A 57,246-nucleotide genomic window follows, 5' to 3' on the forward strand; every position below is an offset into this window, starting at 1 on the left:
ATTCGTGTAGTAAGCAAATATTTTCAAAAATAGATCCTGATAGCTAATTCCCCGCCAAGAAGACAACGTTTGCGCAGAAACAACAGGAATTTGCTCTGGAACCATTAAGCCGCCATCATCAGCAAGTCCCATTAAAACCGTATCAATAAAACCAACTGGTGTTACATTTCCTCTTGTGCTTATAAATTTCATAATGGTTTCCTACCTCACTTCGATGAATTCATTTTTCTTATATTATCACTTCTACGTACTAAAGTGTGCACAAAATTAAAATTTGTCATAAAAAATATCATTACACCTTAATTTCAGGCTCTACTTACTAATCCGCGCCTGACAATGTTTCGGGTGGGAGGCTACGTAGCTGAGAGCGGTTTATGCTCTCTCGAAGTATCTTTCTTACAGAAAGATTGTACCGTTAAGCTGTTATTTCTCTATTATAGCTGAGAAGGTGGTTGAATAAACACACAAAATATTGTAATTGTGTCCTGTTAGGGATGTGGCGTTGTCTGTTATATTGATTATACAATTCAATTGTAAGCGCTCTATTTTTTTGTTGGCTTTGATTAATTAAATTAAATCATCTAAATGAGGCTCAATCTTGAAATTTAGTGCTTGACAGCTAACCTAAACTAGCGAAGAGACAGAGAGATTCTGAAGGTTGTCTCTTAAAATCAAATTCCATCCATAAATATACTTCAATAATAGGAATATGATTTTAACAACAATCGCAAGAACTATCTGGATCGTAGCTACCACCTCCAATCGTTGTCATGTACTGATTTTTAAATAGAGACCTAATTAAGAAAGGGGCTTTAATTACAGGATGTTCAAAATTACAAAATCATTTAAACTGTTGTTGATTACTTCAATTATCATCGCTTTATTCCCGATGAATATTGGCTCTACTGCAAAGGCACTTGAGGATCGAGCAAATGAGGTCAAAGCTGTCCCTGCTGACATTTTTGTAAAAAAAGTTGATGGGTTACGTTCAGATTTTATTAAAGGCGTAGATATATCCAGCATTTTGTCTTTAGAGAAAAGTGGCGTGAAATTTTATAATGAATCAGGACAACAGCAAGACATTTTCGCAACGTTAAAAGGGGCAGGCGTGAACTATATACGTGTGCGTGTGTGGAATGATCCCTTTGATTCAAATAAAAGAGGTTATGGTGGAGGAAACAACGATCTTGACGCCGCGATTGTCATTGGCAAAAGAGCGACAGCACATGGAATGAAGCTACTGGTTGATTTTCATTATTCTGATTTTTGGGCAGACCCTGCTAAACAGCAAGCACCAAAGGCGTGGAAGCAATTAAGCTTTGAGCAAAAACAGCAGGCTGTATACACGTATACAAAGTCAAGTCTACAACAAATGAAAAATGCTGGCATAAATATCGGCATGGTGCAGATTGGAAATGAAAGTAATCAGTCTTTTATTGGGGAAAAAGAATGGAACAAAATTAGTCGTTTGTTTAATAAAGGCAGTCAAGCTGTAAGGGAGATTGACCGCAATATTTTAGTTGCGCTACATTTTACAAATCCAGAAACACCAGGGCGTTATGACTCCTATGCCAAAGCACTAAAAGATAACAAAGTAGATTATGATGTGTTTGCCAGCTCCTATTATCCATTTTGGCATGGCACCTTAAATAATTTAACTGCGGTTTTAAAACAGGTTGCAAACCAATATGGCAAAAAGGTGATGGTTGCCGAAACCTCTTATGTTTATACGACCAAGGATGGCGATGGACATCCAAACACAGCCCCTGCCAGCAGCGGTCAAACGCTAGATTACCCTATTAGTGTACAAGGTCAAGCAAATTCCTTACGAAATGTGATTGATGCGGTCGCTCAGGTGGGGCAAGCAGGAATTGGTGTGTTTTATTGGGAACCCGCTTGGCTACCCGTAGGCCCTGCAAGTGATATTCAGCGTAATAAACAGCTTTGGGAGCAATATGGCTCAGGTTGGGCAAGTAGTTATGCTAAGGAATATGACCCTCATGATGCAGGTAAATGGTTTGGGGGTAGTGCTGTCGATAATCAAGCCTTATTTGATTTTAATGGTCGTCCTCTTCCCTCCTTAAATGTGTTCAAATACGTGGATACAGGTGCAGTCGCTCCTTTAAAAATAGATTCTGTAAAGCCCGTTCAGATTACCGTAAATGCAGGTGAACCCGTTAGATTGCCCAATCTCGTGACTGTGACCTATAATGACGGCACTACAGGAACTATAGGCGTAAGCTGGGACCAGCAAACGTTACAGCAAGCGATCCGAAAAGGGCAAGGTAGCTATATCATTAACGGCACAGTGGCAGGGGGGCATACAGCACAAGCCAATCTAACGATCCAGTTGAAAAATTTAGTGAAAAATAGCAGCTTCGAGAATAACGATCGTAGCATGTGGAAAATCTCGTATGGTCAAGGCTTGGCTCCACATACGGACTATCAAAATAAAGCCTCAGATGCGAAATCGGGGAACTATTCCCTTCATTTTTATAGCGCACAAAAGGTTGACTTCACAGTGGAGCAGACAATAACGAACTTACAGCCCGGTTATTATCAGTTATCGATGAACATTCAAGGTGGCGATGCCAGCAACGCCAATATGAAGCTATTCGCTACAAGTAAAACGCAAAAGCTAGAGACTCCAACCAGTGTGAATGGCTGGGTTCAATGGAATACCCCTGTTATCAATAACATATATGTAGAGGATGGAACATTAACCATTGGTGCTTCAATTCAGACAAATGGGGGCGCTTGGGGCACACTAGACGACTTCTCTCTAACCTATGTACGTGGACTAAATGGCAATTAAAATTATGGAAACCAACTAGTGGCTGGTAGCTACGATCCAGAGCGTTCTTGCGATTGTTGTTAAAATCATATTCCTTTTATTGATCCCATTTAAACGATCAATCGATATAAATGTAAAAAACCCGAGCTCTCCAACGAAATTTTTAAAAATTTTCGTTGGTAGTTCGGGTTATTTCTTTATTACGAAACCTACTTTAAAGTATCTTTAGGTTTTACATATGCTATTATTCCGCCTTTAATCTAAACCATGTGCTATAGAAATCTCTTTGCACCTCATCAATTATTAGTCCAGCCTGCATGAGGCGATCCCCACCTAGCAACTGTCCATCATAACGTTTAACTCGATTTTCTACGCCCTCTACAGGAACAAGCTTGTAGTTAAGACTAGGATCAAGTCCTTCTAAATATACTCTGCGACGAATGGAGTTTGGCTGTGCAAGCACACGGAAATAAAACACGATCGCTTCCTGTTTATTTTCCGAGACAAACATCCATGCAGTTTCATTGCCTTCAAACGGACTTTTTAGACGATATAAATCTCCTTGTTGAACAATGCTATTGATTTCCTTGTATTGTGCAACCTGTAGCTTGATCGCTTCCTTCTCTTCCTCAGACAACGCCGTTAAATCTAGCTCATAACCAAAGTTGCCAGACATCGCAACGTCACCGCGGAACGTGATTGGACTAACACGCCCTACCTGATGATTCGGTGATGCCGAGACGTGCGCACCAATCGAACTCGCAGGATAGACGAGGCTAGTACCGTATTGAATTTTTAGACGTTCAACCCCATCCGAATCATCACTCGTCCAAGTCTGTGGCATGTAATATAGCATCCCAGGATCAAAACGACCGCCACCACTAGAGCAGCACTCAAACAAAATATGCGGGAATTCAGACGTAATTTGTTCTAGCAACTCATATAAACCAAGTACATAGCGGTGCGCAATTTCAGTTTGTTTATGAGGTGGGCAATCGGCTGAACCAATTTCAGTTAAATTACGGTTCATGTCCCACTTAACATAAGAGATTGGTACAGTTGAGAAAATTTGATGTAACGATTGATAAATATAGTCTCTTACTTCCTTGCGACTGTAATCTAGCACAAGCTGCCATCTAAATTCTGTTCGGCGACGATCTGGGACATGCAGACACCAGTCTGGATGAGCACGATACAAATCACTATCTGGTGAGATCATCTCTGGCTCTACCCATAACCCAAACTTCATATTTACGTCGTTAATTCTTTCTGCTAACTTATTAAGTCCATTCGGCAACTTACTTGGATTAACTATCCAGTCTCCTAAAGAGCTGTTATCTGAGTTACGCGAACCAAACCAGCCATCATCAAGCACAAACAACTCTATCCCTAGCTTGGATGCCTCTGTTGCAATATCCACTAGCTTTTCTTCGGTAAAGTCAAAATAGGTCGCTTCCCAGTTATTAACAAGGATTGGTCTAGTTGTGTCTCGGTATTGTCCACGACATAATCTAGTACGATATAACCGATGATAGATTCTGGACATTTCACCTAAGCCTTGACTGGAATAAACCATCACAACCTCAGGCGTTTCAAACTCAGCACCTTCCTCTAATACGTATCCAAAATCAAAGGAATTGATCCCCATAGCAAAGCGAATCGATTGGAATGAATCCTTTTCAGCTCTTGCTTCAAAATTGCCACTATACACAAAACTAAAGCCGTATACTTCCCCCCGGCGCTCATCCGCATCTGGACTCACTAATGCTGCAAATGGATTTAACTGATGACTACTTACCCCTCTGCGGCTCTCAATGACATTTGCTCCCTCTTTAACCGCATTGCGAGTTAATTGTGCTTCTCTTCCCCATGCCCCTGAGAGATAGACCATATCCATATCCCCTGCCGGGAAATCAACAGACATGCTTAATGCCTGCTGTAGTACTAAGCTTGCTTTACTATTATTTACGATACGAGTGTAACGTGTAATGGCATCACCTTGCTTAAATAACGTATAAACAAGGGTAACCTGTAGCCCTGAATAAGCATCCTCTAAGTGAAGCTCTAACGTATCCGCCTCATCGTCTGTTTCAACATACACCCCTGGTAAAATACCTGATTTTTGCTTCCCTGCTGAGAGGGTGTACGACTTATATTTTAGCTCAGTAATTCTGGTGCCGTCTTCAAGCTTCACTTGGTAAGCCGGATAACGAAAATCACCAGTTCCGTATTGAGGGTATTCCTGTGGTAAACGATCCAGCCCTGTGTGCTTATCACAATCCGCAAGCTGGCTTAAATCCGCATCATTACGTAAGCGCTTACCCCAATATGCGTGAACAGGAGTATCGTTCAAAATTTGAATCACGTAGCTCATACTTTCGCCCTGCAAATGAAACAAACCTTCAGTTGGTTGCACAATAATCGCCATCTATTAAATCTCCTCTCGTTATATCTCTTCCTTCATTTTATTTGCTTTACCCATACTTATCAACATCTTTATTAATCAATTAACATAATTATTAATCTAACTTCATTTATATCGAGATACAAGGGAGTAATTACAAATGCATAAAAGAATACAATTAATCATAATTGACTCCATTTCTTGAAGCTAGGTTTATGCTTATACTCTCTGTAAACGCTAACAAACTAATAAAGGGGACGGGTAAAATGAATAAAAGGCAATTTAACAAATATGGGTTACTAGCATTTGTGTTTATTTTCATTTGTTCACTCTTGCTAACCGCGTGTGGTTCTCCTTCAACAAACTCTCCTGCTGACTCCAATCCAGCTAATAAGTCCAATGCGACGAGTGAGCTAAGTGGTTCCATCACTTTCCTTACGAACCGCACAGATATGATTGGAAAGGAATATGACGAATATTTAAAACGCTTTAATGAAAAATACCCTAATGTGCAAATTGAATTTGAGGCATCCCAAACCGACTATAACCAGCAAGTAAAGGTACGTATGGCAAGTGGTGAATTACCTGATGTGTTGTTCATTCCCAATATTCCGAACTCTGACCTCCCTAAATACTTTGCCCCACTAGATGACTTAGGTTTAAATGATCAGATCACGTTTAAGGACTTCCACTCCTTTGACAATAAAGTGTATGGCATTGCTACAGGGAGTGCGACGGCAGGCATTGTATATAACAAAAAGGCGTTTGCTGATGCAGGAATTACAGACATACCGAAAACATGGGATGAGTTTCTTGCCGCATGTGAGAAGCTGAAGCAAAACAACGTCATCCCGCTCGCCTCAAACTTTAAAGATAAATGGCCGCTAAATACATGGGCTTATGACACGCCACGTCTCATTGAAAATAATGCAGCTTTTCCAAATACTAAACTTAAAACAGATACGCCCTTCACGTTAGATAACGGGTATGGCAAATCCTTTTCACTATTAAAAGAGCTAAATGAAAAGGGATATTTGGAGCCAGATATTAACTCTACGAATTGGGAGCAATCGAAAAAGGATATCGCGTCAGGAAAAATGGGGATGTACTATTTAGGCAACTGGGTTATTAATCAGATCATTGGTGCGGGTACAACCTCAGACAATGTTGGATTTTTCCCATTACCGTATGACAATTCAGGCGAGCTACATGCTGGGTTAAGTCCTGACTTTTTTTATGCTGTTGCTAAGGATAGTAAAAATGTAGAAGCAGCAAAGGCGTTTGTGAAATGGATGTTAGAGGATTCGGGGTATGAGGACTTTGCAGGCTTTATTCCCCCCCTTAAGGATCGTCAATCCAAACTGCCTCAGCTTGTTGAATTTCAGTCCACGGGAGTGAAGCTCCAAGAGGGACTTACGGATGATGCCGCGGTGACTGAAATCTCAAACAAAGCACAAATCGACTTACCTGCCATCATTCAGGAATTTGTGCTTGCTAAGGAGCCTCAAGCAGTACTTGATAAGTGGAATGCAGCTTGGGCGAAGGCGAAAAAGGACTTAGGATACTAATTTAATTGGGGAGGGCGGTTTTTACGAATAAGTTTCGAAGCTTTATTTTCTTATTCATATTCGTAGCATTGTCCCCCTCCAGCTTTACAACTGGTAACTAGCTACATAGAAAGGAGGGGCTTCATGTTTGGACATCTTTCTTACAATAAACAAAAGCTACTCATTATCGTTTCCTTTTTAATTATCCCTTTGTCACTACTCCTTCTGCTCACCTATTACCCTGCCACAAAGCTTATTTACTATAGCTTCACTAATTGGGATGGCTATAGCCCTGATAAACCTTGGGTGGGCTTAGCCAATTATAAGGAGGTGTTTGAAAATCCCGATATATTTCGGGTGTTCCGCCACAATTTTGCTTATTTTGTAATGGGCATCATTCAAAATATCGTTGCCATTTACTTTGCCATAGTGCTGAACAGTAAGCTGCGAGGGCGTAATTTTTTCCGCACGATGTTATTTCTGCCCTATATTATGAACGGCGTGGCGGTCGCCTTTATGTTTGGTTATGTATTTGATACGACAAATGGCTCATTAAATTTATTTTTAAACAGTTTGGGATTAACGCAGCTTTCTCAGACAAGTTGGCTAGGTACAGAAGGATTGGTCAACTATGCTCTTGCTTCTACTGGATTTTGGAGGTTTATGGGGTACAACATGGTTATATATTTAGCGTCTCTACAGGCGATTCCGCGTGATATATATGAAGCAGCAAAAATCGATGGTGCAGGGGCTTTCCAGACGTTAGGACGGATTACATTACCTAATATTAAGCCTGTAATTCAGCTGAATTTATTTTTAACCGTTACCGGCGCATTAGAAGTGTTTGATTTGCCTTTTGTACTTACCAAGGGAGGACCTGCAGGTGCATCACAAACATATGTACAGCGTGTCATCGATACTGCATTTGCCTACAACAACTATGGGTTAGCCTCCGCAATGAGTATTATTTTGCTAATATTTGTGATCATGATTCTTTTAATCCAGCAATGGGTGCTTAGTCGAGGGGGGAAGGAGGCATGAGCATGAACAGCGTTATGAAAAGCTACTTCAAGACGATCATAAAATATATTTCTTTATTTTTTGGCGTGTTTGTTGTCCTCTTCCCCCCGTATGTCGTCATCGTAAATGCCTTTAAATCAACAACGGAGTTCAACACGTCAAGCACGATGGCATTACCACAAAGCTTTTTTAATATGGAAAATTTCCAAGTTGTATTTGAGCGTGGTCGTTTACTTAGCGGATTTGCCAACATCCTCCTCATTATCATCGTGGTGTTATGCTTAAATATTTTGTTTGGAACCATGGTCGCTTATGTGCTCGGCAGGTTTAAATTTAGAGGCAAAAAGCTTGTTTTTGGCGCCTACATTGTAGCTACTGTCATTCCAAGCATTACAACTCAGGTTGCAACCTTTGGCATTATTAAAGGCTTGGGCTTATATAATACATTAGGAGCACCAATTATTTTATATGTAGGGGCAGATGTGATTCAGATTATTTTGTATCTTCAGTTTATTCGCAACATCCCTATCGATTTGGATGAATGTGCTATGGTCGAAGGGGCTTCATTATTCAAAATCTATCGCTCGGTCATCTTCCCACTCTTAACTCCAGCTACAGCCACACTCGTCATTTTAAAAACAATCAGTATTTATAATGACATGTACATTCCATATCTGTATATGCCCAAGCAAAGCTTAGGTGTAGTGACAACAGTACTCATGCGTTTCCAAGGCGTCAACACTGCGGATTGGAACCTGATCTGTGCTGCCATTTTATTAATTTTATTGCCTACTGTTATTTTGTATTTATTTCTACAGCGCTATATTTTTGAGGGTGTGACCAGTGGTGCGGTGAAGTAGGATATTGCGTTAACGTATCTAAGTTGTGTGGAAAGGACAATACAATGAAGGTTATCGTTTTGCTGCGTGGCGGTTGGTTAAAGCTAGCGAATTTGTCCATGCAGCAAAAGTTAATTTTGCTATTTGTGTTTCTTATTTCAGTACCTATTACTTATGTCAGCTATTTGTCCTCCCGTTCTACGATGGAGGTCATTCGGCAAAATGCGGTCAACAGTGCGATTCAAGTAACCAAGGATCAAACTGCTGTGCTTGATAACTACATTGCAGATTTAAAACGATATACGACATTACCTCTATACCATGCAAATGTGCAGCAGCACCTAGCAAATCCCGAAACAAGCTGGGAAAAAAGCAATGATTTACATATGTTTCTGAGCTTTTTAAACCATAGTAAGGAAGAAATCTCAGCGGTATATTTAGTAGATCGAGCAGGGGCTATTTTTTATGATAACAAGCCGGGAATTCATACCCTGTATCCAGAAAAAAGACTCAAGATTTGGCAACAATTAAGCCAGCATAATGGTGTAAATCCCGTTGTCACAGGTAAAAGTGAGATTGTAATGAATGGCTCCGATCCTAAACATAGACAAGTATTTAGTGTACTCCGAACGATTCAATCCGCCAGTGCCTTACAAAACATAGGCATCATCGTAATCGACGTTAATCTATCCTTGCTAGAGCATGTTATCACTGCACTGGAAGGGACGACCCAAGGCCATGCATTGATTGTAGATCAACACGGGCAACCAATTTATGGAGACAAGCTTGCAAGCTATGAAGCCTATCAATATAAACGATCAGTCATTACCACACGACGCTCTCCCCTTTCTCGGCAGCTTGGGATTCAAGGGAATGTCGGGAATGTAGAAAATGTGGAGGATAATACATCTGGGCATTTTGAATTTGTTGATACCCAAGGGATTGAGCAGCTTGCAGTCTACGATACGTCTGTACAAACGGGCTGGACCAGCATCGTTACGATTCCTTTAAGCCAACTGATGGCGCCAATGAAAAGTAACCGCAACACATTAATGTTAACTACATTAATTATTATTTCTTTTGCGCTTGGTATAGCCACCTTACTCACGTTTGCACTTACCTCACCACTTAAAGCTTTAGTGAAGCTCATGCGCCAAGTTCAACATGGAAATTTAAATGTATTTCTCACTCCCAAATACAATGATGAAATTGGAATCATCGCCAGTCACTTCAATATTATGCTTATTCGGATTAAAGAGCTAATTCAAGAAGTTGCCCTGACAGAGGAACGCAAGCGGCGAGCTGATTTACATGCACTTCAAAATCAAATTAACCCCCATTTTATTTACAACACATTAGAATCTATTCGAATGCTCGCTGAAGGCAGTGATGAACCTCGAATTGCCAAAATGACTTACTTACTTGGATCACAAATGCGTTATGGTATTGTCCATAGCGATGAATTAGTAACCATTCAACAAGAGCTTGAGCATATTCAAAATTACGTTGACCTGTTAACGATCCGTTTTCCGCATAAATTTTCACTTGAGCTTCATATCCCAGATGAATTGTTACAGTTACCTATGATTAAGCTGGTGTTTCAGCCTATTGTTGAAAATGCTGTGTTTCATGGTTTTAACGATAAGGCACACGGTGGTTTAATAACAATCTCAGGCTATAAGGAGGATCATACCGTACAATTTAAAATTACCGACAATGGCTGTGGCATGAATCCAGACACGTTGAACGCTCTTCGTCATTCACTTCAGCACACATTTCATCACGCAATTCAGAACACATTACATCACGCAAATCATCACGCAGTTCATCCTCCCTTACAGTCACAGCCAGTGTCCTCGTCTTCTCATTTCAGTATGGGTCTACGTAACGTCAGTGAGAGGCTTATACTACATTATGGACATACTTCTACGCTCCAAATAGACAGTGAGCTTAACCGTGGTACTACCGTAACGATCACCATTCAGGACTAAGCCTGCTTAGCAAGAGTTTAATATCGTAAACCCGCGCTTAGCCATGCCTGTCATCCCTTAGCTTATTTTTTAAAGGAGGTGCTTTAACTTGCTACGCATAGTTATTGTAGATGATGAGGTGCTAATTAGAGAAGGATTAGCAAAAATGATTCAAAAAGAAAATCCCATATTTCAAATTGTAGGCATATTTGCTGATGGTCAAGATCTGCTAGAAGCACTCCCTAACCTTGGAGTAGATGTCGTTATTACAGATATTCGAATGCCCGTGCTAGGTGGATTGCCTTTAATCAAAGAGGTTCAAAATCACTACCCACATATTCGCTCGATCCTGATGAGTGGTTATGTTGAGTTTGGTTACGCCCAAGAGGCAATACGCTGTAGTGCTGTGGACTATTTACTAAAACCTATAAATAAAGAGCAGTTATTTGAATTGTTATATCGTCTCCAGCAAGAACAACTAACTAAGCTTAACCAAGTAAAGGAACAACGTATTTTATTGCTAAGTGCGCTGTTGACGCAAGAAGAGAACAGGGATAAGCAATTAGAGGCGGTTCCCTTGACCACGATTAATAAAATTAATATTGAATTTCCACATTCATTTTTTGTTCCGTTTATATTAAAAAGTAATGAAGCACTTCATTTAAAGCTTTGTGCAAGTCGACTTCAACAACTTCAAGTGCAGCTCACCCATTATACGAATCAATCTGATTTAGATAGGGAAAATATGGGAATGGGATTGGACTTATTATGGGACGATCAGACTTATCAAGGTTGGATAACCTATTTCACTCAACCGCCTTCACCTGAGCAGCTAGATGAAATTGGGAGACAACTGTTAGCTTATGCGGAGCAAGAAAGCTTTCCTTTACATATTGGAAGTGGTGGACTTTGCAGAAATCTGACTCAACTACAATCAGCCTTTAATATTGCGCGTTATACCTGTGATCAAGGTTTATACAGCAATCGTATACACTTTTTCAGCCATCCCCTCTCTCCCCCTTCCTTGGCAAAAATAAAGGTAAGGCAACTAGAAGCCTATCCTCAACTTATAAATGATTTGAAAATTTTAAATACAACGTCACTTCAACATTGGCTTATACAAAACTTCAACAGTATTAAGGAGCAACAAGGAGGAATATCACATATTTATGATTTATGCTGCCTTATCTCGGGCAAAATCGAGCATGAAGTAGACGAATGGACGACCTTTTTCCATGACCTAATATTGCAACAATTAAAAAGCGATCTGTATGTATTTTTTTGCTATGATGAGCTTGTGAGTTATGTTGTAGATATCTTTCTGTCCAAGCTGGAGGTCATTCGTGCAGATCGGTTAGCAAGCTTAGCTTCGGCTACGCTTACAATTAAGCAATTTATTCATGAGCATTATGCGGAGCAAATTGATTTAAACGCTTTAGCCTCCATCGTTTATTTAACACCTACTTATGTTAGCAAGCTCTTTAAGCAGGAAACAGGCCATACGATTACAGATTATTTGACAGATGTACGTCTACAACATGCCAAGCGGTTACTCACTCACGAACCACATTTAAAAGTACAGGAAATTAGCGAACAGGTTGGTTATGTAGATGTAGCTTATTTCCATAAGCTGTTTAAGCGGACCATCGGGATTACACCGTCTCAATTCAAAAAAATTACACATAGCAATATACAAGCTTGACTCCACCCTTGGGGAGTAGATTATCGTGGAAGGCAAAAGGAGTGAGATATATGTTCATTAAGGAGGCCAGTAAGTTATGTGGCTTAACAAAAAAAGCGATGCTCTATTATGAGCAGCAAGGACTCATTTCTCCTGAGTTACTCCCTAATGGTTACCGAAATTATTCAGCACACGATATCGTGAGCTTAAAAGAAATTTGTGTTTTGCGTTCTTTTGGCATGACAATTCAACAAATTAAAGCCATCCTCACAAGTGAGCATAAAGAAACAAAACTGTCCCAGTACAGACATTTACAGGAGCTAAAGCTGCTCCAGATCAAAAATGTCCAAGCTAACCTAGACAAGCTTATTCAAAACTATAATATTGATGAGAGCTTTGAAGCGCTGATGCTACAGGATCAAGCTGGTATAAGTATACGCGAGAAGCTTGTTCATAGCTTTCCAGGTACGTTTGGCATCTATTTATCCCTGCATTTTGGACGGTTTCTCCAGCATCCAATTGAGACAGAAGCGCAGCGAGAGGCTTATATAAAAATCGTGTCATACTTAGATGACATGGCTTTAGAGATGAGTGTTGAAAAGAATAGTTTATGGAATGATGAACGAAGTGACGAACTGGTAAGTTATATGGAGAATATTTTTCAATCACAAGGGGGAGTTCAGGTAGAGCAGGTGCAGCAAGATATGCTGAATAGCTTGGAGGAAGCCACAGAAAAACCCGAGACATTTTTTAAACGTAAATCGATTGCAGATTATATTACTTATCGCTCCTCTGAGGAATATAAGCAATCACCTGCGGGGAAAATGGCGACACTACTACGACAATTCCAACAGCAGAGCGGATACAAGGAAAACTTTATTGAAAATATGAAAATATTAAGTCCCTCCTACGCCAGCTACTATACACAGCTAGAAGCTTTAAACGAGTCGTTTATCGCGCAACATCCTGAGGTGAAAGAATGGGATTGATAACCCTCATCCAGATGGCAAACGTTGGTGTGTGGCTGAACAAGCAATCGGAAATTATTATTGGGGGACCCATAATATTACGTCCAATTTGGATATATTGAGGAAGTTTGATCGATTGGATTTTGATCTACCTGTTCACGCAAAATGAACATCATACGAAGTTATTTTGGAATTTAAAAAGGAGGAAGAATGCCATCCCTCCTTTATTCATATCCACATATAAATTATTATTTAGCAGAGCATATTTAATATAAAGAGAGTTCCACTACTTCGTTTTATTCATACAGGCTAGAGATATCCACATTTTCCGGCAGCTTAAATGGATTTTCTTTATTAATATGATCATAAAACATAATCCCGTTAAGATGATCTAGCTCATGCTGCATCACGATTGCATCAAATCCTTTAAATTTCAAAGTTAACTCTGTCCCTTGATGATTATAAGCTTTAAGCTGAACACGTTCGTAACGAGGAACATAACCTTGGATGGCTCGATCAACGGACAAGCAGCCTTCACTTTCAGGCATATAAATCATCGCAGTGGAATGACTAACAATTTTGGGATTATACAAAGCATATTCAACATCATTACCATGCTTATCTGTAAGAAGTGCCGCAAACATTCTTTTATTGAGTCCAATTTGATTCGCAGATAGTCCAACACCTGCTCGTAGCTTATATTTTTTCCCGATGACTGGATCTTGACTATTTTTAAGAAATTGCATCATACAGCCCATCTCTTCACGGTCTTCTTTTGAAGGCGGAATGCTCACAGGTTCGGTTACAGTACGGAGAATCGGATCGCCCTCTCTAATAATATCGTCCATCTTTATCATATAATTTTTAACAAATTTACTCATAACCTTGTTGCCATCCACCTTTATCACAATATTTATACTGCCATTTTACCACACAACCGTTGTTGTTCCTGCAAAAGGACATATAAAATCAATTTATTTTGAGACCGTGCCTTTATGACATTATTTCGTTATTAATTGTTCAACTAACTTAGTTAATGAAGTAAAATAGTTTGATTCTGATCGATATACGAATCCAATTTCTAATTTTCGGTATGCTTCAGGTAAGGAGTGACAGGAAATTCTTTTTGCTTGCTCGGCAGCCTTTACTGCTGAATAGGGCAACAAAGATATCCCTAAGCCTGCGGATACACTATTAACAATGACCTCCATCGTACCAAAGGGCTTCATTTCAAGATGATTGATATGAAAATCACGCAAAAGCTGTTCTACTCTTTCCTGATGTGTACAGCCCACCTCAAAAAACAACATCGGTAACGAAAGCAAGCTGTCCAAGCTGTCTGATCTATCCAGTCTATCAATTCTTTCTAGCCTATCGGACTTTTCCAGTCTCTCTAGTCCTTCCATTTTCTCTAGCCCTTCGCTCCCCCACTCCGATATTAATACAAGCTCATCTTCAAATAAAGGATGATAATTTAGCTGTTGTTCCTGCACCTCGCCGTATATAAAAGCACCATGTAGTTCTCCTGACCTTACTTTTTGTAAAAGATCATGTGTACTTCCTGTAGTGAGTATCACCTGCACATTTGGAAAATCAGCTTGATATGTTTTAAGTATAGGGAGTAGATATGGAGAAACCGCCGTTTCAATACTTCCTAGCTTTAAGGAACCTGCGGCAGAATCAGAATACTTTATTTTGTTGAAGGCTTCCTCAAGTAACGCTATGATCTGATCAGCATACGTAAGTAAGCCTTCACCAGCAGGAGTTAAGCTCATCCCTCGGTTACTTCTATAAAAAAGCGGAACACCTAACTCTGTCTCTAACGCTTGAATACGAGTGGTCACATTAGACTGGACATAATTTAGCATCTGTGCCGCTTTTGTAATGCTGCCCGCTTTTGCCACAGCCTGAAAAATTTTTAGATCACTGCTTTCCAATGTTTCCACCTCCTATGCTCAATACTCAGCTTACTTGACTTACTGACTTTTCTACTATCGTTTTTTATGATACTGACCTTCTCATTTATTCATTTTACCAAGCTGTTGTAGATGTATACAATGGGGTTCATATACTTCACGTTCTAGGAGGGTAATTCATGAAGGCGATTATACATGAAGGCGAACAAGGACTTAACGGTTTACAATATAAACAAAGTTATATAGGACAGCAAGACAAGCATCCTGAAAAAGGGCACGTAAAAATTAAGCTAAAAACAGCAGGTCTTAATCATCGAGACTTATTTTTAATGGCGGCACGTTCAAAACAAGATGCCCCCTTTATACTTGGTTCAGATGGCGCAGGCATAATTGAAGAGATTGGTGAAGGTTTAACAGGTCTATCCAAAGGAACAGAAGTTATCATTAACCCTACTCTTGGTTGGGACAAAACAGATGAAGTGCCTGTTGTGCCTGAAATATTAGGCGGGCCTACAGATGGAACCTTTGCTGAGTATGTCATTATTCCAGAGCAAAATGCAGTAGTTAAGCCAAGTTACTTATCATGGGAAGAAGCGGGTGCTTTATCCTTATCTGCACTTACCGCCTATCGTGCGTTATTTACGAGAGGCACCCTTCAAGCGGGACAACACGTGTTGGTTCCAGGCATTGGTGGAGGAGTTGCCACATTTGCAGCTTTAATGGCCTCTGCGATAGGAGCAAAGGTCACGGTTACGTCAAGAAGCGAAGCGAAACGAAAACAAGCGCTTGAATTGCCGATTACAAAGGTTATTGATAGCAATAGCCACTGGTACGATGAACTAAAGGATGAACCTGTTGACCTCATCTTAGATAGCATTGGGCCAGCTACATTTAATCAATATTTCGATGTACTCAAGCCAAATGGAAAAATCGTCATGTTTGGCGCTAGCTCAGGAGATGACATTACAATTCCAGCAAGAGCGATCTTTTTCCCACAAATTCAATTGATTGGTACCTCCATGGGCAGCCATGAAGAATTTGTCGCTATGCTACAGTTTATGGAGCAACACAAGATCCACCCTATCGTGGACAGTGTGTATTCTTTAGAGGACACCGCTCTTGCCTTCCAGCGTATGGAGCGTGGCGAGCAGCTTGGCAATATTGTTTTGAAAATTAGCTAAGTCGTTTTTAATCATGGCTCTATTTAGAAAATTAGTACTCGAGAACGATAGGTCTGGTAGCTACGATCCAGAGCGTTCTTGCGATTGTTGTTAAAATCATATTCCTTTTTATTAAAGTCTATTTATGGATGGAACTTGATTTTAAGAGACAATCTTCAGAATCGTTCTGTCTCTTCGCTAGTTTTGGTTAGTCCTCAAGTACTAATTTCAAGATTGAGCCTAAATCATATAACATTAATGGCATGAATTTTTTCTTATATAGAATAAATAACATCAAAACTCAAAAAAGGATGACCTTCACAATTTCAAAGGTCATCCTTCCTTATGCTACAAGCTCAATCCCACATAAGGCTTGATATTTCCATCAGTACTTTAACACTCCCTCACTAGCGAAGAGACAGGTAGATTCTGAAGATCGTCTTTAAATCCAGATTACATCCATTAATTTCAATTATAGTAATCTGGATTTAACAACGATTGTAAGAACTACCTGAATCGTAGCGCCTAACCTCCAGTGTTAAAGTACCGATCCTATATTAAGCCTTAAATATTTTATTTATATTTATGCCAATCCATATTAGATGAGTTCAGCAAATGCTCAAAATTGTTATCTAGTTCCTTTTGCTTTTGCTTACGCTCTTGCTCCTTTTGCAAACGTGCAGCTTCCTTGCGTTGATCCTCTTCCTGCTGTAGGCTTGCCGCTTGCTCCTTTAACTTGCCAATGACATCGGCACCAAGCAAATCTTTAAGTGTTGCAGGTTGCTCCTTAGCGGCAGGAGTAGGCACACTACGGTTCTTTTTCTTAGCCATTTCAATCACCTCGGATTATGTTACCCCTAAGCTACCATAATGGCAAAATTATTGTCAACTTACTACTTAAATACTTTCCTCAATGATAGCCTTGCATCTCTTACTTTCCTTCCACCTTAGCGGTTTGCTTTTCCTCAAATTTAGCTGGCCAAAATGCTACACGTCCTAACAACATCGTAATGGAAGGCACGAGGAATGGACGCACAACAAATGTATCAAGCAAAACGCCAATTGCAGCAATCAGTCCAAATTGGACTAAGACTTGGATCGGTAACGTTGTTAATACGGCAAATGTACCAGCAAGAATAAGTCCTGCAGACGTGATTACACTTCCTGTTTCATTAACCCCTTGAGAAATCGCTTCTTTAAGTGGCATCTCCTTGCTTTTTCTCCAAATGCTTGAGACGAGGAAAATGTTATAATCCTCACCTAAAGCGACAAGGAATACGAACGCATATAACGGAATGAGTCCTTGAATCGCACTCACACCCATGAAATCATGAATAATAATCCAGCCGAGCCCTAAAGCAGAAAAATAAGATAACACAACCGTTAAAATCAAATAGATCATCGCTGTAATCGAACGAAGATAAACTAACAATAACAAGGCGATTAAGCCAATCACGATCGGGATTATGACCTCAGTATCGCGTAAATTCGTATGCTCTGTATCGTATTGTGTAGCGGTTAATCCACTCACCCATACTTTATTATCGGCATCACTAATGCCTTGCTCCTTTAGCTTGCCAGCAATTAAGGTTTGTATTTCAGGGATATGTGACATCGCTTCATTAGAGTAAGGATTAATATTAAATTCAATATCGACTGCTTGAATCGCTTCGTTAGTGTCTCCTTTTGCTTGTTCAGATACATTAGAAATATAAGGTTGATCCACTAACCATGATTTTAAATCTACTTCTTTACCTTCTGTATCTATCATGACCTTAGCAGGTGCAAGCTCACCAGGTGTAAATTTATCTCCAATGACACTAAAGCCTTGTCTAGATTGGCTACTTTCTGGGAATGAAGACAATAAATCAACGGTATACTCGACACGTAAAGCATTGACTGCAAGCCCTACTAATATGATCATCGTAACTAAGACCACTGTCCAAGGACGGTTGGTTACAATGCGGCCAATCCAGCCTGCTGACTTGCGAGGTTGTTTTGGCGTTTTATTTTTAGCTGCAAGCATTTCTGGGGTACGTGGGATAAACGGAAAAAACGAAGCTCTCCCCAAAATTGCTAACAGGGCTGGAACTAACGTTAAGCTAGCCGCCGCCATAATTAAAATCGATAAGCTAAATGGCACAGCAAAACGATGAACAGCACCATATTTAGCAAATAACAATACTAACAAGGAAAGCACAACGGTAAAGCCACTCATTGCTATCGCCCCTGCGGAATCACGGAACGCAGTGACAAGCGCTTTTCCCTTACTTTTTTCTTCCAATAATGTCTGTCTAAAATGTGAGATTAAAAACAAGCAATAATCAGTTCCTGCGCCAAACAGCAATACCGTCATAATCGAAATGCCTTGTGAATCTACTGTAATGACACCCATCTCTGCCAGCTTGCCCAAAATTGGACTTGTCACAATATAAGCAAAACCAACGGCAATCAGTGGAATAATTGCAAGGATTGGCGATCTATATATAAGTAATAGCAAAATTAGCACGAGTAGCACGGTTGAAATTAATAAAGACACATCTGCATCCGCAAACAGACCAGAAGCATCCTTAGAAATCCCTGCTGGACCCGTTACTCTTGCACTTAGCTCACCTTGTTTGTCTAAGTCTTGTTTAAATGGGTTTTCCTTAAATTCCTTTTCCATTTGGGCTTCAATGGCATCAATCGACTTGGTGATGTCCGCTGAATCTAGTCCTTTTTCAAAGAAAAATGGCAATACAATTGTACTTCCATCTTTTGAAGCTTGCCCTTTAAGTACAGGTAAAGGAATTTTATCAAAAGGAACGACAAGCTGCTGCCCCGACACAGGATTTGCTGTAAAGTGTGAGGTTAGCGAGGTAAGATGACCATAGTCCGCATCCGTTAGACCTCCATCCCGCTTAAATACAAATAATGCAGGAATTCCAGCATCACTTGGAAACTGCTCCTCTGCAAGCTGTGCTGCAATGACTGATGGCATCTCGTCACCCAAATTTGGTGCATTATTTTGCGTCACCTTGTTCACAGCAGGCCACACAGAGCTTAAAATCACTGCAATCAAAATCCAGACTGCTAGCGTAATCCACTTGGATCTTTTGCCAGCAACATAACGTCCCATTTTTTCTAACAAAATTCCCATCGTTTGTTCCTCTCCTTCTTTAAATGTTACAACCCATTGTCATTTATTATATTAGGCATTTATAATTATATATACCGGAAGGTTAATTATCAATCAGATTTAGAAAAATTTAATTGTTCTCGTCCTTTTGTTGAATAAATCATGCTATGGTATAATGATGGCTCAATAGAGAAATATCGGATCATCTGATCGTTGAGGTGAACTAGAATGAAATCCAGAGGCAAGCGACCACTAGGCAGACCACCAGTGCAGGAGGAAGGGATTCCTACCCCACAATTGATTAAAAACATTTCTTCGAAGCTTTTTATGGAAAAAGGTTTTGAGTCTGTGTCGATGAACGAGGTTGCCAAACAAAGTGGTGTTACAAAAGCGACAGTATATTACTATTTCCCAACTAAAAACGATTTGTTTTTAGCTGCCATTGGCGATGTGCTAGGACGCGTTACGTTGCTGATTGAAAACATCTTATGTCAAGAAGGTAGCTTTTATTATCGACTTACGCAAGTGGCGGAGCAATATTTAAAGGTTCCCAAAATGCATATGCATACAATGCTAGAAAAAGCCCAACAATACCTCTCAGAGGAGCAAGCCGCTACTCTAAATAACTATGAGCAACAGCTCTATGAGCATTTGCAAAATTGGTTTATTGAAGCAAATGAAAAGCATGAAATAGATTGTGAGGACCCTATTCTTGCCGCTCATTTATATGTTTCTATGCTCAGAGTGACGGAGAGCAAATACTGGAGTGAAAGAAACGTTGGGCGTACGGAAGACGCTGCTAAAGTGATCGTATCCTTGCTTTGGCGTGGGATACAGCCACAAAATAGCGAGAAATAAATCATATAAGCCTGTATACAACAGCTTGTAAACGGAAGCTTATAAAACATAAGAAAGCGATGATGATCATGGCATTTGGTATTAAACGCAAGGAATTAGAGGCTTGGAAGCAAGAGGTGCTTGCGGGCAACATTGCTTTTTTAACCCACTATTGGCTTGATCCACGTTTTCCGAATATAAAAACAGTAACAAAGGTAGGCTGCTCAGACCTCGAACGCTTAACCACATGGTGTATCCAGTATGAGCTCCCGCCCCAGCATATACATAAGCGTTTTTTATTTCCTCATTTTGATCTAATCGGCCCTAAGCAAATTGATATTTTGTTGGAAGAAGGGTACAGAGAACAATTGGAACGCTTTAAACTTATTTAAAACTCTTAATATGAAAGGTGGACATCATGTCGACATCACCACAAGCTTCATCAGAAAGTATATTACGTAACCGTTTCTATCAAACGGTCCTCATCTCCAACATCTTTTTACAAATTGGGATTTGGGTTAGAAACTTCGCCATCCTCATGTTCGTTACAGATATGACGAATAACGACTCCTTTTCAATCTCTTTGATTTCAGTTGCTGAATTTGCGCCTATCTTTGTATTCTCATTTATCGGCGGCGCATTCGCGGATCGGTGGAAGCCTAAAAAAACGATGATATGGTGTGACTTCTTGTCTGCAATCTCCGTTTTTGTCGTTCTGCTCACCTTGATTTTTGAATCATGGCAAGCTGTTTATTTTGCAACCTTTGTATCCGCTATTTTATCGCAATTTTCTCAACCCTCTGTCATGAAGCTATTTAAACAGCACATTCATCCAGATAAGGTCCAACAAGGAATGGCGTTATTTCAATCATTAATGGCAATTTTCATGGTGTTAGGGCCGTCACTTGGCATTCTTGCTTATCAGCAAATTGGAATTTACTGGTCAATCTCAGTAATGGGGATCGCCTTTCTAATCTCTGCCTGCATTTTGTTCAGATTACCCCCTGATATTGAGGAAGAAAAAACGGAGCAGGTAGAGCGTACTAACATTAAACAAGAATTAATAGATGGATTTAACTATGTGTGGAAAAGCAAAGTGTTAAAAACATTAGGTGGAACCTTTGCCATTGCTGGTTTTGCCGTTGGGATTATTCAAACGTTAGGTTTGTTTATCGTCATTGAAAACTTAGGCCAAACAAAGGAATTTCTCCAATATTTACTAATGGTCAATGGAGGCGCGATGTTGGTTGGTGGTGCTGTGCTAATGAGCTTTGCTAAAAAAATTCCACCTCAGGTGCTATTAGCAATTGGTACGGTCATCAGTGCCGCTTGTATTACAGGTATGGGGATTTCTAAAAGTATACCTTTGACATTTGCATTGCAATTTCTAAATGGTCTTACAATGCCTTGTATTCAAATTGGTATCAATACAATGATCTTACAATTTACGGAGCAATCCTACGTTGGCCGGGTGAATGGTGTACTTAGTCCAATGTTTACAGGCATGATGGTCATTATGATGTCAATCGCTGGTATTATTAAAAAATATGTTCCACTTATGGACATTTATATCGCATCAGGGATTGTTATGCTTATCGGTGGATTAATATTAATCCCTATTTTTAGAATCAAGCCTAACTTACCCTCTTCCCCCGCAATGGGGCAAGCACCAGAACCGTCTTAGTAGATCAGATCGAGTAGTACTTTCAAAGCATATTAGATTTGGAAATAAAAAGGCGTCGTCTTGTAGCACATAAAATGCTCCAAGCGACGCTTTTCAATTTCAAACATTATTGTTTACGCTCAGCTTTTAAACTTAACGTTGATTAAATGTATCTGTTAATACAGGTACGATTTGTGCTTTACGGGAAACGACCCCTTTTAACACAGCTTTACTGTCTTCTAGCTTCACATTGTATGCTTTTTCTACTAATGAAGCGTCCTTACCAAATGCCAAACCAACAGAGTCATTATTCAAAATATCGGTGACTACGAATAAAAATAGGTCAAGACCTTTTTTCTCAATGATGATGTTAATTGCATTTTCGATTTCAACCCGACGTGCCAATACATCGTTAACATCCACTGCATTTACTTGAGCAATTTCAACCTTCGAACCATTCATTTCGAATTCCTTGCTATCGAGGTTAACAAGCTGCTCGATTGTCTTATCACTTAAATTCGCACCCGCTTTTAACAAGTCTAAGCCGTATTCCTCTGCATCTACGCCAGCAATAACAGCTAGTTCCTTCGCAGCAGCTACATCCTGTGCGGTACACGTAGGTGATTTAAACAATAAAGAATCAGAAATTATAGCTGACAACATTAACCCAGCAATATTAGCTGGAACTTCTACGTTATTTTCCTTATACAATTTAAGTAAAATTGTTGCGGTACAACCTACTGGCTCTGCGCGGAAATATAATGGACCTTTAGTCTCAAAGTTTGCAATTCGATGATGGTCGATGACTTCTAGCACTGTCACTTGATCAATATCTTCAGCACTTTGCTGACGTTCATTATGATCCACAAGAATAACTTCATTTGTTTCAGATGCTACAGACGTAACAACACGGGGTGCTGCCACGCCAAAGCGTTCTAATGCAAATTTTGTTTCATTGTTTGCTTCTCCTAATGCAACAGCCTCTACCGTTAATCCAAGCTTGCTCTTCAAATCAGCATAAGCGATTGCTGAACAGATTGTATCCGTGTCTGGGTTTTTATGACCAAAAATTAATACGTTTCCCATCGTGAACTCTCCTTTTAGCTATACATTGTAAATCGATGTGAATCTACACATTCCAACTTACAAAAGTATATCCCACATTTAGAGGGACAAGCAACCCGTTATTTCACAACAAATTGTTCGTATTTAGCATAGTCACTCGCTTTGAGTTCTAGCACTAACTTTGTACCCTCTTCTTCATATGCTGTTTCTGTAATGTTTGCATGTTCATTTAAATAAGAAACGATATTCCCTTGATCATACGGAATTAACATTTCGCATTGCACATAGTCTGTAAAAATACGTTTAGCTATTTCATCTGTTAGCTCCTGCATGCCAATCCGAGGTTTTGCCGCTAAAAAGATAATATCCTTTTGTACCTCAGGAATGACTTTGTCCGTTAAATCTGCTTTATTATAAGCATATAAGGTTGGAATGTTCTCAATACCGATGTCCTTTAATGTTGCATTCGTAATATCGATTAGACGCTCATATTCAGGATTATGGTAATCAACCACATGGATCAGTAAATCCGCTTCTGCCACCTCTTCTAACGTCGAACGAAAGGCTTTAATCAAATGATGAGGCAGTTTACTTACAAACCCTACAGTATCGGTAAGCAAAAAAGACTTATTGTTAGGCAGTGGAACATGTCTGACTGACGTTTCTAATGTGGCAAACAACATATCCTTTTCAAACACTTGCTTCTCTTGTGACTGACTATATTGCTCCATGAGCGCATTCATAATCGTAGATTTTCCAGCATTTGTATACCCCACAAGCGACACAACAGGCATTCCTTGCTTTTTACGTTGCTTACGTTGAGTCTGACGATGTGCGACGACCTCTTCTAATTCCTTACTTAATGCAGTAATTTTTTCTTCAATCCGTCTGCGATCGAGCTCTAGCTTCGTTTCACCTGCACCACGGTTATGTGTGCCAACCCCTCCGCTTTGTCTTCCTAACGATTCACGTAACCCTACAAGACGAGGTAACATATACTTTAGTTGAGCGACTTCAACTTGAAGCTGTGCTTCCCTTGTTTTAGCACGTTGGGCAAAAATATCTAAGATTAAAATGGTACGATCGATAACTTTACATTGTAAATCTTTTTCTAAATTACGTATTTGCGAAGGGGATAACTCATCATTAAATATGACGAGATTTCCTTCCATCGCCTCAAGGAGTGAGCTCACCTCTGTGATCTTCCCTGTCCCAATATAATGGGATTTATTCACCTTCGGCAAATTTTGAGTTAAAGTCGCAAACACCTCTATCCCACATGCTTCCGTTAAGTTCGCTAATTCTTCCATCGAATATTCAAAGTCTTCCTGAGACTTAATATTAACGCCAACTAATACTGCCTTTTGCACTAAAGTTTCTAATTCTTTCATATAATTCATCCCTTTCAACTTCTAATATGGCATAAAAAAACACAGGTAGCGCGACCTGTGTAGAGGGTGAACGAAAAATACACATCTAACAATACTAGCTGCATCAACAATAGTTTGCACATGCACATCCAGCCAGACATCCTAAAGGACATTCTGCCAGCTACCTTGTAATCAAACTCAAGTTCACTTCTAACCTTCCGAATATCAAGCTAGAGCGACGCAACAGCAATTTATAATTGCATACTGGGAGCCTATTACACAACAGATATAATGAAATGCAATCCTATGATATATTTTAAAGGTACTGTTCCTAAAATGCAGACCAATCCCGTTCCCCCTGCACAGGTGCAGAGTCTCTTAAGCACTATTTAATTAGCCGCGCAAAGAGTAAAAACGAAATTTAATAATCCACATAACAGTACAGCCCTCCATTCGCTAGAAATAAGGTCATTTTAACATAGTATACCTAATCCAACAAGTTTTTAAGCATATTGCGTTATTTAAGTTAATAGTGGCTTTAACGTCGCTTCAATTTGTGATCTTCTTGACTCTAAAAATGGTGGGAGTGCAAGCGTGTGACCTAGCTGCTCTAACGATTCGTCAGTAGTAAACCCTGGGCCATCTGTAGCAATTTCAAATAAAATCCGATTAGGCTCACGGAAATAAAGCGATTGGAAATAATAACGATCTACGAGTCCTGTATTACTGAACCCAGCCTCATTTAGCTTATTCGCCCAAGCTGTAATCTCATCTGCATCTTCTACACGAAAGGCCACATGATGTACACCCCCACGACCTAATCGCTCCTTAGGGAGATCATGGCGCTCTTCAATATGAATCTCTGTCCCTGCCCCACCTTCTCCAGACTCTAAAACGATAATATCAGGTTGATTAGGAACAAAAGAAACATAACTTCCAACTTGGCGAAAACCCATAATTTCCGTCATTAAGGACAACGTGGCACTTGCATTATCTACAGTCAAGTAAACCGGACCTAAACCTGTGATAGCATACTGTTGCGGTACAATCGCTGTCCATGGTTTGCCTATAGGAGCTTGCTTATCATTTTGTTCTGATACAACAATATACCGGCTTCCTTCAAAATCTTTAAATGCTAACGTGAATCTATCTCCACGCTGCACAATGTCTTCATGGGGTACATTAAACTGCACAAACCGATCTCGCCAATAGGTTAATGCTTCATCACTAGGAACACGTAAGCTAACCGCAGAAATACTGTTATTTCCCTCTCGATTTACACCTGCATGATCAATTTCAAAAAAAGTAACCTCTGTGCCAGCATTGCCAGCTTCATCCCCATAAAATAAATGATACATACTGTCATTATCCTGATTGACCGTTTTCTTAACTAGTCTCAGTCCTAAAATTTCAGTATAAAAATGAAAGTTTTTTGCCGCTGATGCCGTAAATGCAGAAGTATGATGAATTCCTTTAATTTGCATGTATCTCAGCCCCTTCTCTTCATTTGTTAGCTTAACGCTTCCTTTGCAAAATAACGCTGTAATGCCTTGTTCATCCATAATGAGAAAATGATAAACGCAACAACACCTGCAAGCTTAAGTGGCTCTGCCATAAAATCGGAGAAGTGTGTGCCAATGTATGAGACACAAAACACCATAACCCCTTTACCTAAAGCCACTGCAACAAAAAAGGAAAGAACAGACATCCGTGTTAGTCCTGCTACAATATTAACGATGACAAAGGGACCTACAGGTAACATTCCTAATAAAAAGACATAATTAAAGCCATTACGTCTTGCCCACACCAGAGCTTGCTCTACCTTTGGCTTTGCTGACCACCGTCGTATCCACGCTAGCTGGGACCCTTTGCGGACTAGCAAAAAGGTGAGTAAGCTTCCCGAAATCAAACCGATCCATGAATATAAAAACCCCCACCATAACCCATACAACGCCGCATTTAAGCCTACGATAACAATTGTAGGTAAGGGTGGCACAAACGATTTCATAAAGGTAAGTAAAATGCCCGGGAGTGGCCCAAGGGAGCGATATTTTTCTAACCATAATGCCAAATTTTGTTCTGTAAATAAATCAATAATGCTTAATGTACCGGACATTTGTCCACCTGCCTATTTTAATCAATTCCTGTTCATTATAACTTTGAGTCATCAAATTACCAAGTACAATAAAGGTAAAATAGACATACTAGCATGTAATCCACCTTGGATTTGGGTAAATTCCACGATGTTCTGACCATATACGTCTGGGCTTTTGCTTCTTATAATGGGCTTATATTAGAGCAATTTATAACTACGAGGGTACGAAGAAGGAGTGTTACGATGGACAAGTTACGTTATGGTGTTGCGTATTATGATGAATATATGCCGTATGATCGACTTCAAGAGGATATTAAGATGATGTTAGCCGCAGGCATTAATACAGTGCGGATCGCCGAATCTACATGGAGTACACATGAGCCTCAAAATGGAGTATTTGATTTCACTTCTGTAGATCGTGTACTAGATGCGATGCATGAAGCTGGCATCGATGTCATTGTTGGGACACCCACTTATGCTGTACCTGCGTGGATGATTAAGCAACATCCTGACATTCTTGCTACGACCTCGAAAGGTCCTGGTCGATATGGTGCACGTCAAATCATGGATATTACGCATCCTGCTTATTTATTTTACGCAGAACGAATGATTCGCAAATTAATGGAGCGTGTGCATAAGCACCCTGCTGTTATTGGATATCAAACCGACAATGAAACGAAGCATTACGACACCGCAGGCGATAACGTACAGCTTCAATTCGTGAAATATATGCGAAACAAGTTTGGTTCTTTAGAAGTCATTAATCAGAAATTTGGTCTTACTTATTGGAGTAATCGTATTAATAGCTGGGAGGAGTTCCCTTCTGTTGTAGGTACAATTAATGGAAGCCTAGGTGCGGAATTCGCTAAATTCCAACGCACATTAGTAAACGAGTTTCTAGCATGGCAGGTGCAGATTGTGAATGAATACAAACAGCCTGGGCAATTTGTGACTCAAAATTTTGATTATGATTGGCGTGGACATTCCTTTGGGGTTCAGACGTCTGTGGATCACTTTGAGGCTGCGAAGCCCTTTGACATTGCAGGTGTTGATATTTATCATCCATCCCAAAGCAAGCTGACAGGGATTGAAATTTCCTTTGGTGGGGACATATCACGATCGCTAAAGCAAAGCAATTATTTGGTGCTAGAAACACAAGCGCAAGCTTTTCCAGATTGGACGCCCTACCCAGGTCAGCTTAGACTTTTAGCATTTAGTCATGTGGCTTCAGGCGCAAATATGGTTGCTTATTGGCATTGGCATTCCATTCATAATTCGTTTGAAACGTATTGGAAAGGCTTGCTCAGTCACGACTTTCAGCCAAATCCTGTATATAATGAAGCTAAAACAGTAGGCGCTGATTTCGCTAAACTTAGTCACAAGCTAGTTAACCTTCGTAAGCATAATAAAGTGGCAATCATGGTCAGTAACACAGCTTTATCCGCTATCGAATGGTTTAAACTGCCTGACGGTAAAGTGTATAATGATATTTTCCGTTGGATTTATGATGAACTGTACAAGCTTAATGTTGAGGTTGATTTTATTACGCCTGACTATGAGCAGCTAAGTCACTATGAGCTTGTCATAGTACCTGCCTTGTATGCGGTAGAAGATGAAGCATTAGAGCGGCTTAATCAATTTACGGAGCAAGGTGGACATGTGGTTTATACGTTTAAAAGTGGCTTTACTAACGAGGATGTTCAGGTACGTACAGTAGTACAGCCAGGGATTATTAGCAAAGCATGTGGCATCAGCTACAACATGTTTATTGCACCTGATGAAGCAGCAAAAATACAAAGTGATGTGCTGACATGGTCAGAGCAAGAGGCATCCATTACGAGTTGGATGGAGTTAATAACACCTACGACAGCGAAGGTGCTGGCAAGCTACGATCATCCTGAATGGAATAATTATGCCGCAGTTACGCGCAACCAATATGGCGCAGGAACAGCGACCTATATCGGTTGTATGACAAGTCCAGCGGCATTGCGTAGCATTTTAGCAGATACGTTACAACATATTGGACTTTGGCAAGAGGAACAAAAGCTAACCTTTCCAATCATTACTAAAAAAGGCTTTAATGACGACGGTAAGCTAATTCGATACTACTTCAACTACACTGGCGAGGAGCAAGCTTTTGTTTATTCATATGAAGCTGGTACAGAATTATTGACGGATCAGCCCATAGCTGAGGGACAACAACTCACATTACCACCTTGGGGATTTGTGATTATTGAGCAATAGTTTAAACTAAAATTAAAACCGTCTCTAGGTAAAAAGAGGATAAACTAGGATCAATACTAGTCTAATCACTACTCTTATCTCTCACTTAGAAGACGGTTTTTCTTATATTCTTATATTATTAGACTGAACAATTATAATTAAGACTACATTTAATTCTCAAAATAATCGCTTGAAAGTTCCAAAGTATGCAGACAGGCTTGCATTGATTCTCTAATCCGCAAATTTTGCTTTACTTTAGTCCACACTGTTTTATAGTAAGGTAACAACCTAATATGAGGAACAGCACCCCAGTATAACAGAGTTTGCTCCATGATTGGTTCTCCACCTGATCTGAACATCTCTTCAATCATATCTAAACTATCAAGTTTATCTTGGCTAATTCTTGTTGCATAGATGGCAGTCGTTTGCATGTTAGGATTTTCATGTGTCAAAAAACGAGAAAAATCTTGCGTGCTAACTTTTCCTACAGACTCTAAAACATAACCTGCATACCGCAACGTACTTGGTTCATGAATATAATCAAAGCCTTGTAGAATAGGTTCCACAAACACATTAAGGTCTATATTTTTGCAATAGTCGTGGATCATCATAAGTCCTTCAGCGTAATCCTTCCCCACCCTTTTGCTTACCACTGTCCAATAGCTGTAGTAAATAGGGCTGAGCGATTTCAGGTGAGGTTTTACACATTAAACGAATCGCTGTATAAAGCTGCTGTTGATGCAGCGGTTGGAGCTGGTCAGGTTGCTGATTATGTTGATTTAGTTGAACTTTTTGATGTAGGTGTTGATCAGCAACATCTTGCAGGAACTTTAACGTAGAGGGAGCAAGCGACTTCATTTTGTACATCCCCTCAAACGCTTTTAGCCGGGTCGTATCATTGGAAGACTGCTCATAAACCGCGATTAACTTTTCTTCGTTCCCGGGCATTCTACTCCCAAACCATGCATCATCATAATCCAAAATTATTTCATCTAACCAACGCTCATACCAGTCCAGAAAGTTGTCCTCATAAACGAAGAAAAAAGGATAATCCTCGTAGAAACTGGATGTATATACGATTTTTCCTTTTTGTTCTCCTTCAAGAACGAGATACATCTCGTATTCACAGCCTTGAGTACCGATATTTAACATGCCACCAAGCACTTTGTTACAAGCTATATCATATTCAGGATCAGAGATATCCTCCTCATTAATTAGAGGCTCAATTAACCTATTCCACTCCTCCTTATCCATGTCAGGATACAACACACATTTGCCCGTCATCGCTTCCTTCTCAGTGTAGGAGGTTGCTTGCGCGAGTGTATATATTCCATAGTAAGGGCCTGCGCCACCATCGCCAATTTGAGTAAGGAACTGAACATAACACGCTGGTAAAGTAATTCCATGTTCTGTTTGCCACTGTTCCAGCTCAGAAGTAGATAACGGTGAATTCATCTTGTATTGGTGCGAAGAAGCACCAAATATTTCACGGTCTAAATCTTTTTCATTAGCCTGTATGAGTTTACGTTTAATCGTTTCGGCTCGCTTTAATTGGGTTTCATTATTTATTTTCATAATAGTAAAATACCATATTTTATATTTGTCTACAAAACAAAGAGACTGTCCTATAGCTATCAAGCTAGTAATGACAATCTCCTCGATCTTCTCTTATTCTCTTACATCTTACCTTATAGACATTCTCTTATGGGCATTCTCTTATAGATAAAGCTCCCGATACACAAAATAATCAAAATCTGCAGTCGCTTGATGTCTGTACGTATCAATACAAGTTACACCTACAAATGTACCTGTAAAATGCTCAAAGCTTTCAGGGTATTCATCAGACATTTTACTTGCATCTAACACAGGTCCAATTTTACACCATTCCTCACCATCTAAGGACCAGAAAAATTGTAGTTTTTCACGATGCACTTCTCCACGCAAATAAACGGGTTTGCCTTCAGGTAATGCCACACGGAACGCCGTCCATTCTTGCTTTTGCCCATGATCGGAAGAAATTAGCCCTAACGCTTTTCCACCCAAAGATTCACTATAGTACACACGTAAAAAGTAATGCGTCAAATGATCATAGAAAAAGGTTAGCCCTGCCATCGCTTGAAAATATTTAGGTTCAAATTCAACGACGGTTTCTGCAACTACATCAAAGGCTTGAACTCTTCGAGCTACTAGGCTTTGCGTATGCACAGAAAATAAAGAATCTTGACCACGCAGTCGTAAATATCCTGGTCTAGTTGTTAAGTCAATTCCTGCCTCACCGACATGTACTCGAAGTGTGTTCCATTCTGTGCTCAGCACAGGCTCATCAAAATGATCCTTTTCAGGTAATGAAGGTACAGGACTTGAAGGAAGATCAGGTGCAGGCACAACCAGCTTCGCTTGGTTACCGCCACCCTCTAGACGAAGCCACCCTTCCTCGTTCCAGTACACCTTCTGGAGCGCTGTTTCACGGCCTAATGTGGAGCGCATTTGAGGCATTAATGGACGGGCACATAGGTGAGCCGCATACCATTTACCATCCGTTGTTTCTACAAGACTTGCATGTCCCGACTTTTGCAGTGGCGCATCTGGATTGTAATATTGCGGCTTAAGAAAGGCACCTACGCCCCGTTCATTAAAGATAGTGACCGCAGACGTAATAATCGGGTTACATGGATCAGGCTCATAGGGTCCAGTAATTTGCTTCGCTCTTGCCATCGTTACCCCATGACCGTATCCAGTTCCCCCTTCTGCCGCCATCAAATAATAATAGCCATTTCGCTTATAAATATGTGAGGCTTCAAGACATCCCATATCTGTCCCGCCATCATAAATTCGGATAGGATCTCCAACTACATCCTGTAACTCGGCACTATACTCCTGTAAAAAAATGACACCAGGGGAAGGATAGTCTTGCCTAAAGTCCCACTCTAGCTGAGTTAACCATATACGTCCATCGTCATCATGGAAAAAGGAAGGGTCAAAGCCACTGGAGTTTAAATAAACTGGTTTGCTATAAGGGCCTGTAACCTCCTTCGCAGTGACGACATAGTTATCAGCATGAAATACATTCCCCGCCCGATTACGTACAATGGTATAGACGAGATAAAATAGTTGTTGCTGCTCATTATAGGTTAAGCAAGGCGCCCACACACCACCCGAAGCCATAACGCCTGTTAAATCAAGCTGCTCCTTGTTAGTAAGTGCATATCCGATCGGTTGCCAATGCACCAAATCTTTAGAATGATGAATACGTACACCCGGAACCCATTCAAAGGTGGATGTCGCAATATAATAATCTTCATCTACCCGTAATATGGAAGGATCGGGATGGAAACCCCTTAAAATCGGGTTTTGAATCTGCTTACTCAAATGTAATCAGCTCCTTTTGTATTAACCTTTTACCGCGCCTGCTGTTACACCTTTAGTAATTTGTTCATTAAAGATGGCGTAAATAATAATTGCAGGAATTGAAGTAAGAACCATAACCGCGAACTGTGAACCATAATCAGAGGAATATTGGCCCGCAAAGTTCATGACGGAAAACGGTAATGTTTTAAGCGCATCTTTACTTAAAAAGGTCGAAGCCATAATAAATTCATTCCAGCAGTTAAGGAAGGTCATTACAATTACGGTAACCAAGGCTGGTTTTGTAAGTGGTGCAATAATTTGAAATACAGTCCGGTAAATACTGCATCCATCCATAACTGCGGATTCCTCCATCGCTCTCGGAATACTACGCATGAACCCAGTTAAAATAAAGGTCGCTAACGGTACAGAAACCGCAGTATAAGGTAAAATAAGCCCTAGATACGAATCTGTTAACCCAATTTCTTTAAAAATCGCAAAGTTAGGAAGCAATGTCGCATGAATTGGAATCATAATTCCTAACAAAATGATCGCAAAGAAAAAGGAACGTAGCTTCCAAGTCATTCTTGTAAATGCATAGGCTAACGTTAAAGATAACAAGATGGTCAATACGATCGTGGTACTTGTCACTAAAGCACTGTTAAAAAAGTATCTTAGAAACTTGCCGTCTACCCAGGCATTTACATAGTTTTGCCATTGGAATGTTTCAGGCCAAGTTAGAATATTCGAGGAATAAAATTCTGTACTGCTTGCAAATGAGAAATCAATCATCCAAATGAGCGGAAATAACTGTAGTGCTGCGACAACTAGGAAAAAGAGCCACAGTGCAATTTTAGTCTTTTTTTGCATAACTTTTCTTCCCCCTTAATATTCTGTCGCATCACTGCGAATGAGCTTATTGCTTAAATAAGTGAATAACAAGCACACTACTACAAACAAGATTGAAATTGCATTTGCATAACCATATTGACTTGCTGAAAATGCTTTATTGTACAAATAAACGGCAAGGAATTGGGTGGAGTCGCCAGGACCCCCATTTGTAGTTAAGAACACCATTTCCATCTGTTTTAAGGCTGTAATCATCGCAAGTGTTACTTGCACTGCAATAACTGGAGACAACAATGGAACGGTGATGCGTAAGTGTAATTTGAATCCAGATGCACCATCAAGCTTCGCTGCTTCGTAAAGATCTTCAGGAATTCCTTTAATGCCTGCGTAGTAAAACAGTAAGCCCCAACCAAAACCTGCCCAGATTAAGATGAAAAGCATAGAGCCAAGCGCTGTACTTGATTCACCTAACCATACGTGCTGCAATGAGCTTAAACCAAGCATATCTAATAATTTATTAAGTATGCCAAATGTAGGATCAAGCACAGATAACCACATTTTTGAAATAACGACGACTGAGATGACGCATGGAATAAAGAAAATGGTACGGAATATTTTTTCTGCTTTTCCGCCAATACGATCCAACCATATTGCAAACAAAATACAAATTGGGTGCTGAATCACGATAAACCCTAAACCAAGTAATATTGCATTACGTAAAGAAATCCAAAAGCGCTCATCTTGAAAAAGTAAGTTTTGATAGTTGTCAAAGCCAACCATTTTAACGTTAGTACCTGGTCCCAATGTATCTGTAAAGGAGTAGTACCCACTCAAAATTATAGGTGCCAAAAACGTAAGTATAAACAAGATTACGCCTGGAGCTACAAAAAGAAATATAGCGGTTTTATTGCTAAGCACCTTATGCATAATATTCTCCCCATTCCTTCAAAAAATGTAAGAGGACAGGCAGACGAGTGCTGGCCTGTCCTCAAACGAATTATTTTTGTGTATCTGCTGCGTTTTGAAGCTCTTTCACTAAACCGTCTGCATCAATACCACCTGCGAAAAATTTACCAAAGATGTTTTGCACATCGTCTTTAAATTTAGGTGTTCCAGAGTCTAACATCAATGCACCAGAGCTAGAAGTTGCACCAACTAAGATATCTGTTAAGCTCTTTTGAAGCTCAGTTTCTTTTCCTGTTAATTCATACTTTTGAGCTGGTACTGCTGCGCCTGTATCCCAAGCAATTTTTGCCCATTGATCTGCAGCCATCATGTAATCAAACAATTTTTTAGCTTCTTCAGGATGTTTGGATTTACTGATAAGCACATAGCCGCCACCGTTCCATCCAAGTAAGTCTGTATCTTTTCCTTTTCCGCCTTCAACCGTTGGGAATTTCAACACGCCGATATTGTTACGGAACGATTCAGGTAATGCTTCATTAGATGCCATCCCTGCTTCCCATGAACCCATATACCACATTGCTGCTTTACCTTGTGTAAATAAGTTTTGAGATGCACCATAATCCGCAGTCATAAATGAATCTTGGAACAATTTCTCATCTCTAACCTGCTGCAACAATTGAGCTGTTTTTAATACGTCTGCATTGTCTGTAAGCTTGTTTTTGTTTTGAACAGCACCAAGCAATACATCAGAGTTGCCTGTCAAACGAATGTAGATATTTTGGAACATTGCAGGATAACTCCAAAGGTCTTTACCATTAATGGACATTGGAGAAATTCCTTTTTCACGGAATGCTTTACCTGCATCAAGCAACTCTTGGAACGTTGTTGGAACTTTTACGCCATTGTCTTCAAACATCTTTTTGTTATAGTAAATGACTTCATAATCACTGTTACGTGGTAAGCCGTATACTTTACCGTCAAATGTAAAAGATGTGAATACGCCTGGAAGGAAATTGTATTTTTCACCTTCATACTGTTTTAAATCAATTTCTTTGACATATCCTGCTTGAACTAATGTGTTTAGCTCTGCGCCACCATGTACCATGGATACATCTAATGGTTCACTGGAAGCCATATATGCTTTAAGTTTATTTTTGAAAGGTTCTTCTGCTAATGTTTCTAAATCAATTTTGACGTTTGGATTTGCTGCAACATAGTTGTCTAACATTTTTTGCTCAGCTAAACCTTGTCCTGATTTACGATCTGGTAAGTTAGAGAAAAAGCGTAATGTAATTTGCTTATCTCCATCTTTACTACCTGCGTTACCGCTTTCATTTTTAGTGTTACCACCACAAGCAGTAAGCATCATAACGACAGCCATGACTAACGCAAGCAACGAAATTCTTACTCTCTTTTTACTTTTTTCCACTTAAAATCCCCCTTGTTTAATCGCGCTTGATCTTAATAAGTTTGACTTGAACACATCATAACAAATGAGTAAATTAGCCGTCAGTAGAGAATCATCGGACAAACTTGAAATATGTCGAAAGGCTAAATATCACATTGTATAAATACAGTAGACAGGCTAGAATACTAACAACTTCATCTTTAAAAAAAGGTAGTGATGATGTGCTTTCAAAGCTATTTAAGCAAAGTTTAAATATGAGCCTGAAATTTAAAATTATTACTTTATTTTTCACGCTCCTTACTATCGTCTCACTGATACTTGGTTATTATTCCTTTCAAACTTCAAAAAAACAAATTGTTAACAAAGTGAGTAGCACCAACCTTGGTGTGGTCAAAGAAATTAACAACAATATGAATACCTTACAGCAAACGATTTCAGATTGGGTCACTGTATTTACACTTACGAATGTGGTTCAAGACATTTTGCGTAGTGGCTCTATTGGAAGCAATCAGGTGGAATCGATGTTATATAATGGCCCTACGGCCTCAATTATGAATCAAATGCTAGTTACAGGAAGCTTCGATTACTTATCCATTTATGGCGAAAAAAACAGTGCTTTATATGAAGTATCTACCGATGGTAGCAATGGGGCTTCCAGTTTAAGCGACTTTAGCACCAGTGACATTTACAATAAATCTCTTGATCTTAACGGTGCATCCTACTGGTTCTCATTAACTAACAATAATAACCTTTTTATTCAATATAATCGCAATAGCAAGATCGGAATGACGCGGATCATTCGTGATATTAATAACGGACATAAAATAGGATTTATTTTTGTAGGGGTTAACGTCGATACAATACGTAATAGATATTTAAAAAACTTATATGATGACAATCATGGAATCGCAATTTTAGATCAGGATGGTACTCCATTACTTACGGCTGGCAAATCGTTTTACGATCAAAGTAATGATGCCTTTCATTTTTTGCTTCCATTAAATCCAGGAAGTTCAGGCTCAACAATTGTTAAGTCCAACAAAGAGGATGTGTTAATATCCTATAGCGTGAACGATAATGGACTGAGGACCTTGTACAGCATTCCAATGAGCTTATTAACCAATGAGTTAAATTCAATTAAATCATTTGTCATTTTACTGATCGTCATTTGTTTAGTGTTGTGTGTTCCTTTGTTAATGGTATTAACTAGCTTTTTAACCGCTCCACTGAAAAATTTATTGCTTTCGATGCGCAAATTCCAAAATGGACAGTTTGATGAAAGTGTTGAAATTAAATATTGGGACGAAATAGGCCATTTAAGCAAAGGTTACAATAACATGGTGTCCAACATGAAAACGTTAGTAAACGATGTGTATGTGCTTCGCCTCAAGGAGCAAGAAGCAGAGCTAAAAGCGCTACAATCACAAATTAACCCACATTTTTTGTACAATATGTTAGATACAATTTTTTGGGAGGCAGAGGCCGCAGGACAAGACCGCATCAGTGAGATGATTATTAACTTGTCACGCTTATTTCGCCTTAGCTTAAATCAAGGGAAAAGCTTTACAAGTGTAGGAAAGGAGAAGGAATTTATTGCATTATACTTGTCCTTACAACAAATGCGCTTTAAGGAAAAGTTAAGATATGATATTAATATTCCGGATGAATTAGATCATTATGTAATTTTAAAGCTATGCTTACAGCCATTTATTGAAAATGCAATTATTCATGGCATTGAGCAGAAACGCGAAGGTGGCTTTATTTCGATAACAGGACAACTTGAAGATGATAAACTGATTTTTTGTATCATGGATAATGGTGGTGGCATGAGTGAGCATACGATTAAACAAATTACAGCACTTCCCGAGGATGATGATGTGCATACAGGGCAAGATGTTGGCGGATATGCAGTTCATAATGTACATGCCAGATTACGTCATTACTACAAGGATCAATACCAATTACAATATGACAGCCAAGTCGGCCAAGGAACAAAAGTAATCATTAAGATTCCTATAACTAGGGACATTTAGGAGGGATACTTTCATGATTAACTTAATGCTTGTTGATGATGAAGAACGTGCAAGAACCGGAATACGCGATTTAATCGATTGGAAAGAGCATAATATTGAAATTGTTGCCGAAGCCAGAGATGGGCTTGAAGCTCTAGAGCTACTAGAGAAGTTGCATGTAGATATTATTTTGACAGATATTAGAATGCCAGAATTAGATGGGCTTAAGCTTATCGAGATTGTTGCTCAGAAATACCCGTTGATTAAAACGGTCATTATGAGTGGATATGGGGAATTTACGTATGCACAAAAAGCTTTGAGCCTTGGAGCAAGTGATTATTTATTGAAGCCAAGTCGTCGGCAGGAAATTTTGGAAACGATTGTTCATCTCACCTCGCAAATTAATGAAGAACAGGTTCAAAATCAAGCGCTAGAAAAATTAAAGAAAAGCTTCCGTGAAACGTTGCCACTACTAAAGGAGCAGACTTTAAGTAGACTGGTTACAACAGAGTCTCCTCCTTATCAGCGCTTACTGGAGACACTTAATATGAACGGAATTACTTTTCCCCATGTTATGTATGGCGTAATGATCGTCAAAATCGATCATTTTCTTGCCTTGCAGCAAAAATACGGCACTGAGGACATCGAATTATTTAAATTTGCCATAAAAAATATGATTTCCGAAATGACGACGGCATTATGTCCATGTGCAGTATTTGAATACCAAGATGATATCGTTGTTATTCTCAACACAGAGAAATGGCTAGATCGCAAGCAGCTAGCGGGCTACATTGAGACGATTCAGCGAAATACCGAAAGGTATCTGAAATTTACCGTTTCTATTGGTATCGGTAGCTTCAATAATCAAATTGAGCATGTACGACTTTCTTTTCTCGAAGCCTCAAAAGCACTTGATATTGGCTATTATGCAGGAACCGCAAAGGTTGTTGATTATATGGATGCGGTGGAGGAAGAATCGTCGATGAGCTCCTACCCACTTGCTGAGGAAAAGGCAGTACTCAAAGCGGTACGACATGGTGAGTTTGATAGTATTAATGCAACGTTACACAATTTTAATCAAGCATTAAATCCAGAAATTGCATCTAAGGATCAGGTGCTAAAATCTAGCTTTGCTTTATTTTTTTCACTGTATCATTTATGTATTGAAAATAACGTGGATGTCAGTCAGGTTTTTGGACAAGATCTAACCGAGATGACCTCTATTCTAGCTCGCTCAAGCCAAGAGGAATTAATTTCAGCTTTATCTGATACCGCTTTAAAGGTGAGTAAGCAATTAACGACGAAAAAAAATAGCAATAAGCTATTTGAAAATGTACTTAACTATATAAAACAAAATTATACTAAAAATATTAGCCGAGAGGACGTAGCCAGAGAAGTGTATATTACACCGGGCTACATCAGCCTTTTATTTAAACAAGAAATGAAAACAAGCTTTTTAGACTACTTACACAAAATACGGATTGATGCCGCTTGTGAAAAGCTTGTAGATCAAAGTCTACGAATTGGCGATGTTGCCCATGATGTAGGTTATGGAGATGAAAAGTATTTTTATCAAGTGTTCAAAAAGTACATGGGCATGACGCCCAATCAATACCGTAACAATTTAAATTAAGTTAACCCCGTTAACTATGGCTTAACATATTAATCAGTCCTTGACAATCTTTGGGGTGGGAGGCTACGTAGCAGAGAATGGTTTCAACCGCTGTTAAAGTCCCACTTTTTTTTATAACTTGACTTGAAATGATAAAAGTGGGACTTTAAAGTGGTTTATGCTCTCGAAGTATCTTTCTTACAGAAAGATTGTACCGCTATCGCTTTTCCACCATCTCTCTGCTCCTCCGCTTCGTTTGCCTATTGTCAAGCACTGATTTTAAGGTTGAGCCTTAACTATCTACCTTATTCGTTTTCATCTGCCGATACTGTAATGGACTCATGCCTGTCCAACGTTTAAACTGTCTGCTAAAATGGGATAGCTGAGTATAACCAAGCCTTCCTGCAATTTCCTTAATGGACAACTCAGGTTGCTGAATCAACAGCTTCGCCTCATTGAGTAGTAAATCAGATAAATACTGCCGTGGCGAAGTTCCATATACTTTCCGAAATATTTCTAAGCAATACCCTGACGTAATACCAAGCGATGTTGCAATATCTTCAATTTTAACTGCAATCCCTTGCCCCTCAGTATAACTATTACCATTACCGCGCTCTAGCTGAGCTTGAAAACGAGTTTTGATGCTCTCTGCAATCGCCTTAGCATAATGTAGGGAAGAAGGAGACAACGTATCCTGCTCACCTAGCTCTGAGGGGTGCCGTTCAGCTAAAAAATTGAGCAACTGAAACAATACCATCTGGATCCGAAAGCGATCTCCTGTTGTATAGCTTCCTTCTTGACGTAAAATAGCTAGCCAGTCCTGCACAATTTCATGTAGCCTAGCATTTTCAACGGTCCCTGACTTAAACAGAATTTGTTCACGGATCGCCATCTCTTGCCTAAAAACAGGATCATCCACGTTAAAATGAGCACAAAAATAATGCAGCCCATTTTCATCATTACAATGAATCGTATGCTTGAAGCCTGGTGGAACAAGGAGGATATCCCCTGCCTGTAGCTCATAATGTACTTGCTCCATCCATGTTTCTTGACTGCCCTGTAGCACAACATGAATTTCAAAGCCCACATGGACATCCTCAGGTACCTTCCATCCACATTTGACCACTTGCTCATGTGCGCCAAATAGCTTCACATTCCAGTCAATCGCAGGTAACCAACGAGCTACATGAAGCCATTCTGCACTTGGGATAGGTTGCTTCATCCTCCTTCCTCCCTTCTAAGCTGTTACACAATAACAAGCTCACACTCTGGCACGAATCCAAACTCTCTAGAAATCGCATCTTGAACCAGCTTAATTAATTCAATCACGTCCTGAGCTTTCGCTCCCCCACGATTTTGAATCACATTACCGTGTACCGGTGAGATCATCGCTTGACCTCGCTGTGTTCCACGCAAATTCAAACGATCTGCTAGCTTGCCAATCGGCTCTCCAATGTTATAGTTATTTTTAAATACAGAACCACAGGAAGGATAGTCAAAATGATGCTTACCCATGCGATCATTAATGACTGCACGCATCGCTTCAGTATGTGCCTCTCCCCGTTGCTCCAATATTTCAAGTTGCTTCACATAATAATCCGCAAATTGGCCTAAGTCAGAAGCGGTAAAAGCCATTTTGTGGGCTTGGGAAATGAACTGTAACAATCTATCTTCATGTACGATTGGCGATTTCAGCTTCAAATCTGCGCCAACAATAAACCAATTATGCTCCATAAAAATGGAATGCTTATAAGCAAATTTACAATCAGCTACATCAATAGATTGAATACCACGTTCAAGATGGTCTACATCAATATAATAAACAAGCGTTAATAACTCGTTGATTTGGTTACTAAAATATTTGGCATTCATATAAACGCCGCCACCAAATGTACCGGGTAGTAAAAAGGTAAATCCAAAATCACTGATCCCTGCTTGAATCCCTAATAAGGATAACATCGCCATTGGTGTGCCCGCAGATACATATAACTCATTTATCGATTTGTATTTGATTTCAATATGTTCTCGCAAGGATAAAAACAATGTATCTGGATGTGGCTGATCTGGGAATAAAATATTCGATCCCATGCCAAAAAACACCGGATTTAACCCACTCGTCTTCACATTCTCCATCAGTTCAATAAGCTGATCTGTTGTCTGGGGCATCGCTAAAAATCTAGCCTCTCCCCCAATCGCATACGTCGAATATGGAGCTAACGAAATATTACTTTTACACAATTGCTCTAAGCTTGCCTTCAATAAAATCCAACCCTTCTCTATTTAAACCAACTCAGTGGTCATATTCATTCACTTATATGCAAACCTCACTATAAATATCAATAATTATTATACTATATAACAAAGAGCAAAGTATTATAATGAAAAATAAGACAAGAAGCTACAAAGGAAGTGTGCCAAACTTGAAAATACGTAACGAATATACATGTCCGCTAGAAATGACACATGATGTTACTAAAGGAAAATGGAAGCCCATTTTATTATGGCAATTAGGTAAGCAATCTTGTTCCTTGTCCAAGCTTCGCTCTGATATTCAAGGGATTAGTGAAAAGGTACTGATCGAACAGCTACATGAGCTTATCAGTAGTGGCATGGTAAACAAAAAAAAGTACGATGGCTATCCCTTACGGGTAGAGTATTCACTGACAGAACGTGGGGTCAAAATGCTTGAAGCCATTACCATCATGCAATCAATTGGGGTTGAGCTTATGTTAGAACATGGGCAAGAGGATTTACTTAAGCAGCTTGGTTTTATTTAATAATATCCCCAGTAGAAGCCTCCTACTAACAAAAAAGTAAGTAATGGGCTTGTAACTTTTGTCATGTTATATTCTAAACAAATATTACATTTGAAAGGAAGTAACATGATATGCCTAAAAAAACTGGGGTTAAAGAAGATATGGAACACATTTTAAACGAATTGCTTCTCCATCATAGTGTTTCTTTTGTTAGCTCTGTAGATGAAGATGGTTTTCCTAATACTAAAGCAATGTTGCCTCCCCGTAAAATAGAAGGGATTCAGCATTTTTACTTCACTACGAATACTTCCTCTATGAGAGTCAAGCAATTTCGTGCCAACCCTAAAGCTTCTCTCTATTTTTGTGATCCACAGCAGTTTAAAGGGATGATGCTTAAGGGCACGATGCAGGTATTGGAGGATATATCTTCTAAAGAAATGATATGGCTTGAAGGAGACAACTTATATTATCCTCTAGGAGTGACAGATCCCGATTATTGCGTTCTACATTTTACAGCACATTCGGGCAGATACTATCACAGCTTTAACTCAGAATCCTTTATAATTTAAAATTTCTTTTCCCCTCTCTCAAGTGGTCCATATTTATAGGTTTGAGTTACTTTTAATATACCTTTTTAACATTAACCTTGGTGGTATACTCAAACCTTTCCCCATTCATGAAGGTACCTTCTGCTGAAAATCGTAAAATATCATTGAAAAGTGCAACCTTTTTCGTTGAAATTAAATTTTCTCCTCGTTCAGTCCCCATATCTTGTTTCTTAAAACTCATTCCATGTTCAGAACCTTCAGTTGTAAATACATTTACTCGCAAAGGAATGGCATCTCCATCCTCGATATAATAGTAGCTGATTTTCATATATTTAACATCAGTCAACTCTTTGTGAAAAACAACATCTCCACCTATAAAGACCTCCATATCTGGCATAATCATAATCACTGCACCGTCAAGTGTCATCTCCGGATGCTCTTCCGCATTTAAGACATGTAGCTCTGTATTTTTAATTATCTCGGCTTTAGCAGCCGATTTAGCATCTGTCACAACTTTTTGCTTCATGTAAGTAAACGAAACAACTAACAAAGTAACTACTAAAAAAGATATAATAGTTATCTTAAATCTTTTTTGCTTTAACATCATTTTCATTTTAAATCCTCCATATAAAGAGCAGAATAAACCTAACTTTGCTCTCACTTAAACATTTTTATTAATATTACATACAATCTGTATTCTTTAGTTTAACAAATAAAAATGAACGTTTGTTTACCCTTATCTGTCTATACCATGACAACAACAACAACAACAACGAAGGGGGTGCACAACTTTGAATGATCGAGAGCTTTTTGAGCTATATAAAGAACAGGTTTATCACTTTTGTTATTACTATATGAAAAATCAAGCTGATGCTGAGGACATTACCCAAGAAGTATTTGTAAAAGTAATTTTAGCTGATAAATCGAAGGTCACAAATATGAAGGCATGGATTTTGAGAATCGCGTCTAATGAGTGCAACTCCGTCCTAAGAAGGCGGAAAAACGGGATCTTAAAAGAAATACGCAACTTTGTATTATCTAAATCAGACAATGCAAATCCGGTGGAAAATCAGTTGACGGCTCAAGAAACTAAACAAGAAATGGCCACAGTGTACAAGCAACTCCCCGATAAAATTAGAACGGTCATCGTGCTTCGCTATATTAACGAACTATCCATTGCTGAAATTGCCAAAACGAGGAATATTCCCGAGGGGACAGTAAAATCGAGAATTCATAAAGGTTTGAAATTGCTAAATAAAATGGTCGAGTCTAGGCCGAAGGAGATGATTTATTCGTGAAAGCACATTTAGATAAGGAGCATAGCATTCCGCAGCCTAATTATGACTTGATATGGAGCAATATCGAAACAGAAGCAAAGCGTCGACAAACACACGCTCAAACTACACAAACCACAAATCTACCTCGTTTCTCATTTAGACAAAAGCTGAAAGCAATGCCAGTGAGTGTTGCTATAGCATCCCTCCTTTTGTTTGCAGTTCCTGTGTTTGCTGGCGTGGCGCTTAACTGGGATAAAATTGGCGGTGGAAATGTTGCTACTGCGTTAAGTAATGGGATTGGGCAGCAATATGATTTACATGTCAGCGATGAAGGAGTAACCATGAACCTCCATGGCGTTGTTACAGACGGGGAAAAAATGAAAATGATATTATCCTTAGATGTTAACAATAAAAATGAGGATTTAACTAGCTATGAAGGTTTTTCAACAGAAAACAATATTATGACTGGTGAAGGGAATTCTAAAGCTAAAGTGTCAGGTTACTTATCATATGACCCCGACAGTAAAAAGCTACTTGGCATTTATGAAACCCCTGATTCACTAAAAGACGGTAGCAAAAACTTCAAATTTGAAGCTCAAAATTTAATATTTTATAAAAATAAAGAGATCCCTTTAAAAGCAAGCTTTAAAGCTGGAGATATGATTTATACAGGCGATACTAAATATCCAGTTATTCAAATTGAGTCTATCGCTCACATCAAGGAACAAACCGTGATCCGTTATGCAATTCCTGGTGACCCCAAAAATTTAGGAGACGCAATACCACGCTTAACACTGAATGATCACAATCAGCATAAAGAAGCGATCCCCACCTATTTACCAACCGACAAAAAGCAACTTCTAATTGAGCAGGTGTTTGATGTAAATGCTAAGGGATGGGAACAAGCCCAGCTTCATTTAACTTATACCGATGAGACTAAACGAATTTCGGGTACGTGGGAGCTCGCCTTCCATGCCGACGGCAAAAAAGCAAGTGAAGCCATTTTCGCCAAGGAACTTCAAGCTACACCACAGTTTGTTGAGAAGACAGGGATAACGTTACAGCAGCTTATTATATCCCCACTGGACATTATGGTTAACATTGAGGAGCAAGGCTCACTTAAGAAAGGAATTGTTCACTACAGCACTGCCAAGCTAATAGTTGGCGATAAAACCATAACCGGCGGTTGGAACTTAAAAGAGGTAGAGGGCAGAGACAAGTTTCAACATCTATTTCAATTTGAGTCCCCACAACGGTACAAAAATTGGGCTGATACCCCGATGAAGTTGATCTTGAAGGATGCAACGGTTACAAAAAGAGATACAAGTAAAAACTGGGTCACATTACAACAGCCTACTGCTAATAAACAGAAAACCTCAATGCTTGTAGATGGCTTTACGATTAACTTTACGTATTATACAGAGGATGGAAAACTTGTAGTTGAAGCAAGCTCCGATTCAAAAGGCTTCAAAAGTGTAAATCAAACGACATTGCGGATAAATGGAGAGGAACTGATTCCAGATGTTTCACCTAAAGGGATGGTAAGTACAGGTGTTAATATAGACCGCTATTCTAACCTTCCACTTACAGAAAAGATTGAACTTAACCCAGGGGTATATAAATACTTCGATCCAAGTCGTGATGCAGAGATTGAGCTTTAAAGAATTAAAGAATCCTATGTCGATACAAAAATGTGAATACCAAAAAATGAGCTAGCTTAATTGCTTAGCTCATTTTTATATTTATATTGCTTGGTTTAGCCCCTATAATTAGCCTATCCTGCGATATACGCCGAATCAAAAGTTCCATTGACGTTACCCTCAACGATAATGACATGTCCCCAGAACATATCCCCGTCATAGAAATAAATCGTAAAATCACCATTTGTACTTACCGAAATACTGCTCAACTCTAATTTAGAAATAAAAATCTCTGTTGTAATTTCATCTAACTCAGCATCTTCATCATCAGCAAGCCAGTCATTAGCTAAATCTAGTAACTCCTCTGCCGCATAGCTACGAATGCTGTCGCTCCATTTTAGCTCATCCTCAAACAACGTGTGCGCAGTTGCTAACGCTGCTGTCATCTCTTCAGGCTCATCATGATCAAAATACAATTTACCTTCCTCTTTTGCCCATACAATAGACTTTTCAAAGGTTTGAACGGAGCGATCCAGTGTAAACGTGCCTAACTTCTCATCTGTATAATAGACTGGCTTCTGCATTTCATCACGTAATGCTTCTAACTCTTTATCATGGAAGCTACCACTTAATACTTTAACAAGCATAAAGGAACTTTCGCCACGTCGCACAGCAAGCTTAACGATACTATCCTTATCGAGCCATTCTCTAGACTCATCAAGCTGCTTATCATCCGCTAGCCATTCCAGTCTTTTTTCCTCTTGAATCACGTCAGAAGAAGCTGACTCTCTCCAAGCCACCAAATCAATCGATGCACGCCACAACGTATCCCCACCAGCTTTGCCGCCACCTACTCCAGAAGGTCCCGTAACAGCCACAATTTCAATCACATCATCACTAAATCTTTGCTCAAACTTCTTTATTTCCTGCTCCTTACTCATCTGCAAACCCCACCATTCATTAGTTTGGATTCATAGCTAAATTGATAGTTTCGATCGATCATTACTTTTTAACGTTTGTATTTTTCCTACTATGCCCCACTATTTTCCGTCATCGACATAGCTTGTTTTCTTCCCAATACTTTAATCGCTAAAAATATAATACCTATAACAATAACCGCAACAACGAGCGTAGAAACAATCACATTTAAATGAATAGTACGAATTAAATACAACCAACCTGCCAAGCTAAGCAACGTAATCAATAAGGTAGGGACGGTGAGCAAAACACCAATCTTAAAGTAATAACCCCAAGTGATTTTAACTCCTTTACGGGACAAAACATGTAACCAGATTAACGTGGCAAGTGAACCGATTGGCGTTATTTTGGGACCTAAATCTGAACCCACCACATTGGCATAAATTAGTGCCTCGCGAATAATTCCTTCCGTATGCGTACCCCCAATTGCTAAAGCATTGATTAAAACGGTAGGTAGGTTATTCATCACAGAGGATAAAAAGGCGGCAATAAAACCCATGCCCACCGTAGCTGCCATTACCCCCTGCTCTGCTACAGACTCAATTACTTTACCTAATGCATCCGTTAAGCCCACGTTCCGTAAACCATACACAACGACATACATCCCAATTGAAAAAATAACAATCGTCCAAGGTGCTTCTTTAATGAGCTTCTTAGTTTGAATATGTGGACTTTTACGAGCGATCAATACAAATAAAAACGCTGCGATGCAAGCAATGAACGAAACCGGAACTCCCATCGCCTCACTTGTAAAATAAGCAATAAGTAGCAACGCCAAAATCCCCCAAGACAGCTTAAATAAAGTCATATCCTTGATGGCTTCCCTAGGCATTTTTAACTGCTCCATACTATAGTGTTGTGGGATTCCTTTACGAAAACAAAGATATAAAACGAGCAAGCTACTAATCATAGAAAAGAAATTAGGTACAATCATGACACTCGCATATTCCCCAAATCCAATTTTAAAAAAGTCAGCGGATACGATATTGGTAAGATTACTAATGATTAGGGGCAAAGACACCGTATCTGCAATAAAACCACTAGCCATCACAAACGGTAAAACCATTTTATTTTCAAAATTCAATGCACGAACCATCGATAATACAATTGGCGTCATAATCAGTGCCGCACCATCATTTGCAAATAATGCAGACACGCCTGCACCAAGCAAAATGACAAAAACAAACATTAATGTACCGTTGCCTTTCGCCAATCGTGCCATATGCAAGGCTGACCATTCAAACAGGCCAACTTCGTCTAAAATTAATGAAATAAAAATAAGCGCAACAAACGTCAATGTCGCATTCCAAATTAAGCCTGTAACCGTGCCAACGTCTACAAAGCTGACTACACCACAGACAAGTGCAATGATCGCTCCAATCGAAGCCGACCAACCAATACTTAAACCTTTAGGTTGCCAAATGACCAACGTGAGCGTAAATAAAAAGATAAGAACCGCAGTAAGTATTGCCATATTTCCCCCTGAAGACGCAGCAGTTCCTATTTCCTGCACATCTTTCTATATAATAGAGTATAAATTCAAGCCTAACTAAAATTCTAAGCGATTAAGTATAATGCCAAGCAATAGTGTATCACATTTTAATCTAGTTCAGCACTTAGAAGATCACGCCAATTTCCAAGGAAGATTTGATCTATGTTTTCAAGGATAACTCCTTTAATTTGTCCATCCCTACCTATGCTATAATCAAAGCAAATTCACTATAAGGAGGAATAAGCATGACAATTCAACCTACTGGGGCATTTTACACTCATAATTATAGAAATCTATTTGCTGAGCTTGGTTATTCAGAGGATGAAATTCGAGCAAAAGTAGAGGACACGTGGAACCAATTGTTTTATGGCGATCCTGATGTGCGTATTTATTATCCGATGGGTGAGGATAAAGGTTATTTTTTAGATACAGGTAATCTAGACGTACGTACAGAAGGCATGTCCTATGGCATGATGATGGCGGTTCAAATGGATAAAAAAGAAGAGTTTGATCGACTATGGAATTTTGCTCACACCTTTATGCAACATAAAGAAGGGCCACATAAGCATTATTTTGCTTGGCATTGTAAACCAGACGGAACGATCATTTCACCAGGATCAGCACCAGATGGTGAAGAGTTTTTTGCAATGGCTTTATTTTTTGCCTCAAAACGTTGGGGAGACGGGGCAGCACCTTACAATTATTCAGAGCAAGCTAAGACCTTGTTATCCGCTTGTATTCACAAAGGCGAGGATGGACAAGGTGATCCGATGTGGGACCCTGAAAATAAACTAATTAAATTTGTCCCTGGTTTACCTTTTAGTGATCCTTCTTATCATCTACCTCACTTCTATGAATTATTTGCCCTATATGCTAATGAGGAGGATGCCGAGTTTTGGCAAGAAGCAACGGAAGCAAGCAGACAATACCTACATAAAGCTTGCCACCCAACAACAGGACTTGCACCTGAATATGCTCACTATGATGGAACACCAACACCTCCTCAGCCTCATGGCGATTTTAGTCACTTTTACAGCGACTCCTATCGTGTAGCGGCAAATGTAGGACTCGACTGGGAATGGTTCGGAAAGGACCCTTGGCAAGTGGAGGAATGTAATCGCATTCAACAGTTCTTTAGTGATAAAGAAGTGAGTGATTACCGCAGGTATACAATTGATGGACAACCTTTTGATGAGCCATCACTTCATCCAATCGGCTTATTAGCAACTAATGCGATGGCCTCTCTTGCGGCGGATGGGCCACATGCTAAGCATTTTGTGCAGTTATTTTGGGATACCCCTTTACGTACAGGTGAACGTCGTTATTATGATAACTGCTTGTACTTTTTCAGTATGTTAGCGTTAAGTGGGAATTATCGAATTTATTAAAATAATGCCCAATAGTAAAAAAGGAGAACCGCTACGGTACAGAGCGTTGTTTTACTCACTGTTAAAGCCCTATTATTTGAACATTGACTCATTAGGACACAATCGGGCTTTAAAGGCTCGCTCCACAATCCCTCTGTGCCTACGCTGTTGCTACCATTAAGGAACTATTTTAAGACAAAGCCATTTAATATGTGGTTTATTAAATTTCATAAGTTATTTTAGGGCGAAATTAGATTAGTTACAAGAGAGTTAACTAATCTGTAGTTTCGCCTTATTTCGTTTCACTTCAATTAAATAAAATGGATATTTCACCAGTCCTCCAAACATACTAAGCAATAATTGATACAAGGAGGATTAACTATGCCTGAGGAAAGATTGTTAATTGCTGCACTTGGCGGAGTATATGAGGTTGGCAAAAACATGTACTTTCTGCAATATGGAAACGATATTATTGTCATTGACTGCGGTTCAAAATTCCCTGATGAGAGTTTACTTGGGATTGATTTAATTATTCCCGATGTCTCTTATTTGTTGAACAATATAGATAAATTAAGGGCGTTGGTGGTGACCCATGGACATGAAGATCATATCGGTGGTATCCCCTACCTGCTCAAACAACTTAACATCCCAATTTATGCTTCTCGTCTCACACTAGGATTAATTGAAACAAAACTAAAAGAGCATGGATTGTTACGACAAACTAGCTTACATTGTATCGATTCAGATTCCGTTTTAAACTTTGGTCAGATTACAACTAGCTTCTTCCGAACAAATCATAGTATACCTGATTGCCTTGGTGTCGTGTTTGATACCCCTGAAGGTACAGTTGTGCATACAGGTGATTTCAAATTTGATCTCACCCCCGTAAACAAACAATATCCGGATATACATAAAATGGCGTCGATTGGCGAAAAAGGTGTCCGGTTCTTGCTCTCTGAAAGTACAAATGCTGAACGGCCTGGATTTACTCCATCGGAAAAGCTTGTTGGTGCTCATATGGAAGAAGCCTTTAAAAAAGCAGATCGTAGAATTTTTGTATCCACCTTCGCTTCTAATGTACACCGACTACAGCAGGTAGTTGATGCGGCTGAGCTAACAGGGCGTAAGCTTGCTTTACTTGGACGTAGCATGGTGAACGTAGTGAACGTGTCTAAGGAGCTAGGTTATTTAAATATCCCAGAAGGTATGCTTATCGAGCCTACAGAAGCTGCAAAGCTACCGCCACATGAGGTAGCAGTGCTTGTCACTGGGAGTCAAGGTGAACCAATGGCGGCATTATCCCGTTTAGCGAATGCAAGTAACAGACTTATGGAAATCGGTGCAGGAGATACAGTCCTACTTGCGGCGAATCCGATACCAGGTAATGAACGTAACGTCTCACGAATTGTAGATAATTTGTATTTACTTGGTGCAAACGTCATTTACGGATCAAGAAGTGAGCTTCATGTATCTGGTCATGGCAGTCAGGACGAATTAAAACTAATGCTCACCTTAATGAAACCAGAGTATTTTATTCCGATTCATGGCGAATATCGGATGCTACATCATCATCGGTTGTTAGCTGAGGCGGTTGGCGTACAAGGCGATAACATCTACATTTTAAAAAATGGAGACCTCGTTGAATCTGTTGGTGGTGTTGTCCGTCAATCAGGACGAGTTCCAGCAGGACAAATTTTTGTAGATGGACTAGGGATTGGTGATATCGGTAATATCGTGTTGCGTGACCGACGCCAGCTTTCCGCTGATGGGATACTCATTACAGTCATTACTTTAAATCAAAGTGATGGTCGCCTTCTGAACGAGCCTGATACGATCTCGCGAGGGTTTATTTACGTCAGGAATTCAGACACCTTAATGGAAGAGGTCAACAAGCTTGTGAAAGACACCTTGGAAAAAATGAGTCCTGCTGATCTTGGGCAATGGAACATTATGAAACAGACAATTAAAGATGTTTTAAGTAAGTTTTTATACGAAAAAACAAAACGTCGTCCAATGATTTTACCCATCATTATTGAAGTGTAAGCTTTGGTGAATTGTATATCGAAGTGTAAATTTGTTGCAAGTTCATCATTTTACTTTCAGTATTTTCACTTGTCTGTTGGGGTATGTTAACCATTGTTCAAATCTAATTTATAAAGGAGCTTATTATAATGGCAGGTATTTTAGGTGGTAATCCAAAAGAAGAACCAATGCATTACGGAGAAATTTTCAGTGTATGGCAAGCCTCAACTGTAGCTAAAGGTGCATTATCTGCTTACAGAGCGTACAGCTATCACGCTGGCGATCATGAGCTAAAAAAAATCTTAGCAGCTTTAATCGATCAAGCTGAGCTTGAAATTAGCGAATGTGATGAGCTATTATCTCATCAAGGTATTGCTTCAGCACCTGCAATGCCTCAACGTCCTGAAGCTAAGCTTGAAGACATTCCAGTAGGTGCAAGATTTACCGATCCTGAGATTGCAGCGATGCTTGCGGCAAATACTGCTGCATCGTTGGTGGCTTGTAGCCAGGTCATGGGAATGTCAATTCGCGAGGACATTGGTGCTCTATTTGGTAAATATCACGTTACCATGGCTGCAATTGGACTAAAAATTTTACGCTTAATGAAGAAAAATGGTTGGTTAATTCCGCCACCACTTCAAGTGAAAAGACCCGAACTGGTTGAGGTCTAACCTTTACCGAAAAGGGCTATGAATTACTATTTATAGCATTAATTTTAGAAATTTAAAAAGGTGGAATTTAAGAAGACTTGCTATTAAGCAGGTCTTCTTTTCGTTGTCTTTTGTTGTCATAATCCTCCTCCACTAGGAATAAGCTTTTTTAGGAAAGGAAGGTGGACAACATCAACATTTTTATAAGTTATATTTTCTTAGGATTATCCCTTTCCGCACCGATCGGACCTATAAACGCCGCACAATTGGACAAGGGGCTCAAGCGAGGATTTATGCATGCGTGGGTAGTTGGTCTTGGTGCGGTATGCGCTGATATTATTTATATGCTACTAGTCTATTTTGGCATGATCCATTTGCTCGATGCACCTTTTATTAAAGCATTTTTATGGTTATTTGGCTTTTTTGTCCTTGTGTATACAGGGGTAGAAAGCATTGTGAATTCAGAGCAAGTGACATCGCTAGAGACAAGAGAAGTAGGAGAATCCTTATTTAAATCCTTTACCTCTGGCTTTCTAATGTCGTTATTTAATCCGCTCTCCATTTTGTTCTGGCTTGGGATCTATGGCTCAATATTAGCAAAAATGACGAGTGAGTATTCGATGGATCAATTATTGGTATATAGCGGAGCAATCGTGTTTGGCATTTTACTTTGGGATGTACTGATGGCAGGCGCATCTAGCATTTTCCGCAAAATATTAACAAATCGCCTCTTGAAAATAATCTCGATTTCATCAGGGCTATCGCTTGTTGGCTTTGGCTTATATTTTGGTGTACAAGCTGTACAGCTACTCTTTTTTCAGTAAAGAATAATCAGTGATCAGCTTTACTCCAGCTTGCTTTTGCTAAGCCGAATCCCTTTAATCCAAAACTGTGGCCCACCAGGGAGATTGTGATAAGGATTATCTTCTTTATTCATTTTTTTATTCATAGATAACTGCTTCTGCTTTTCCTGCTGAGAACTGTCTGTCTGTTCTGTCTGTTCTGTCTGTTCTGTCTGTTCAGCTTCTCCCTTCTGCTCAGTGCTCTCCTGCTTTTTACGCACACGAGTCACAATCCAATCACTAAGTGCAATTAGGGCCACAATGAGTAAACTAATATAAAGTCCTGGTCGACTTAGCTTATGGAACAACGTGCCTACAACTGCTGCTGCAATAAGGATCAAACCAATCCAACGCTTTATCCCACTTAATTTGGACTTTTCAAGCAGTCTTTTTGAAGAGAGCAAAATAAAGGACCAATTGTACAAAATCATTAACCCCGCTGCGGTTGTAATATATTCGTACACTTTTCCAGGCAACCATAACGACATCATGATCGTACCCACTAGTCCTACAGCAATTAAACACAATGCATAAAAAGGATACTTATCCTTCCACTTCTTAGCAAATACATGCGGAGCATCCCCCTCCTGCGCAAGGGTATGCATCATTGAGTTAATCGCATACAGGGAAGCCGTCATGGTCGAAAACCCTGCCACAATCAGCACCCCATTAAACAAATGTGGGACAAACGCTAGGTGGTCGCTTCGTAACGCAAGTACAAAAGGGCTTTCCTTCGGGTTAAACACACCTAATGGAACCATAGTGACAGCTAAACCAATAGACAGCACATAAACAACGGCAAGTGTAATAAGCATTACTTTACCTGCTTTAGGTGCCTCTTTCGGCTTTTGAAGTCGGTATGACATAATCCCTAGCACCTCAATGCCACCATACGCATAAAAGGCAAAGATAAAAGCAGACCATAACCCAATCCCCCCTGATGGGAACAACTCTGGAAGACGTGTGGGCACATTCGGTGTATATTTATTACCACCAATCCAACCCGCTAATAACGCCACTGCAATGACTAAAAACATCACAATGGCCGCCATTTTAATAATCGCTAATACATTTTCAACCCGATCAAAGCCTTTATTACCAAAAAATACGATCACTAAGCTCACAGCACCAAAACCTGCGGCAAACACCCACATTGGTACCGCTGGGAACCAAAAGCGGGAAAAGATAGCTAACGCTGTCAATTGACTGCCTATAATTAATAATTCCGAGAACCAATATACCCACCCACTCCCAAAGCCAGCCCAATCTCCAAATGCCTTCTTAGCATAAGATCGAAACGAGCCTTGCTCTGGCTGTTGTGCCGTCATCCGTGCCAGAGCATCAAATACAACATATGTACCCAGCGCCGCTAGAACATAGGCAACCAACACCCCAGGTCCACCAATGGATATCGCCAGCCCCGATCCTAAAAAGTAGCCCGTGCCAATTGTCCCCGCAACCCCTAACAAGCTTAGTTGCCACCATTTTAGCTTCTTTTCTTCCTTTGAATTACTCGAAGTTTGATTCATTTTTATCTGCCCTCATTATAGTTTTAGTGATAGAATTAACTATTAGAAATTAGAGAGGTAATAATCAATTTTAAAGCTACAATGATTAAAAGTTACAATGATTCTCTCCTTATTTTAAAGTTCCCTAAGGGATGGAATTTCATCAATATATTTTGTTTTAAGAACTGTTTGATTTAAAATGATATATAAAATTGCTACACCTTCGGAGGAAGTAAAACAATGAATCTTGATGTATTTTCAGATTTATCTGAACAGTTAAATTATAGAATTAACAATTTTAATCTTTATATAAAAAAAGGGAACTTAATCCCTTTTGACAAACTGACTGTAGCATGCCATTGGCATCTAGACTTAGAATTCATCGTTGTACTCAAAGGATATATGGATTTTTTCGTGAATGGTGAGACCATTCATTTAGAAGAAGGACACGGCTTATTTGTGAATAGTAAACGTCTACATTATGGGTTTTCGTCCGATAAAACCGATTGTGAGTATATTGTCGTTTGTGTACATCCTTCATTACTTGGCAATAAACAATGGATTGGACAAGAATATTGGGAGACCAAATTTGGTTCAACTACACAAGATTATGTTTTATTTACAGACCAAGTACGTTGGCATAAAGAGATCCTTAATATTCTCCTTTCCATTTATGATGAGTTTCAAAAACCTAAAATTAATCCCCTTCGATTGTTATCGATAGCTATATCCTTATGCGCAGATATTGGAGATCGTATTGAAGAAAAAGTAGAGCAAACTGATATCGATCAGTCCTTGTTATATATTTGGAAGATGACGGATTTTATTCACGGAAATTACGAACGCAAAATCACCCTAAATGATATTGCCTCAGCAGGATCTGTGAGTCGAAGTCAATGCTGTATTCTTTTTGGAAAGTATATAGGACAATCCCCAAATTCATATTTAACTAAATATCGGATACAAAAAAGCTGTGAATTGTTAAGTGATACAGATAGAACGATCAGTGAGATATCACTAACATGTGGTTTTCAAGACGCTAGTTATTTTTCTCAAGTTTTTCGCAAAATGGTAGGTGTAGTCCCCCATGAATATCGAAAAATTAATAATAATAAATAAAAACTACTCCCTCACCAAAAAATGCTTCCCAACAGTGGGAAGCATTTCAATTCAAATAGGTATACTAATCACCCATTTTTCTGAAGAGAAAGTAAGTGAATAATCGTTTTCATTACCGCGTCATCATCATTATAGCCAGTAATATAATTAGCTGCGTCTTTTAACTCTGGAACTGCGTTTCGCACTGCAAAACTAAATTCTGCCCGAAGCATAAGTTCTAGATCATTATATCCATCACCAAACGCCATAGTTTCTGCGGGTGTAACATTTAATAATTTCTGCAAGTGCTCAACTGTTGTTCCTTTATGCACGTTTACGTTCGCAATATCAATCCAAGCCGCCTCAGAAGCTACAATATAAGCCGATTTGAAAAAGCGTGTTAATTTCTCCTTTGTTTCAAAACTCCGCAGTTTGGAATCATAAACAGTTATTTTTACAAAATCCTCTGTAATTTCGTTAAAGTCACATACTTGTCTAACCTCTGCATACGATCTTCTAACAATATCGGTATCTGCTGTATCTTTAATCACCGCGCCACTTCTAGTACAAGCAATAATCGTTTGATCTAAATGAATTTCCTCCAAAAGCTGAATAATTTCTAACCCTAGTTTATTACTGAGCAAGCTTTCATAAACAAATTCACCATTGTGCTTAATTCGAGTTGCACTATCACCTAATATCCATAAATCAGCAGCTTCATTCCCAAATAACTCTTCTACACGTTCACATTGCTTCCCAGTGACTGGAGCAAATACAACACCTTGTTTCTTCATTATCTTTTTAACATCCTGATATAATTGTTTATTAAACTCGCCTGAACGATTTAAAAAAGTTCCATCCATATCTGTAAGTACTAATTTAATCATTTATTCCACCTCATCCATTACCATTGTACTTGGTCAGTACGCATATTTTTATAGTAGTATGTTCTGTCGTTATCCGTAATTTCACGAAGCACCCTACAGGGGTTACCCACAGCAATTACGTTAGCTGGAATATCCTTTGTGACTATTGCTCCTGCTCCAATAACACACCCTTTCCCAATCGTTACACCTGGCAAAATAATAGCACCACTTCCAATCCATACATGATCTTCAATAACAACAGGAAGAGCATACATGTCACCTTCCCTCCGCAGGTCGGGATGCACTGGGTGATTAGTAACAGCAATCGTTACATTAGGGCCAAACATCACATTATTTCCAATGGTAACTTTATAATCATCGATAATCGTTAGGTTAAAATTAATATATACGTTACTACCTACAGTAGTATTAGAACCATAAGCCATACGAATCGGCGGCTCTACCCACACATTTTCTCCTATACTTCCGAAGAGTTGTTTTAATAATAAAGAACGTTTCTCAGTTTCGTCTGGATGTAATTGATTAATTTCAAAACAGAGTGCCTTCCCACGCTGTCGTGCGCGGGCAAGTTTTTCCGCCTCTTCAGGATAGTTTGCGTCATGATCAGAAAATAGCTGTACGCTTGACATTCGGTCTAAAATATTCATGTAGTTTCTCCTTAATCAAATTATATTGTTTAGCTCCCCCACTTACTTATCCCCGTCACCATTTTCATTTCTATAACTCTTGCTAGTATATAAGTTAAACCCTTTATTTTGCTGTTTAGCGACCTCTTCAAACCACTTAGTGTTAACTATATATTTAACCAAAAAATAAACACCTATTAGCGTAATAACATATACAATCCCAAATAAATTACTCAAAGTAAATATCACTTCAAATTTGCACCTCACCTTCTATTCTGCTCGGTTCCATAATTCAAGAATAATATGAATATCGTCTTATCTCTCTTAAAATCGGCTTTGATTATATGAAAATCGTATAAATATTTGAATTAGTTTATCTATAATATTATTTTTGCAAGAGCATTTGAAATTGTTTTTAATTTTGAATACCATCATATATACATATAAAACACTTGATTTACTAATATATGAAACATTTGGGTTTTAAAAATCGTTAATAGTATAGAGCCAGTTAATATTTTCTAATTTAAAGGAGTGTACTCATGCATAACAAAACTAAAAAACTGACTTTATTTATGGCGTTTTTGCTTACCTTTACTCTAAGTATGTTACCCGTGTTGTCCGTTTCCGCAGCCAAAAATACTGAGCCTATCCCTTTGACTAAATCAGTTCCACGGCTTATGATTAATGGCTATTACGTTGTATATACTCACCCTGTTGCGCCATATGTGGATAAGAAATCCCGTTTAATGG

Annotated in this window: 47 protein-coding genes and 1 pseudogene (1 of these 48 cut by a window edge); 24 read left to right on the plus strand and 24 right to left on the minus strand. The window is 39.3% G+C overall.

The features are described from left to right. A protein-coding gene (gene thrC / locus ABE099_RS19360) for a threonine synthase (RefSeq protein WP_430033044.1) crosses the window boundary here: on the minus strand, positions 1–192 show its beginning. The gene continues 1,197 nt to the left of window position 1, outside the view; only the first 192 of its 1,389 coding nucleotides appear in the window; the start codon lies at positions 190–192; its stop codon lies beyond the left edge, outside the window. Positions 193–823: 631 nt separating this feature from the next. Between thrC and ABE099_RS19365 the strand changes: the two genes are divergently transcribed. Next, positions 824–2,815: a glycosyl hydrolase 53 family protein gene (locus tag ABE099_RS19365; protein ID WP_430033045.1), complete on the plus strand. Its 1,992-nt coding sequence runs from the start codon at positions 824–826 to the stop codon at positions 2,813–2,815. A 223-nt stretch (positions 2,816–3,038) separates the two neighbouring features. Here the strand turns inward: ABE099_RS19365 and ABE099_RS19370 are convergent, their stop codons facing one another. Beyond that, positions 3,039–5,222 carry an alpha-galactosidase gene (locus ABE099_RS19370; RefSeq protein WP_430033047.1) on the minus strand — a complete coding sequence of 728 codons (2,184 nt, stop codon included), beginning with the start codon at positions 5,220–5,222 and terminating at the stop codon, positions 3,039–3,041. Positions 5,223–5,464: 242 nt separating this feature from the next. Between ABE099_RS19370 and ABE099_RS19375 the strand changes: the two genes are divergently transcribed. The 6 genes from ABE099_RS19375 to ABE099_RS19400 all read left to right on the plus strand — a co-directional run bounded on the left by ABE099_RS19375 (position 5,465) and on the right by ABE099_RS19400 (position 13,244). Continuing rightward, on the plus strand, positions 5,465–6,766 hold the full coding sequence (locus tag ABE099_RS19375; protein WP_430033049.1) for an ABC transporter substrate-binding protein: 1,302 nt from the start codon (positions 5,465–5,467) through the stop codon (positions 6,764–6,766). A gap of 123 nt (positions 6,767–6,889) precedes the next feature. Next, positions 6,890–7,786 (plus strand): carbohydrate ABC transporter permease, encoded by an 897-nt coding sequence (locus ABE099_RS19380; protein WP_430033052.1) that lies wholly within the window; start codon positions 6,890–6,892, stop codon positions 7,784–7,786. A gap of 2 nt (positions 7,787–7,788) precedes the next feature. Further along, on the plus strand, positions 7,789–8,625 hold the full coding sequence (locus ABE099_RS19385) for a carbohydrate ABC transporter permease (protein ID WP_430033054.1): 837 nt from the start codon (positions 7,789–7,791) through the stop codon (positions 8,623–8,625). 44 nt (positions 8,626–8,669) lie between these two features. Next, positions 8,670–10,595, plus strand: a complete 1,926-nt coding sequence (locus tag ABE099_RS19390) for a cache domain-containing sensor histidine kinase (protein WP_430033056.1) — start codon at positions 8,670–8,672, stop codon at positions 10,593–10,595. Between the two features lie 88 nt (positions 10,596–10,683). Further along, positions 10,684–12,276, plus strand: coding sequence for a response regulator transcription factor (locus ABE099_RS19395; protein WP_430033058.1), 1,593 nt, complete (start codon positions 10,684–10,686; stop codon positions 12,274–12,276). 50 nt (positions 12,277–12,326) lie between these two features. Then, positions 12,327–13,244 carry a MerR family transcriptional regulator gene (locus ABE099_RS19400; RefSeq protein ID WP_430033061.1) on the plus strand — a complete coding sequence of 306 codons (918 nt, stop codon included), beginning with the start codon at positions 12,327–12,329 and terminating at the stop codon, positions 13,242–13,244. Positions 13,245–13,519: 275 nt separating this feature from the next. On the opposite strand, the gene def is transcribed toward ABE099_RS19400, so the two are convergent. After that, positions 13,520–14,104, minus strand: coding sequence for a peptide deformylase (gene def / locus ABE099_RS19405; RefSeq protein ID WP_430033063.1), 585 nt, complete (start codon positions 14,102–14,104; stop codon positions 13,520–13,522). Positions 14,105–14,224: 120 nt separating this feature from the next. Further along, positions 14,225–15,169 (minus strand): LysR family transcriptional regulator, encoded by a 945-nt coding sequence (locus tag ABE099_RS19410; protein ID WP_430033065.1) that lies wholly within the window; start codon positions 15,167–15,169, stop codon positions 14,225–14,227. Positions 15,170–15,318: 149 nt separating this feature from the next. Between ABE099_RS19410 and ABE099_RS19415 the strand changes: the two genes are divergently transcribed. After that, positions 15,319–16,320 (plus strand): quinone oxidoreductase family protein, encoded by a 1,002-nt coding sequence (locus ABE099_RS19415; RefSeq protein WP_430033067.1) that lies wholly within the window; start codon positions 15,319–15,321, stop codon positions 16,318–16,320. 552 nt (positions 16,321–16,872) lie between these two features. Here ABE099_RS19415 and ABE099_RS19420 read toward each other — a convergent pair. After that, positions 16,873–17,130: a YqkE family protein gene (locus ABE099_RS19420; protein ID WP_430033069.1), complete on the minus strand. Its 258-nt coding sequence runs from the start codon at positions 17,128–17,130 to the stop codon at positions 16,873–16,875. A gap of 100 nt (positions 17,131–17,230) precedes the next feature. Beyond that, positions 17,231–19,438: an MMPL family transporter gene (locus tag ABE099_RS19425; protein ID WP_430033071.1), complete on the minus strand. Its 2,208-nt coding sequence runs from the start codon at positions 19,436–19,438 to the stop codon at positions 17,231–17,233. Between the two features lie 207 nt (positions 19,439–19,645). On the opposite strand from ABE099_RS19425, the gene ABE099_RS19430 reads away from it, so the two are divergent. The 3 genes from ABE099_RS19430 (at position 19,646) to ABE099_RS19440 (ending at position 21,938) form a co-directional block, all read left to right on the plus strand. Continuing rightward, positions 19,646–20,275, plus strand: coding sequence for a TetR/AcrR family transcriptional regulator (locus tag ABE099_RS19430; protein ID WP_430033073.1), 630 nt, complete (start codon positions 19,646–19,648; stop codon positions 20,273–20,275). Between the two features lie 68 nt (positions 20,276–20,343). Then, on the plus strand, positions 20,344–20,646 hold the full coding sequence (locus ABE099_RS19435; protein ID WP_430033076.1) for a hypothetical protein: 303 nt from the start codon (positions 20,344–20,346) through the stop codon (positions 20,644–20,646). Positions 20,647–20,672: 26 nt separating this feature from the next. Then, the gene (locus ABE099_RS19440) at positions 20,673–21,938 is read left to right on the plus strand and encodes an MFS transporter (RefSeq protein ID WP_430033078.1); all 1,266 of its coding nucleotides are present in this window, start codon (positions 20,673–20,675) and stop codon (positions 21,936–21,938) included. Between the two features lie 132 nt (positions 21,939–22,070). On the opposite strand, the gene ABE099_RS19445 is transcribed toward ABE099_RS19440, so the two are convergent. From ABE099_RS19445 to ABE099_RS19460, 4 genes are all read right to left on the minus strand, one after another. Continuing rightward, positions 22,071–23,003, minus strand: a complete 933-nt coding sequence (locus ABE099_RS19445; protein WP_430033080.1) for a manganese-dependent inorganic pyrophosphatase — start codon at positions 23,001–23,003, stop codon at positions 22,071–22,073. A 98-nt stretch (positions 23,004–23,101) separates the two neighbouring features. Then, positions 23,102–24,373: a GTPase HflX gene (gene hflX, locus ABE099_RS19450; RefSeq protein ID WP_430033082.1), complete on the minus strand. Its 1,272-nt coding sequence runs from the start codon at positions 24,371–24,373 to the stop codon at positions 23,102–23,104. 500 nt (positions 24,374–24,873) lie between these two features. Next, the gene (locus ABE099_RS19455) at positions 24,874–25,836 is read right to left on the minus strand and encodes a ring-cleaving dioxygenase (protein WP_430033141.1); all 963 of its coding nucleotides are present in this window, start codon (positions 25,834–25,836) and stop codon (positions 24,874–24,876) included. Between the two features lie 26 nt (positions 25,837–25,862). Next, on the minus strand, positions 25,863–26,468 hold the full coding sequence (locus ABE099_RS19460; protein ID WP_430033084.1) for a TVP38/TMEM64 family protein: 606 nt from the start codon (positions 26,466–26,468) through the stop codon (positions 25,863–25,865). Positions 26,469–26,690: 222 nt separating this feature from the next. Between ABE099_RS19460 and ABE099_RS19465 the strand changes: the two genes are divergently transcribed. Next, a complete protein-coding gene (locus tag ABE099_RS19465) occupies positions 26,691–28,691 on the plus strand; it encodes a beta-galactosidase (RefSeq protein WP_430033086.1) in 2,001 nt (666 codons plus the stop codon). A gap of 149 nt (positions 28,692–28,840) precedes the next feature. Here the strand turns inward: ABE099_RS19465 and ABE099_RS19470 are convergent, their stop codons facing one another. The 6 genes from ABE099_RS19470 to ABE099_RS19495 form a co-directional block, all read right to left on the minus strand. After that, positions 28,841–29,308: a hypothetical protein gene (locus ABE099_RS19470; protein WP_430033089.1), complete on the minus strand. Its 468-nt coding sequence runs from the start codon at positions 29,306–29,308 to the stop codon at positions 28,841–28,843. After that, a complete protein-coding gene (locus ABE099_RS19475; protein ID WP_430033091.1) occupies positions 29,289–30,245 on the minus strand; it encodes an SMI1/KNR4 family protein in 957 nt (318 codons plus the stop codon). Before ABE099_RS19475 ends, ABE099_RS19470 begins: the two co-directional genes overlap by 20 nt. A gap of 141 nt (positions 30,246–30,386) precedes the next feature. Next, on the minus strand, positions 30,387–32,039 hold the full coding sequence (locus ABE099_RS19480) for a glycoside hydrolase family 43 protein (protein ID WP_430033094.1): 1,653 nt from the start codon (positions 32,037–32,039) through the stop codon (positions 30,387–30,389). A 21-nt stretch (positions 32,040–32,060) separates the two neighbouring features. Further along, on the minus strand, positions 32,061–32,885 hold the full coding sequence (locus tag ABE099_RS19485; protein ID WP_210090046.1) for a carbohydrate ABC transporter permease: 825 nt from the start codon (positions 32,883–32,885) through the stop codon (positions 32,061–32,063). A 15-nt stretch (positions 32,886–32,900) separates the two neighbouring features. Then, the gene (locus ABE099_RS19490; protein ID WP_430033097.1) at positions 32,901–33,791 is read right to left on the minus strand and encodes a carbohydrate ABC transporter permease; all 891 of its coding nucleotides are present in this window, start codon (positions 33,789–33,791) and stop codon (positions 32,901–32,903) included. Between the two features lie 70 nt (positions 33,792–33,861). Beyond that, positions 33,862–35,199, minus strand: coding sequence for an ABC transporter substrate-binding protein (locus ABE099_RS19495; RefSeq protein WP_430033099.1), 1,338 nt, complete (start codon positions 35,197–35,199; stop codon positions 33,862–33,864). Positions 35,200–35,432: 233 nt separating this feature from the next. Between ABE099_RS19495 and ABE099_RS19500 the strand changes: the two genes are divergently transcribed. Next, complete coding sequence (locus tag ABE099_RS19500) at positions 35,433–37,211, plus strand: sensor histidine kinase (protein WP_430033102.1); 1,779 nt, start codon at positions 35,433–35,435, stop codon at positions 37,209–37,211. Positions 37,212–37,224: 13 nt separating this feature from the next. After that, positions 37,225–38,823 carry a response regulator gene (locus ABE099_RS19505; RefSeq protein ID WP_430033104.1) on the plus strand — a complete coding sequence of 533 codons (1,599 nt, stop codon included), beginning with the start codon at positions 37,225–37,227 and terminating at the stop codon, positions 38,821–38,823. 271 nt (positions 38,824–39,094) lie between these two features. On the opposite strand, the gene ABE099_RS19510 is transcribed toward ABE099_RS19505, so the two are convergent. Continuing rightward, positions 39,095–40,024: a helix-turn-helix domain-containing protein gene (locus ABE099_RS19510; protein WP_430033106.1), complete on the minus strand. Its 930-nt coding sequence runs from the start codon at positions 40,022–40,024 to the stop codon at positions 39,095–39,097. A gap of 23 nt (positions 40,025–40,047) precedes the next feature. After that, a complete protein-coding gene (locus ABE099_RS19515) occupies positions 40,048–41,061 on the minus strand; it encodes a UDP-N-acetylmuramate dehydrogenase (RefSeq protein WP_430033108.1) in 1,014 nt (337 codons plus the stop codon). Positions 41,062–41,180: 119 nt separating this feature from the next. On the opposite strand from ABE099_RS19515, the gene ABE099_RS19520 reads away from it, so the two are divergent. After that, positions 41,181–41,579 (plus strand): winged helix-turn-helix transcriptional regulator, encoded by a 399-nt coding sequence (locus ABE099_RS19520; RefSeq protein WP_430033111.1) that lies wholly within the window; start codon positions 41,181–41,183, stop codon positions 41,577–41,579. A gap of 110 nt (positions 41,580–41,689) precedes the next feature. After that, entirely contained in the window at positions 41,690–42,127 is a 438-nt protein-coding gene (locus tag ABE099_RS19525) for a pyridoxamine 5'-phosphate oxidase family protein (RefSeq protein ID WP_430033113.1), read from the plus strand. A 52-nt stretch (positions 42,128–42,179) separates the two neighbouring features. Here ABE099_RS19525 and ABE099_RS19530 read toward each other — a convergent pair whose 3' ends face one another. Continuing rightward, positions 42,180–42,719 carry a hypothetical protein gene (locus tag ABE099_RS19530; RefSeq protein ID WP_430033115.1) on the minus strand — a complete coding sequence of 180 codons (540 nt, stop codon included), beginning with the start codon at positions 42,717–42,719 and terminating at the stop codon, positions 42,180–42,182. 178 nt (positions 42,720–42,897) lie between these two features. Here ABE099_RS19530 and ABE099_RS19535 point away from each other — a divergent pair, with 178 nt between their 5' ends. Together ABE099_RS19535 and ABE099_RS19540 are read left to right on the plus strand one after the other, a co-directional pair. Beyond that, positions 42,898–43,404 carry an RNA polymerase sigma factor gene (locus ABE099_RS19535; protein ID WP_430033117.1) on the plus strand — a complete coding sequence of 169 codons (507 nt, stop codon included), beginning with the start codon at positions 42,898–42,900 and terminating at the stop codon, positions 43,402–43,404. Continuing rightward, a complete protein-coding gene (locus ABE099_RS19540) occupies positions 43,401–45,044 on the plus strand; it encodes a DUF4179 domain-containing protein (protein ID WP_430033119.1) in 1,644 nt (547 codons plus the stop codon). Before ABE099_RS19535 ends, ABE099_RS19540 begins: the two co-directional genes overlap by 4 nt. A 113-nt stretch (positions 45,045–45,157) precedes the next feature. Here ABE099_RS19540 and ABE099_RS19545 read toward each other — a convergent pair whose 3' ends face one another. Both ABE099_RS19545 and ABE099_RS19550 read right to left on the minus strand, forming a co-directional pair. Beyond that, positions 45,158–45,964 carry a DUF2262 domain-containing protein gene (locus ABE099_RS19545; RefSeq protein ID WP_430033121.1) on the minus strand — a complete coding sequence of 269 codons (807 nt, stop codon included), beginning with the start codon at positions 45,962–45,964 and terminating at the stop codon, positions 45,158–45,160. An 89-nt stretch (positions 45,965–46,053) separates the two neighbouring features. Beyond that, positions 46,054–47,475 (minus strand): arsenic transporter, encoded by a 1,422-nt coding sequence (locus ABE099_RS19550; protein WP_430033123.1) that lies wholly within the window; start codon positions 47,473–47,475, stop codon positions 46,054–46,056. 263 nt (positions 47,476–47,738) lie between these two features. Here ABE099_RS19550 and ABE099_RS19555 point away from each other — a divergent pair, with 263 nt between their 5' ends. The 4 genes from ABE099_RS19555 (at position 47,739) to ABE099_RS19570 (ending at position 52,356) form a co-directional block, all read left to right on the plus strand. Continuing rightward, positions 47,739–48,881 carry a glycosyl hydrolase family 8 gene (locus ABE099_RS19555; protein ID WP_430033126.1) on the plus strand — a complete coding sequence of 381 codons (1,143 nt, stop codon included), beginning with the start codon at positions 47,739–47,741 and terminating at the stop codon, positions 48,879–48,881. A gap of 360 nt (positions 48,882–49,241) precedes the next feature. Continuing rightward, on the plus strand, positions 49,242–50,903 hold the full coding sequence (locus ABE099_RS19560) for a ribonuclease J (protein WP_430033128.1): 1,662 nt from the start codon (positions 49,242–49,244) through the stop codon (positions 50,901–50,903). A gap of 128 nt (positions 50,904–51,031) precedes the next feature. Then, positions 51,032–51,553 carry a DUF3231 family protein gene (locus ABE099_RS19565; protein WP_430033130.1) on the plus strand — a complete coding sequence of 174 codons (522 nt, stop codon included), beginning with the start codon at positions 51,032–51,034 and terminating at the stop codon, positions 51,551–51,553. 170 nt (positions 51,554–51,723) lie between these two features. Then, entirely contained in the window at positions 51,724–52,356 is a 633-nt protein-coding gene (locus ABE099_RS19570) for a LysE family transporter (RefSeq protein WP_430033144.1), read from the plus strand. A 20-nt stretch (positions 52,357–52,376) separates the two neighbouring features. Here ABE099_RS19570 and ABE099_RS19575 read toward each other — a convergent pair whose 3' ends face one another. Further along, on the minus strand, positions 52,377–53,903 hold the full coding sequence (locus ABE099_RS19575) for an amino acid permease (protein WP_430033132.1): 1,527 nt from the start codon (positions 53,901–53,903) through the stop codon (positions 52,377–52,379). 219 nt (positions 53,904–54,122) lie between these two features. On the opposite strand from ABE099_RS19575, the gene ABE099_RS19580 reads away from it, so the two are divergent. Continuing rightward, on the plus strand, positions 54,123–55,001 hold the full coding sequence (locus ABE099_RS19580) for an AraC family transcriptional regulator (RefSeq protein WP_430033135.1): 879 nt from the start codon (positions 54,123–54,125) through the stop codon (positions 54,999–55,001). Positions 55,002–55,069: 68 nt separating this feature from the next. Here the strand turns inward: ABE099_RS19580 and ABE099_RS19585 are convergent, their stop codons facing one another. Together ABE099_RS19585 and ABE099_RS19590 are read right to left on the minus strand one after the other, a co-directional pair. Next, positions 55,070–55,867 carry an HAD family hydrolase gene (locus tag ABE099_RS19585; RefSeq protein ID WP_430033136.1) on the minus strand — a complete coding sequence of 266 codons (798 nt, stop codon included), beginning with the start codon at positions 55,865–55,867 and terminating at the stop codon, positions 55,070–55,072. 17 nt (positions 55,868–55,884) lie between these two features. After that, positions 55,885–56,514, minus strand: coding sequence for a sugar O-acetyltransferase (locus tag ABE099_RS19590; protein ID WP_430033138.1), 630 nt, complete (start codon positions 56,512–56,514; stop codon positions 55,885–55,887). Between the two features lie 521 nt (positions 56,515–57,035). Here ABE099_RS19590 and ABE099_RS19595 point away from each other — a divergent pair. Next, positions 57,036–57,246: pseudogene (locus tag ABE099_RS19595) on the plus strand (hypothetical protein); the annotation flags it as partial.

The sequence above is a fragment of the Paenibacillus turicensis genome, assembly GCF_050461185.1.
Taxonomy (GTDB): Bacteria; Bacillota; Bacilli; order Paenibacillales; family Paenibacillaceae; genus Fontibacillus; species Fontibacillus turicensis_A.

Bases quoted from the DNA above. Each gene is read 5' to 3' on its own strand.
- ABE099_RS19490 (WP_430033097.1), bottom strand. From the start codon at position 33,791: ATGCATAAGGTGCTTAGCAATAAAACCGCTATATTTCTTTTTGTAGCT.
- ABE099_RS19465 (WP_430033086.1), top strand. From the start codon at position 26,691: ATGGACAAGTTACGTTATGGTGTTGCGTATTATGATGAATATATGCCG.
- ABE099_RS19475 (WP_430033091.1), bottom strand. From the start codon at position 30,245: ATGAAAATAAATAATGAAACCCAATTAAAGCGAGCCGAAACGATTAAA.
- hflX (WP_430033082.1), bottom strand. From the start codon at position 24,373: ATGAAAGAATTAGAAACTTTAGTGCAAAAGGCAGTATTAGTTGGCGTT.
- ABE099_RS19525 (WP_430033113.1), top strand. From the start codon at position 41,690: ATGCCTAAAAAAACTGGGGTTAAAGAAGATATGGAACACATTTTAAAC.
- ABE099_RS19530 (WP_430033115.1), bottom strand. From the start codon at position 42,719: ATGAAAATGATGTTAAAGCAAAAAAGATTTAAGATAACTATTATATCT.
- ABE099_RS19415 (WP_430033067.1), top strand. From the start codon at position 15,319: ATGAAGGCGATTATACATGAAGGCGAACAAGGACTTAACGGTTTACAA.
- ABE099_RS19565 (WP_430033130.1), top strand. From the start codon at position 51,032: ATGGCAGGTATTTTAGGTGGTAATCCAAAAGAAGAACCAATGCATTAC.
- ABE099_RS19575 (WP_430033132.1), bottom strand. From the start codon at position 53,903: ATGAATCAAACTTCGAGTAATTCAAAGGAAGAAAAGAAGCTAAAATGG.
- ABE099_RS19380 (WP_430033052.1), top strand. From the start codon at position 6,890: ATGTTTGGACATCTTTCTTACAATAAACAAAAGCTACTCATTATCGTT.
- ABE099_RS19445 (WP_430033080.1), bottom strand. From the start codon at position 23,003: ATGGGAAACGTATTAATTTTTGGTCATAAAAACCCAGACACGGATACA.
- ABE099_RS19560 (WP_430033128.1), top strand. From the start codon at position 49,242: ATGCCTGAGGAAAGATTGTTAATTGCTGCACTTGGCGGAGTATATGAG.
- ABE099_RS19425 (WP_430033071.1), bottom strand. From the start codon at position 19,438: ATGGGAATTTTGTTAGAAAAAATGGGACGTTATGTTGCTGGCAAAAGA.
- ABE099_RS19460 (WP_430033084.1), bottom strand. From the start codon at position 26,468: ATGTCCGGTACATTAAGCATTATTGATTTATTTACAGAACAAAATTTG.
- ABE099_RS19520 (WP_430033111.1), top strand. From the start codon at position 41,181: ATGAAAAATAAGACAAGAAGCTACAAAGGAAGTGTGCCAAACTTGAAA.
- ABE099_RS19500 (WP_430033102.1), top strand. From the start codon at position 35,433: ATGAGCCTGAAATTTAAAATTATTACTTTATTTTTCACGCTCCTTACT.
- ABE099_RS19455 (WP_430033141.1), bottom strand. From the start codon at position 25,836: ATGCAAATTAAAGGAATTCATCATACTTCTGCATTTACGGCATCAGCG.
- ABE099_RS19375 (WP_430033049.1), top strand. From the start codon at position 5,465: ATGAATAAAAGGCAATTTAACAAATATGGGTTACTAGCATTTGTGTTT.
- ABE099_RS19580 (WP_430033135.1), top strand. From the start codon at position 54,123: ATGAATCTTGATGTATTTTCAGATTTATCTGAACAGTTAAATTATAGA.
- ABE099_RS19400 (WP_430033061.1), top strand. From the start codon at position 12,327: ATGTTCATTAAGGAGGCCAGTAAGTTATGTGGCTTAACAAAAAAAGCG.
- def (WP_430033063.1), bottom strand. From the start codon at position 14,104: ATGAGTAAATTTGTTAAAAATTATATGATAAAGATGGACGATATTATT.
- ABE099_RS19590 (WP_430033138.1), bottom strand. From the start codon at position 56,514: ATGAATATTTTAGACCGAATGTCAAGCGTACAGCTATTTTCTGATCAT.
- ABE099_RS19390 (WP_430033056.1), top strand. From the start codon at position 8,670: ATGAAGGTTATCGTTTTGCTGCGTGGCGGTTGGTTAAAGCTAGCGAAT.
- ABE099_RS19435 (WP_430033076.1), top strand. From the start codon at position 20,344: ATGGCATTTGGTATTAAACGCAAGGAATTAGAGGCTTGGAAGCAAGAG.
- ABE099_RS19545 (WP_430033121.1), bottom strand. From the start codon at position 45,964: ATGAGTAAGGAGCAGGAAATAAAGAAGTTTGAGCAAAGATTTAGTGAT.
- ABE099_RS19440 (WP_430033078.1), top strand. From the start codon at position 20,673: ATGTCGACATCACCACAAGCTTCATCAGAAAGTATATTACGTAACCGT.
- ABE099_RS19555 (WP_430033126.1), top strand. From the start codon at position 47,739: ATGACAATTCAACCTACTGGGGCATTTTACACTCATAATTATAGAAAT.
- ABE099_RS19370 (WP_430033047.1), bottom strand. From the start codon at position 5,222: ATGGCGATTATTGTGCAACCAACTGAAGGTTTGTTTCATTTGCAGGGC.
- ABE099_RS19430 (WP_430033073.1), top strand. From the start codon at position 19,646: ATGAAATCCAGAGGCAAGCGACCACTAGGCAGACCACCAGTGCAGGAG.
- ABE099_RS19385 (WP_430033054.1), top strand. From the start codon at position 7,789: ATGAACAGCGTTATGAAAAGCTACTTCAAGACGATCATAAAATATATT.
- ABE099_RS19485 (WP_210090046.1), bottom strand. From the start codon at position 32,885: ATGCAAAAAAAGACTAAAATTGCACTGTGGCTCTTTTTCCTAGTTGTC.
- ABE099_RS19365 (WP_430033045.1), top strand. From the start codon at position 824: ATGTTCAAAATTACAAAATCATTTAAACTGTTGTTGATTACTTCAATT.
- ABE099_RS19585 (WP_430033136.1), bottom strand. From the start codon at position 55,867: ATGATTAAATTAGTACTTACAGATATGGATGGAACTTTTTTAAATCGT.
- ABE099_RS19550 (WP_430033123.1), bottom strand. From the start codon at position 47,475: ATGGCAATACTTACTGCGGTTCTTATCTTTTTATTTACGCTCACGTTG.
- ABE099_RS19420 (WP_430033069.1), bottom strand. From the start codon at position 17,130: ATGGCTAAGAAAAAGAACCGTAGTGTGCCTACTCCTGCCGCTAAGGAG.
- ABE099_RS19505 (WP_430033104.1), top strand. From the start codon at position 37,225: ATGATTAACTTAATGCTTGTTGATGATGAAGAACGTGCAAGAACCGGA.
- ABE099_RS19510 (WP_430033106.1), bottom strand. From the start codon at position 40,024: ATGAAGCAACCTATCCCAAGTGCAGAATGGCTTCATGTAGCTCGTTGG.